The 57,671-nt window shown below is 35.7% G+C and carries 45 protein-coding genes and 1 riboswitch (2 of these 46 only partly in view); of the genes, 32 read left to right on the top strand and 13 right to left on the bottom strand.

From position 1 onward, the window contains the following. Positions 1-303, bottom strand: the start of a protein-coding gene (locus MHH98_RS02110) for a LysR family transcriptional regulator (protein WP_038179446.1). It extends 600 nt beyond the left edge of the window; the window shows 303 of its 903 coding nt (coding positions 1-303); its start codon is at positions 301-303; the stop codon falls past the left edge of the window. Positions 304-440: 137 nt separating this feature from the next. Between MHH98_RS02110 and MHH98_RS02115 the strand changes: the two genes are divergently transcribed. The 5 genes from MHH98_RS02115 (at position 441) to MHH98_RS02135 (ending at position 6,059) form a co-directional block, all read left to right on the top strand. Next, positions 441-1,406, top strand: a complete 966-nt coding sequence (locus MHH98_RS02115) for an ABC transporter ATP-binding protein (RefSeq protein ID WP_038179444.1) — start codon at positions 441-443, stop codon at positions 1,404-1,406. Then, a complete protein-coding gene (locus MHH98_RS02120) occupies positions 1,403-2,431 on the top strand; it encodes an ABC transporter substrate-binding protein (protein WP_038179443.1) in 1,029 nt (342 codons plus the stop codon). The genes MHH98_RS02115 and MHH98_RS02120 overlap by 4 nt, the downstream gene beginning before the upstream one ends. A 61-nt stretch (positions 2,432-2,492) precedes the next feature. Further along, complete coding sequence (locus MHH98_RS02125) at positions 2,493-4,154, top strand: ABC transporter permease (protein WP_038179442.1); 1,662 nt, start codon at positions 2,493-2,495, stop codon at positions 4,152-4,154. Then, positions 4,147-5,253 carry an MBL fold metallo-hydrolase gene (locus MHH98_RS02130; protein ID WP_038179441.1) on the top strand — a complete coding sequence of 369 codons (1,107 nt, stop codon included), beginning with the start codon at positions 4,147-4,149 and terminating at the stop codon, positions 5,251-5,253. The genes MHH98_RS02125 and MHH98_RS02130 overlap by 8 nt, the downstream gene beginning before the upstream one ends. After that, positions 5,253-6,059 (top strand): hypothetical protein, encoded by an 807-nt coding sequence (locus MHH98_RS02135; protein WP_038179440.1) that lies wholly within the window; start codon positions 5,253-5,255, stop codon positions 6,057-6,059. The genes MHH98_RS02130 and MHH98_RS02135 overlap by 1 nt, the downstream gene beginning before the upstream one ends. Positions 6,060-6,202: 143 nt before the next feature. On the opposite strand, the gene MHH98_RS02140 is transcribed toward MHH98_RS02135, so the two are convergent. Then, the gene (locus MHH98_RS02140; RefSeq protein ID WP_076065946.1) at positions 6,203-6,820 is read right to left on the bottom strand and encodes a GntR family transcriptional regulator; all 618 of its coding nucleotides are present in this window, start codon (positions 6,818-6,820) and stop codon (positions 6,203-6,205) included. A gap of 289 nt (positions 6,821-7,109) precedes the next feature. On the opposite strand from MHH98_RS02140, the gene garR reads away from it, so the two are divergent. From garR to MHH98_RS02160, 4 genes are all read left to right on the top strand, one after another. After that, complete coding sequence (gene garR, locus MHH98_RS02145) at positions 7,110-8,000, top strand: 2-hydroxy-3-oxopropionate reductase (RefSeq protein ID WP_038179438.1); 891 nt, start codon at positions 7,110-7,112, stop codon at positions 7,998-8,000. Between the two features lie 6 nt (positions 8,001-8,006). Continuing rightward, positions 8,007-9,437, top strand: coding sequence for a four-carbon acid sugar kinase family protein (locus tag MHH98_RS02150; protein WP_340710544.1), 1,431 nt, complete (start codon positions 8,007-8,009; stop codon positions 9,435-9,437). A gap of 21 nt (positions 9,438-9,458) precedes the next feature. Beyond that, positions 9,459-10,307, top strand: a complete 849-nt coding sequence (locus MHH98_RS02155) for a class II fructose-bisphosphate aldolase (RefSeq protein ID WP_340708588.1) — start codon at positions 9,459-9,461, stop codon at positions 10,305-10,307. Between the two features lie 138 nt (positions 10,308-10,445). Further along, entirely contained in the window at positions 10,446-11,765 is a 1,320-nt protein-coding gene (locus MHH98_RS02160) for a gluconate:H+ symporter (protein ID WP_038179433.1), read from the top strand. A 120-nt stretch (positions 11,766-11,885) separates the two neighbouring features. Here MHH98_RS02160 and MHH98_RS02165 read toward each other — a convergent pair whose 3' ends face one another. Further along, the gene (locus MHH98_RS02165; protein ID WP_038179432.1) at positions 11,886-12,641 is read right to left on the bottom strand and encodes a DUF817 domain-containing protein; all 756 of its coding nucleotides are present in this window, start codon (positions 12,639-12,641) and stop codon (positions 11,886-11,888) included. Between the two features lie 153 nt (positions 12,642-12,794). On the opposite strand from MHH98_RS02165, the gene MHH98_RS02170 reads away from it, so the two are divergent. From MHH98_RS02170 to MHH98_RS02180, 3 genes are all read left to right on the top strand, one after another. After that, positions 12,795-13,364, top strand: a complete 570-nt coding sequence (locus tag MHH98_RS02170) for a manganese efflux pump (protein ID WP_038179430.1) — start codon at positions 12,795-12,797, stop codon at positions 13,362-13,364. Between the two features lie 475 nt (positions 13,365-13,839). Then, positions 13,840-14,244, top strand: a complete 405-nt coding sequence (locus MHH98_RS02175) for a MerR family transcriptional regulator (protein WP_051448552.1) — start codon at positions 13,840-13,842, stop codon at positions 14,242-14,244. Positions 14,245-14,358: 114 nt separating this feature from the next. Next, positions 14,359-15,387, top strand: coding sequence for an LLM class flavin-dependent oxidoreductase (locus tag MHH98_RS02180; protein ID WP_038179428.1), 1,029 nt, complete (start codon positions 14,359-14,361; stop codon positions 15,385-15,387). A gap of 466 nt (positions 15,388-15,853) precedes the next feature. Here the strand turns inward: MHH98_RS02180 and MHH98_RS02185 are convergent, their stop codons facing one another. Further along, on the bottom strand, positions 15,854-17,473 hold the full coding sequence (locus tag MHH98_RS02185; RefSeq protein WP_076035282.1) for an SH3 domain-containing protein: 1,620 nt from the start codon (positions 17,471-17,473) through the stop codon (positions 15,854-15,856). A 1,041-nt stretch (positions 17,474-18,514) separates the two neighbouring features. On the opposite strand from MHH98_RS02185, the gene MHH98_RS02190 reads away from it, so the two are divergent. Next, on the top strand, positions 18,515-20,443 hold the full coding sequence (locus tag MHH98_RS02190) for an acyltransferase family protein (RefSeq protein ID WP_076035281.1): 1,929 nt from the start codon (positions 18,515-18,517) through the stop codon (positions 20,441-20,443). A 154-nt stretch (positions 20,444-20,597) separates the two neighbouring features. On the opposite strand, the gene MHH98_RS02195 is transcribed toward MHH98_RS02190, so the two are convergent. The 5 genes from MHH98_RS02195 to MHH98_RS02215 all read right to left on the bottom strand — a co-directional run bounded on the left by MHH98_RS02195 (position 20,598) and on the right by MHH98_RS02215 (position 26,170). Next, positions 20,598-22,151: an alanine/glycine:cation symporter family protein gene (locus tag MHH98_RS02195; RefSeq protein ID WP_340712204.1), complete on the bottom strand. Its 1,554-nt coding sequence runs from the start codon at positions 22,149-22,151 to the stop codon at positions 20,598-20,600. Between the two features lie 426 nt (positions 22,152-22,577). Next, positions 22,578-23,801: an NAD(P)/FAD-dependent oxidoreductase gene (locus MHH98_RS02200; RefSeq protein WP_038179424.1), complete on the bottom strand. Its 1,224-nt coding sequence runs from the start codon at positions 23,799-23,801 to the stop codon at positions 22,578-22,580. Further along, the gene (locus MHH98_RS02205) at positions 23,794-24,132 is read right to left on the bottom strand and encodes a (2Fe-2S)-binding protein (protein ID WP_038179422.1); all 339 of its coding nucleotides are present in this window, start codon (positions 24,130-24,132) and stop codon (positions 23,794-23,796) included. The genes MHH98_RS02200 and MHH98_RS02205 overlap by 8 nt, the downstream gene beginning before the upstream one ends. Continuing rightward, positions 24,129-24,383 (bottom strand): (2Fe-2S)-binding protein, encoded by a 255-nt coding sequence (locus tag MHH98_RS02210; protein WP_038179504.1) that lies wholly within the window; start codon positions 24,381-24,383, stop codon positions 24,129-24,131. The genes MHH98_RS02205 and MHH98_RS02210 overlap by 4 nt, the downstream gene beginning before the upstream one ends. Positions 24,384-24,475: 92 nt before the next feature. Continuing rightward, the gene (locus MHH98_RS02215; protein WP_038179420.1) at positions 24,476-26,170 is read right to left on the bottom strand and encodes a sigma-54 interaction domain-containing protein; all 1,695 of its coding nucleotides are present in this window, start codon (positions 26,168-26,170) and stop codon (positions 24,476-24,478) included. Between the two features lie 341 nt (positions 26,171-26,511). Here MHH98_RS02215 and MHH98_RS02220 point away from each other — a divergent pair, with 341 nt between their 5' ends. The 5 genes from MHH98_RS02220 to MHH98_RS02240 all read left to right on the top strand — a co-directional run bounded on the left by MHH98_RS02220 (position 26,512) and on the right by MHH98_RS02240 (position 32,147). Continuing rightward, positions 26,512-27,684, top strand: a complete 1,173-nt coding sequence (locus tag MHH98_RS02220; protein ID WP_038179502.1) for an NAD(P)/FAD-dependent oxidoreductase — start codon at positions 26,512-26,514, stop codon at positions 27,682-27,684. Then, on the top strand, positions 27,684-28,724 hold the full coding sequence (locus MHH98_RS02225) for a proline racemase family protein (RefSeq protein ID WP_038179419.1): 1,041 nt from the start codon (positions 27,684-27,686) through the stop codon (positions 28,722-28,724). Before MHH98_RS02220 ends, MHH98_RS02225 begins: the two co-directional genes overlap by 1 nt. Further along, the gene (locus MHH98_RS02230) at positions 28,725-29,627 is read left to right on the top strand and encodes a proline racemase family protein (RefSeq protein ID WP_038179417.1); all 903 of its coding nucleotides are present in this window, start codon (positions 28,725-28,727) and stop codon (positions 29,625-29,627) included. It abuts the gene before it with no gap. A gap of 22 nt (positions 29,628-29,649) precedes the next feature. Next, positions 29,650-30,543 (top strand): 4-hydroxy-tetrahydrodipicolinate synthase, encoded by an 894-nt coding sequence (gene dapA / locus MHH98_RS02235; protein ID WP_038179415.1) that lies wholly within the window; start codon positions 29,650-29,652, stop codon positions 30,541-30,543. A gap of 113 nt (positions 30,544-30,656) precedes the next feature. After that, positions 30,657-32,147 carry an aldehyde dehydrogenase family protein gene (locus MHH98_RS02240; RefSeq protein ID WP_340712205.1) on the top strand — a complete coding sequence of 497 codons (1,491 nt, stop codon included), beginning with the start codon at positions 30,657-30,659 and terminating at the stop codon, positions 32,145-32,147. A 120-nt stretch (positions 32,148-32,267) separates the two neighbouring features. On the opposite strand, the gene rpoN is transcribed toward MHH98_RS02240, so the two are convergent. Continuing rightward, entirely contained in the window at positions 32,268-33,560 is a 1,293-nt protein-coding gene (gene rpoN / locus MHH98_RS02245; RefSeq protein WP_038179411.1) for an RNA polymerase factor sigma-54, read from the bottom strand. Positions 33,561-33,872: 312 nt separating this feature from the next. On the opposite strand from rpoN, the gene opp3b reads away from it, so the two are divergent. The 4 genes from opp3b to MHH98_RS02265 are packed head-to-tail and all read left to right on the top strand — an operon-like array spanning position 33,873 to position 38,202. Next, entirely contained in the window at positions 33,873-34,799 is a 927-nt protein-coding gene (gene opp3b, locus MHH98_RS02250) for an oligopeptide ABC transporter permease (protein ID WP_038179409.1), read from the top strand. Continuing rightward, a complete protein-coding gene (opp3C, locus tag MHH98_RS02255; RefSeq protein ID WP_038179407.1) occupies positions 34,799-35,833 on the top strand; it encodes an oligopeptide ABC transporter permease in 1,035 nt (344 codons plus the stop codon). Before opp3b ends, opp3C begins: the two co-directional genes overlap by 1 nt. A 12-nt stretch (positions 35,834-35,845) precedes the next feature. Further along, positions 35,846-37,831 carry an ABC transporter ATP-binding protein gene (locus MHH98_RS02260; RefSeq protein WP_076035275.1) on the top strand — a complete coding sequence of 662 codons (1,986 nt, stop codon included), beginning with the start codon at positions 35,846-35,848 and terminating at the stop codon, positions 37,829-37,831. Beyond that, positions 37,831-38,202 carry a DUF3899 domain-containing protein gene (locus MHH98_RS02265; RefSeq protein WP_235175669.1) on the top strand — a complete coding sequence of 124 codons (372 nt, stop codon included), beginning with the start codon at positions 37,831-37,833 and terminating at the stop codon, positions 38,200-38,202. The genes MHH98_RS02260 and MHH98_RS02265 overlap by 1 nt, the downstream gene beginning before the upstream one ends. Before the next feature lie 168 nt (positions 38,203-38,370). Here MHH98_RS02265 and MHH98_RS02270 read toward each other — a convergent pair whose 3' ends face one another. Then, positions 38,371-40,032 (bottom strand): peptide ABC transporter substrate-binding protein, encoded by a 1,662-nt coding sequence (locus MHH98_RS02270; RefSeq protein WP_038179405.1) that lies wholly within the window; start codon positions 40,030-40,032, stop codon positions 38,371-38,373. A gap of 181 nt (positions 40,033-40,213) precedes the next feature. Here MHH98_RS02270 and MHH98_RS02275 point away from each other — a divergent pair, with 181 nt between their 5' ends. Beyond that, on the top strand, positions 40,214-41,293 hold the full coding sequence (locus MHH98_RS02275) for a M24 family metallopeptidase (protein WP_340708590.1): 1,080 nt from the start codon (positions 40,214-40,216) through the stop codon (positions 41,291-41,293). 65 nt (positions 41,294-41,358) lie between these two features. Here MHH98_RS02275 and MHH98_RS02280 read toward each other — a convergent pair whose 3' ends face one another. Continuing rightward, on the bottom strand, positions 41,359-43,392 hold the full coding sequence (locus tag MHH98_RS02280; RefSeq protein ID WP_038179399.1) for a Na+/H+ antiporter: 2,034 nt from the start codon (positions 43,390-43,392) through the stop codon (positions 41,359-41,361). Positions 43,393-43,654: 262 nt separating this feature from the next. Here MHH98_RS02280 and MHH98_RS02285 point away from each other — a divergent pair, with 262 nt between their 5' ends. The 9 genes from MHH98_RS02285 to MHH98_RS02325 all read left to right on the top strand — a co-directional run bounded on the left by MHH98_RS02285 (position 43,655) and on the right by MHH98_RS02325 (position 57,389). Beyond that, positions 43,655-45,043 carry a protoporphyrinogen oxidase gene (locus tag MHH98_RS02285; RefSeq protein ID WP_340712206.1) on the top strand — a complete coding sequence of 463 codons (1,389 nt, stop codon included), beginning with the start codon at positions 43,655-43,657 and terminating at the stop codon, positions 45,041-45,043. A 149-nt stretch (positions 45,044-45,192) separates the two neighbouring features. Then, complete coding sequence (locus MHH98_RS02290; protein WP_340712207.1) at positions 45,193-45,855, top strand: class A sortase; 663 nt, start codon at positions 45,193-45,195, stop codon at positions 45,853-45,855. Between the two features lie 173 nt (positions 45,856-46,028). Further along, positions 46,029-46,135, top strand: a riboswitch (SAM riboswitch). 73 nt (positions 46,136-46,208) lie between these two features. Next, positions 46,209-48,068, top strand: coding sequence for a bifunctional homocysteine S-methyltransferase/methylenetetrahydrofolate reductase (locus tag MHH98_RS02295; protein WP_038179393.1), 1,860 nt, complete (start codon positions 46,209-46,211; stop codon positions 48,066-48,068). Then, positions 48,049-51,483: a methionine synthase gene (gene metH, locus MHH98_RS02300; protein WP_038179384.1), complete on the top strand. Its 3,435-nt coding sequence runs from the start codon at positions 48,049-48,051 to the stop codon at positions 51,481-51,483. Before MHH98_RS02295 ends, metH begins: the two co-directional genes overlap by 20 nt. A 280-nt stretch (positions 51,484-51,763) precedes the next feature. Continuing rightward, positions 51,764-52,816, top strand: a complete 1,053-nt coding sequence (locus tag MHH98_RS02305) for a fatty acid desaturase (protein WP_076035271.1) — start codon at positions 51,764-51,766, stop codon at positions 52,814-52,816. Between the two features lie 98 nt (positions 52,817-52,914). Further along, positions 52,915-54,054, top strand: a complete 1,140-nt coding sequence (locus MHH98_RS02310) for a sensor histidine kinase (protein WP_076035270.1) — start codon at positions 52,915-52,917, stop codon at positions 54,052-54,054. Further along, on the top strand, positions 54,047-54,652 hold the full coding sequence (locus MHH98_RS02315; RefSeq protein WP_038179381.1) for a response regulator transcription factor: 606 nt from the start codon (positions 54,047-54,049) through the stop codon (positions 54,650-54,652). Before MHH98_RS02310 ends, MHH98_RS02315 begins: the two co-directional genes overlap by 8 nt. Before the next feature lie 333 nt (positions 54,653-54,985). Next, positions 54,986-56,602, top strand: coding sequence for a catalase (locus MHH98_RS02320; protein ID WP_445684002.1), 1,617 nt, complete (start codon positions 54,986-54,988; stop codon positions 56,600-56,602). Between the two features lie 232 nt (positions 56,603-56,834). After that, complete coding sequence (locus tag MHH98_RS02325) at positions 56,835-57,389, top strand: NADPH-dependent FMN reductase (RefSeq protein ID WP_340712208.1); 555 nt, start codon at positions 56,835-56,837, stop codon at positions 57,387-57,389. Between the two features lie 76 nt (positions 57,390-57,465). On the opposite strand, the gene MHH98_RS02330 is transcribed toward MHH98_RS02325, so the two are convergent. Beyond that, on the bottom strand, positions 57,466-57,671 hold the 3' portion of the coding sequence (locus MHH98_RS02330; protein ID WP_038179377.1) for an ABC transporter permease. The gene runs 550 nt beyond the window's last position; the window shows 206 of its 756 coding nt (coding positions 551-756); its start codon lies off the right edge, out of view — the gene reads right to left on this strand; the stop codon is at positions 57,466-57,468.

The raw sequence follows: 57,671 nt of genomic DNA on the forward strand, positions 1-57,671 counted from the left end.
AGGAAGCCCACTTGCACCTAGTCGAATTGAGCCGATATTGCCTTCTATTAGGTTTTCAAAGAATTGATTCATGTCTTTTTGTAGCTGTACGATTTGCCGCGCATAGTGATAGAGTCCTTCTCCCGCCTCAGTTAAACGATAACCCCCAGCATTTGTACGGAATAATCGTACTCCATATTCTTCTTCTATTGAACGAATATGAAATGATACAGTAGGCGCAGTAATGCCTAGCTCTTTAGCAACAGGAGCTAGCTTTTTTAAATTTACGAGCAAGCAAAATGCCTGTAATTTGAGATTATTCATTTTATCCTCCTAAAGTAAATTAGATAAACTCTTGCATTGGCTATAGTATATTAGAGTTTTTTTAACGAATTGTTAATACTAGGTTAATATTTCCTAAATATCTGGATCTTATAGTGGTTATAGACGAGGAGGGCATTATGAAAATCTCGATTACGAATATAGAAAAGAAGTATGGGAAATCTCAAGCACTCTGGCCGATTAATGTAGAACTAGACAGTAAGTTTGTAACAATTTTAGGTCAATCGGGTTGTGGTAAAACTACGTTATTAAAAATACTAGCTGGTTTAGAGAAGCCAACAAATGGTGAAATCAGATTTGACGAAACAGTTATCTATTCGTCAGATCTTCGTAAGAACATTAGACCAAATAAGCGTAATATTGCAATGGTCTTTCAAGACTTTGCACTTTGGCCACATATGACTATTTTTCAGAATATTGCTTTTGCATTAAAGGGGGTATTGCCCAAGTCAGAAATTAAGGAACGTGTAGATTATGTTATGCGAATGGTGAAAATGGAGGGTTTCGAGAGACGTAAACCTGGCGAATTATCAGGAGGTCAGCAGCAACGCGTGGCACTTGCTAGGGCTCTTGCAACTAATCCAAAACTAATTCTATTTGATGAACCTTTATCAGCATTAGATGCAGTTCTTCGAGAAAAGATGCAAGAAGAGATTATGCATATTATTCATGAGCTAGATTGTCAAGCTATCTTTGTCACACATGATCAAACAGAGGCTATGACAATGTCTGATCAAATTATCGTGATGGAGGCAGGGAGAATTGCACAGGTAGGTTCACCACAAGAAATCTATCAATCACCAGCTACACCTTATGTGGCAGACTTTATCGGAAAAGTAAATTGGGTTGATAAAGGTAGCCGTATTGTTCGCCCTGAAGGAGTATCAAGACATTCACAATTAGGGGCTATAGCAAAACAAGCAAAAATAGTGAAAAGTACTTTTATCGGAGATCGATATTTAGTTCAAGCAGAAGTAGAAGGCAATCAATGGAGCTTTTACGAAAACGCTCCGCTCGAAAAAGGAAAACAGCTTAAAGTTTTTATAGATGAAAAACAAATTTATCAATTGGAGGGATTACATTGAAGAAACGTAGTTTAAAAATGATAGCAACAGTTGGAACACTTTTGACATTAGCATTAGCTGGGTGTGGAAATAGTGACACAGCCACAAATGATGGTGAAGCAAGCGCACAATCTAAAGAAAATAAAACACTAACAGTTTATTCTGCTGGACCAGATGGTTTGGCAGCAAATGTACAACAAGCATTCGAAGAAAAAACAGGAATGAAGGTAGAGATGTTCCAAGGAACAACAGGGAAAATTTTATCTCGCTTAGAAGCAGAGAAAACAAACCCTGTTGCAGATGTTGTCGTATTAGCTTCAGTAGCTTCAATGGATGGGATGAAAGAAGCCAATCAACTTCAAAGTTATAAAGACGCTGAAAATGCAGGTAAAATCAATAGCGATTGGTCGGACGCAGAAGGCTATTATTATGGCTACAGTGCATCAGCTTTAGGAATTGCTTACAATACTAAAAATGCAAAATCAGCTCCAAGCGAATGGTCTGATTTAGCGAAAGCTGAATGGAAAGATAAAATCAATATTCCAGATCCGAGTCTGTCGGGTTCAGCTGTTGATTTCATCTATGGATATACGGAAGCAGAAAAAACTGGTTGGGACATTGTTCAATCATGGAAAACAAATGGTTTACAAGTAAATGGTGCAAATAAGGAAGCATTAGACTCAGTTATTACTGGAGATAAAGATGCAACAATTTCTGGAGTAGATTACATGGCCTATAAAGCAAAAGCAGATGGAGAGCCTGTAGAAATTGTTTACCCGAAAAGTGGAACAGTTGTCAGCCCACGAGCAGTTGGAATTATGAAAGATGCAAAAAATGTAGATGGAGCTCAAGCTTACGTTAATTTCTTACTTTCAGATGAAGGTCAAAAGCTAGTAACAGATGCTTATTTACTTCCGGGGAACAAAGAAATTCCGGTGAAGGATCGCGCAGCATTGGATGAAATTCCTCAACTAACTGTGAATTGGAAAGGCGCAGAGACAAAGCAAATCGATATTTTAACGAAATTTAACGAGATTTTCCAATAATAATTTATGAGCTGAGACATTTTTCTCAGCTCTTGTTTTCTAAGGAAGGAATGAAACCTCGATGATTATGGAAGGTAGACAAACTTTTGGAGTATTACTAGCCATTGTTGGTACGTTTGCTATCGCGCCATTATTAGCAATTCTATATTATACATTTGTTGATGGCGGGCAATTAGATTTTTCGCAGATTAGTAGAATGTTTGAAAATGATAGAATGTGGCATACGTTAGGCAACTCTTTACTATTAGGTGTTTTAGTAATTTTGGGTACTACGATTATAGCTTTACCAATGGCGTTAATTCGTACGAAAACTAGCCTGATCAAATTTGATTGGTTAGATATTGTTCTAACGATTCCCTTTATGACACCGCCATATATTGGGTCAATGGGCTGGATATTGTTTATGCAGAATAATGGTTTTTTGCAACAATTAATGCCAGGTGTATCATGGATGTCAGATTATTTCTTCTCTCTGTTTGGAATGGTAATGGTGATGAGTTTGCACCTATTTCCTTTTCTATATTTAATGCTGAGAAATACACTGCTAAGAATTAATGGATCCTTTCTTGATGCTGCATTGATATTCGGACGAAATCCGTGGAGAAACTGGGCTAAAATTGTTTTACCATTACTAGTTTCGAGTTACGTACTAGGCGTATTACTAATTTTCATAAAGACCTTGGCTGAATTCGGTACTCCTGCAACTTTTGGCAGCAGAATTGGCTTTCAGGTTTTTACTACAGAGATCCATTCCTATTTATCAAGATGGCCTGTAGACATTAGTATGGCCACATCACTTTCTTTATTTTTACTTTCTGTTTGTCTGATCATCTGGTACTTCCAAAATCTAATTGGACGAAAAAATACATATAGCGTGTTATCTGGTAAGACGCAAGCTATTCGAGAAATGAAAGATAAGTGGTATATAAAGCTAGGTGCATGGCTATATGTAGGAATTGTATTACTGTTTTCAATTGGAATCCCTTACTTTTCAATTATTGTGACATCACTACAAAAGGTAAGGGGAGATGGCCTAAGTGCAGGGAATTTCAGTTTTGCATCTTATCAGGAAGTATTTACTAGTGGTAGTGCGGGACTATCAGCATTTCTGAACAGTATCGTATTTTCATTTATCACAGCTAGTATTACTGCTGTTATAGGATTATTCATTGCACTTTATATTAAAAAAGGCGAAACAAAAAAACAGCAAGTATTGGATTTCTTTAGTCTTATGCCAAATATTATTCCCGGAATTGTGTTTGTAGTAGGTTTAATCATGTTCTGGAACTCACCTTTACTACCAGCTACGATTTACAATACGAAAGCAATGGTGGTTGTGACCTATTGTGTACTATTCTTACCATACTCGGTTCAATATACGAAATCTTCTTTATCTCAATTAGATCAATCCATTTTCCAATCAGCTGCTATTTTTGGACGGAATAGTTGGGACGTGTATCGATATATCTTTATCCCATTGTTAATGCAGGGAATTCTAGCTGGGATGATGATGACATTTATTATTTCGATGCGTGAACTTGTAGCGGGATTACTCATTTTGCCACCTTCAGTTGAGACCGGCGCAACGTTTATTTACAGCCAGTTTGAACAAGGAAACGTTGGTTTAGGAATGGCAGTTGCTGTTATTACAGTAGCTATGACTGTCATCTTCATGTTCCTGTTAGATTGGTTGCAAAAAAGAGGGGGGCATGCGGGTGCTTAAGGTTGAAATTTTAGGGGGAGTTGGCGAGTACGGGCGTAATTGTTTTTTTATAGAAAATGAGGAGCATGCCATTTTACTCGACTGTGGCATTATGAATGATGCTGAAAAAACTCCTCCTAATTTAACAAAAGATCATGTAGAAAAACTCGATGCTGTGTTTATCTCACATTCGCATATTGATCATTCAGGTGCATTGCCGATGCTAGAAACATGGGACTATAAAGGTGAAATCTTTATGAGTAAAATGACAGCTAGACAATTAAAACGATCGTTTAAAAATACAAAGATTTTTCAACCAACAACGATTGAAAAATGGTTGAGAGTTAGTGATTATCTTGAATTTCAGTGGGGCTATAGCGGCCATATAGTAGGGAGTGTTTGGTACAAGATTCGATTCTTTAAGGAGGTGATATTTTTCTCAGGGGACTATGTCATGGATTCCTATTTATTAAATGCCACTTTACCACAAGTAGATGGAACCAAGTACGATCTAGCTTTAATAGATAGTGGACATATTGAGAAACAGATTAATAATTTGGAAGTATTACAACAGATTAAGAAGTATATCGAGGAACAACCAAGTCGTCCTATTATTTTTCCCTCTTCTTTTTCAGGTAAAACAGCTGATATTGCTACGTATCTTTTTCAACATACAGAAAGAGAAGTAAACATTGATAAAGAATACTTTTCTTTTCTTGAGGATTACTATAATTCACCTGAAAATATTCGTACACCAAGATATGAAGAAATCTTGAAATCATTTAAGATGGACTGTTTTAGAGAGAGGGTAGAGAGTGAAAATGCAATCTATTTCGTTTCAGAGATTAATGAGTGGAAAATTGAAGAATTATTACACATATATCCAACTGCAATAGTAATTTTTACAGGCTACATGAAAAAAGATGGATATTTAAAGAGACTAGCCAGAAATAAAGCTCAATCGAAGCAGTTTTTTTATAAAACACATTTAGATTATCTAGATATCTTAGAGCTTTCAAAAACAATAAATGCTACTGATACTATATATTTCCATAGTCGATTAACAAATAGGAAAACTACTTTTACAAAATTAGTAGAAAAAAAGGAGGAAATAATATAATGAAAATTGTAAAGAAAATAGCACTACAGTTATTTATGGCTAGTCTTGTTCTTCTGTGTATTAGCGGGTACGGTTCCGCTCAGGTGAGTGCAGCGATTAATCCTGGAAATGAAATTAAGTATAATATCAAACCTGATATTTTTAAAGAATCTAAGATAATAAATGTCTTTTCAGCAACGAAAAAAGATGAAGTAAAAATTTACTACTTCGATACAGTAAATAAAGCATTTTTAGGAGTGGACTATAACCATCGCTTACGTGTATATAAAGATAGTAATAAGATAGATATTACTTATAAAAAAAGGTTCCTAAACACTCCACTTGATGAAGCAATTGCGATAACACAAGATCATGGTTTCACTGGGGACGAATCAAATTATAAATTTGAATTAGATATTAAGGGTGGTAATCATACTTTTGCAGTAAGCAGAAAAGAGTCATTAAAAGAAACATCAAAAGTTTCCTTCAACGCTGTTGATACTGAAGCAGCAAAGAAACTAATTTTAGATAATGCACCGAAAAAAATTCGGAATTGGGATTCTGAAAGTTGGTACAATAATACGTTAACGCAAACTGTTGTTTATGGACCAGCAAAGGCTACTACCTATAAGGGTAGTTATGCAGGATATGAAGCGGATATTGAAGTTTGGAATTATCAAGGTGATATCATGGTTGAACTATCAACAAAAGAAGATGATGCTTCAAAAGCTGCTGTCATTGAAAAATTATGGCACGATAAGTTAGAAGTTGAAGGTTATCTTAGTGAAGATCAACGCGGTAAAACTGCATTTGTAATGGAGAAGTAAATGATGAGCTTATTTAAATGAGTTTTAATTGGAGAATACAAAAAGGATATAGACTCTTTTCTTTAAAAGAGCCCCATATCCTTTTTAGTTTGCACTAAACACTTATTGAATGTGTTTATTTGATTACGTGGCAGATAGCTTAACTACATTCCCATACGATTTAAACAGAATTCTAAATCCTTCTGTATGTGTTCTTTCATTAGACGCTCTGCCTCATCACCGTTATGTTGAAGGATAGCGTTATAGATGTCATTATGCTCTTCTATTAAAAGAGGTCGTTTGTGATGGACAACTGTTTTGCGGAAAAGGTAAATGATGGACTGCATGCGGTCAATGATGTCAATCATCATTGGATTGTTCGTAGCACCTACGATAATTTGGTGAAAATCATAGTTTGCTGTCATGACTTCTTCTGTAGTTCCTGTGCGGCCAATATCTACACATGATTTAAGCTTTTCAAGTACTTCTTCAGTCATATAACTGGCACAATATCTGGCAGCAAATCCTTCCAATAATATACGTACTTGAAAAATATGACGAAGATCCATATCACTTGGATTTACAACCCGCTTATTTTGAATAAGTCCTTCTTGCTCTAGCTTACGGATCGCTTCACGCACAGGTGTACGACTAATACCTATTTCCTCAGCTAGTCTTTCTTCAGTAAGTTTCGTTCCGCGGTCTAATTCGCCATTCAATATTTGATCTCGAATATATTCATATGCCTGCGTATATGCAGGAATAGTCTCCTTTTTTACCAATAAAATCGTCTCCTGGAATCTAATTTGTACTTATATAAAGTATAAGTATAAGCTTTATAATTTGAAAGTAGTATTTTTGTATGCACTTTCATTAAAAATGTATACAAAATAAATTAAAATGTGTACAATGTTCCGTAAGGTTATGAAAACGCTTTATTAATAAAAAGCTGTTGGCTCTGTGAACTGAAAAAGTTCTTGTATTTTAGAACAGGGTTTAGACCTAAGTTAAAGAAATTTTAGTTAACAATGAATCACTCAAGTGTGATTACAGCAGAAGGAGCTAATTAAAATGACTAAAAAAGTTGGATTTATAGGATTAGGTATTATGGGAAAACCCATGGCATTAAATTTAATTAAAGCTGGTTACGAACTAACGGTTTTTGATATTAATACACAAGCTGTAGAAGCACTTGTAGAAGCAGGAGCAACAGCTGGAACAGCAATAGAAATGGGAGAAGCTTGTGATGTCATTATTACAATGTTACCTGCCTCTCAACACGTAAAAGACACGGTACTAGGTGAAACTGGTATTTTGAAAACAGCTAAAAAAGGAACTGTCATTATTGATATGAGTTCTATTACACCAGGTACTACTGTTGAAATTGCAACAGCAGCAGCAAAACAAGGTGTAGGAATGCTAGATGCGCCTGTAAGTGGTGGAGAGCCAAAAGCAATCGATGGTACATTAGCGATTATGGTCGGTGGAGAAGAAAGCGTATTCGAATCTGTCAAAGATGTACTTCAAACTGTTGGTAAGGAGATTACTTTAGTCGGTAAAAGTGGTAGCGGTGTAACAGCGAAATTAGCAAACCAAATTATCGTGAATTTAAATATTGCAGCTATGTCTGAAGCACTTGTTCTTGCTGCAAAAGCAGGTATTGACGTAGAGAAAATGTATCAAGCGATTCGTGGAGGTCTTGCTGGAAGTGCAGTACTGGATGCAAAAGTACCGCTTATCCTAGATCGTAATTTTGTAGCAGGTGGGAAAATTTCAATCAACTTAAAAGATATAACAAATGTCATGGGAGCAGCTCATGATTTAGATGTGCCACTACCACTTTCAAGTCATTTGCTTGAAATCTTCCATGCGCTTAAAGCCAATGGCAAAGAAAATGATGATCATGGCGGGATTGTACAATATTACGAAAAACTGGCAAATGTAGAAGTGAAAAGGGGTTAAGTTAAAATGACTAATTTAAACGTAAAAGAAACTTTCTCTAATCTACCTGCAGTGCCCGAAGAAAAAATCGTCAATGATTTACTCACAAAAGAACTAAAGGCATTCAATAAAAAGATTATCGTACTAGATGACGACCCAACAGGTGTTCAAACAGTACACGGTATTTCTGTCTACACTGATTGGTCAGCAGAAAGTATTGAAGCAGGTTTTGCTGAAGATAATTCAATGTTCTTTCTCTTAACTAATTCACGAGGCTTTACAGCAGCTGAAACTGAACAAGCGCATAAGGATATCGCTAGTGTTATTGAACGTACAGCACAAAAACAAAATAAAGAATTCATCATTATCAGTCGTGGAGACTCAACATTACGTGGTCATTATCCCCTTGAAACAGAAGTATTAAAAAATACAGTTGAATCTCAATCTGATATGAAATTTGATGGTGAAGTAATTATGCCTTTCTTTAAAGAAGGTGGTCGCTTTACGATTAATAATATTCATTATGTACAGTATGACAATGAACTAGTACCTGCAGGTGAAACTGAATTTGCTAAAGACCGTACTTTTGGTTACAAATCTTCACATTTAGGTGAGTGGGCAGAAGAAAAGTCAAACGGAGAGTTTAAAGCAACTGATGCTACTTACTTATCATTAGAGACTATTCGCAACCTTGATATTGATGGTTTAGTTAATCAATTGATGGCAGTCAATGGTTTTAATAAAGTCGTTGTAAATGCTGTTGATTACGTTGATGTAAAAGTAGTAGTCATTGCATTAATCCGAGCGATGAATACAGGAAAACTGTTCATGTTCCGCAGTGCTGCTGCTTTAACTAAAGTAATCGGTGGCGTGAGTGATAGAGATCTTTTGACTAAAGAAGAATTAATGAAAGACCATTCTAAAAACGGTGGTTTAATTATGATTGGCTCTCATGTGAAGAAAACAACAGAGCAATTTGAAGCGCTAAAAGAATGTGATTTTATTGAATTTATCGAATTTGATGTTCACCTTGTATTACACCCAGAGCAATTTGAAGCAGAAATTGAGCGTATTATAGCGCTTAGTGGAAAGCTAATTAGTGAAGGGCAAACAGTCGCCGTCTATACGAAGCGTGAACGTCTTGATCTTGGTGAAGGCAAAAAAGAAGAAGAATTAATGTTGTCAGTGAAGATTTCAAATGCTGTGACAAGCATTGTCAAACGACTTGAAGTACGTCCGAGCTTTATTATCGCTAAAGGTGGTATTACTTCAAGTGATATTGGAACAAATGGGCTTAGCGTTAAGCGTGCACTAGTAGCTGGGCAGATTAAACCTGGGATTCCAGTTTGGCTAACAGGTAGTGAAAGTAAATTCCCTGGCATGGCTTATGTTATTTTCCCTGGGAATGTGGGAACAAAAACAACCTTAAAAGAAGTAGCAGAGTTATTACATCAGTAAAGTAAGAAAGGTTGAGTAGACATGCTAGTTAATACGAAAGATATGCTGATTGCAGCACAAAAAGGTAAATATGCTGTAGCAGCATTTAATGTATATAATCTTGAAACGGCACAGGCTGCAGTTCGCGTTGCTGAAAAAGAAAAGCATCCGGTAATAATTGCTTTAGGAGAGCGTTATTTTGATACGGTGGATGTGGAAGCTTTTGCAGCATTAGTTAGAGTACTTGCGGAGAAAGCTTCCGTTCCGGTTTCTCTTCATTTAGATCATGCTTATGAAAAGCAATCTATCATTCGAGCAATTCGATGCGGTTTTACTTCTGTTATGTTTGATGGTTCAAAGTTTGATCTTGCGGAGAATATGAGATTAACAAAAGAAATTACGGAGATTGCTCATATGGCGGGTGTCAGTGTAGAAGCAGAAATCGGTTCAGTTGCTCGTGGTGCTTTTTCAGATGAAGAAGAAGGGGATGGCACTTTAACAGATCCACAGTCTGCAAAGGCATTTGTGGAGGAAACAGGTGTTGATTTTCTAGCTGCTTCAATTGGAACCGTACATGGTATGTATACAGGAGAGCCTAATATCAAATTGGACTTGTTAGATGAAATTCGTGAACTAGTTGGCATACCACTTGTCCTTCACGGGGCATCAGGGACACCAGACGAAATTATTAAGCAGACTGTAGCAAAAGGAATTTGCAAAATCAATGTAAATACTGAAGTATCACTAGCTGCAACATCTTATTTACAAAAGTCTTTTGAACAAGAGCAAAATAAAGTGGCTCATTTATCAGTAATTATGGCAAGTATGCAAGAAGCGATGGAACCTGTGATGACAAAGTTTGTCCGTTTATTATTTGCAGATAAAGCCTAACAACCTTGATTTTAAGTAAAGAATATTTCGATGCTTTTCAGCCTTTTATATTAGAGCTTTATATGAAAAAATTAAATCGGAATGCCAAGAACTTATCAGTAAATGGCATTCCGCAACTTTTATGAGAAGAGGATTGCTATGCCAATAGTTTCTATATGTGTAGGGGTTGCCCTATTACTATTATTAATGGTGGTATTTAAGTTAAACGCTTTCATATCATTAATTATTGTTTCGCTACTAGTAGGTATTCTTGAAGGTATGTCTCCAATTGATGCTATGACATCGATTGAGAATGGTTTAGGTTCGACTCTAGGTCACCTTGCAATGGTCATTATTTTTGGGGGAATTCTTGGTAAACTAATGACGGATTCTGGTGGTGCTCAACGTATAGCGATGACACTCATCAAAGTTTTTGGGGAAAAGCGAGTTCAATTAGCAGCTGTACTTACGGCATCAATTGTAGGGATTGCTCTTTTCTTTGAAACAGGCGTTGTTGTATTAATTCCTTTAGTCTTTACAATCGCTGCAGCAGCAGGGGTACCTGTACTTTATATCGGTATGCCAGTTATTGCTGCTCTTATCACGATGCACGGCTTTGTTCCACCACACCCAGGACCAACAGCAATTGCTGACGTGTTTGGTGCGAATATAGGTAAGATGTTGATTTATGGTATCATTATTGCCATTCCTGCAATTATTTTAGCAGGGCCGGTGTTTACGAAGTTGTTTAAGAAAGAAAGTTTAGAAACGACGATTCCTAAAGAACTATTTAATCCAAAGCATTTTGAAGAGCATGAAATGCCAGGGTTTGGCACTAGTATTTTTACAGCTATTATCCCTGTTATTCTAATTGCAACAAAGGCTTTTGTTGAGATCTTCATGCCTGGTTCACCTATTATGCCAGCTACTAATTTCATAGGTAATCCGAGTGTTGCCCTTTTAATCTCAGTTATTATTGCCATCTTTACCTTTGGGATTAGTCGTGGTAAAAAGATGCCAGAGATTATGAATTCTGTTTCAGAATCTGTTAGTGGTATTGCGATGATTCTATTAATTATCGGTGCTGGTGGTGCATTCAAACAAGTACTGATTGATAGTCATATTGATCAATATATTTCAGATATTATGGCGGGTTCAACGCTTTCACCATTATTACTTACTTGGTTAATTGCAGCTCTTTTAAGAGTTGCGGTTGGTTCTGCAACAGTGGCAGGTATGACTGCAGCTGGTATTGCTGCACCACTTGTATCAGCTGCAGGTATAAGTCCAGAGTTAATGGCTTTAGCTGCTGGTGCAGGGAGTATTACTTTCTCTCACGTTAATGATGCAGGTTTCTGGATATATAAAGAGTACTTCAACCTTTCAATCGGTCAAACCATTAAGACATGGTCTGTAATGGTAACCATTATTTCTTTAGTAGGACTAGCTGGTGTACTTCTTATTAACATGTTTATATAATAAAAGGTTTTAAAAATATTGATATTCTATTAATGTAAAAATATATAAAAGAGGCACTAACTAAGTTAATTTAGTTAGTGCCTTTTTTACGCAGGTTTCAAATAAGGTGTTGTAAATTATTCACTTCACTCGACTCTTCACTTGCTTCAATTGTGCCACGATGATGATGCTAATGATGACCAATAAAAACCATGAGCTAATTTTGCCGATTGAAACGAGGGACCAAGTGTGTTCTTGATTTGGGTATTGCCATGCGCCGAAGAACGTTACGATATTTTCAGCAATCCAGATAAAGAAACCGATTAAGAAAAATGATAAAATCATTGGCATTTTAAAGCTTTTTTTGTTCAATTTATATGTTACTGTTGTACGAAAAAAGATGACTAATAACAATGCTTTTAAGACCCAACGTAAATCATATATATAATGATGCGTAAAAAAGTTCATATAAATAAGAATGCTGATACTATAAGCAAAAAATGGCTTTGGCCAGTTGTAAATATGTAAATCTAAACGCCTCCAACTTTGACAAATATAACTCGCTACACTGGCATACATAAAGCCACTATAAAGAGGTACACCAAAAATTTTACTGTACGCCTCCTCTGGATATGACCAAGACCCCATATGTACTTTAAATAATTCAAGCCCTAGTCCAATGACGTGAAACAAGCAGATGACTTTGAATTCATCCCATGTCTCTAATTTTGAAATAAGCATAAAAACTTGTGCAGCTAGACAAATGATTAAAATAAAATCATAGCGTGGTAAATAGGGAATTCTCAACAGATTAGATAAGGCAAGTGTAGCGAAGATAATGACTGGGAAAATGCATGATATTGCTTGTAAGTATGTAAATTTTAATAATCTCTCCATAAAATCACCCTAAAATTGGACGAAATTACATAAGATTAGGTTCGTATTGATGCTTTTACAAGAAGGGGGTGCATTCCAGTACAGTTGAATGCACCCTTTGATTATTTATGCATATGATTTAAAGAATGAGTGTATCGTTACAAGGAGGTCATTATGCATTGGGTTACCATTCTACTTATGGGGGTTGCAGCTAATTTAGACAACTTAGGCATTGGTCTAGCTTATGGGGTTAAACAAACAAAAATCCCTATGATTTCGAACATTACTATTGCGTTTGTGGCGATGGTCATAACGTATATAGCGGTAATCGCGGGTTCTGAGGTGACCAGGTATATTTCGCCCCATAGCGCTAGCCTTATAGGCAGCTTTTTGTTGTGTGGAATTGGGCTATGGACACTATTATCCACAAAATTCAAAAATCAGGAGTCTTTGAAAAATCCTGAAACAATGGATAGAGATATGAATCGAATTATTTCTGTTAGAGAATCGGTGCCGCTCGGTTTGGCCCTATCTGCAAACTGCCTTGCAGGTGGGATAGGGATTGGTGCAAATGGTATTTCAGCTATATGGACAGTTATATCAATTGGTTTATTTTCACTAATTACGATTGGAGTAGGCAACCATTTTGGTTCTTTATTGACCAATTCATTTATCAGCAAATATTCCACTGTGCTTTCTGGATTATTACTTATCTGCATTGGGATATTTGAGATGTTCATTTAACCACAAGAAAGCCCTAAATCTAATTGGATTTAGGGTGATTTTTTTATGATTTTATTTGAATGCTAAATGTAGAAGATAAATACATTTTAGATATAAGGATTAAATCCCAACTAAATAAAGTAATAGAATTAAAGATAAAATGGTTCCAGTGACTATATAATGCCGCCAATTATTCTTGCCATAAAGAGCTAAACCATTAATTATTCTCGATACAATAGTTAGGGATAAAGTAAAAACTAACCAGATGAAGGGTAATACGCTAAATAAGGTTTGAATGCCTATTGCTAATAAGAAGAGGTGACTTATTGCGAAAAAAGTCAGTGCAATCTTTTTAGAACTGCCTAATGTTATGCCCTGTTTTAAATTTCTAATAGTCAGGGTAACCAAACCAGTGATGCATACCATAGAATATAATATTATTATTAAACTACTAACCAATTTCATCCATCCTTTCATATTTAATAAAGGATAGAATATGGGGTTAACCCCACGTCAACTAATTACTGTTTTAGGAGCTGAGGCATTGAAAATTAGTGAATTTATAAAAAAAGTGAATACAACAAAGGATACAATTCGTCACTACGAGGAATTGGATTTAGTGAAACCGAAATGGACGAATGGAATAAGGGATTATTCAATAAAAGATATTAGTGATTTTCATGCAATTAAGGAAATGCAGTTAATTGGATTTACTTTAAAGGACGTACAGGAAATATTCAATATAAAGCGAACTGATGGATGCGGGTCAGAAAAGTTAATTCAAGGATTATTAAAAAGCCTTGATCAAGAACTAGAATTTGTACTAAAAGAAGAACAAGAACTTCAATATAAAAAAAATAAAATTAGAACAATGATGTTGGAGTTAAATCAGTTAATGTAATATCTGTAGAGCCTTTTGTAGTGTAGGAGAAGAGGTTTTCAAAATAAAAATGATTTTAAAGTAGCAGATTCATCTATCAATCATATTCTAATCTCACTATGAGGAGGTGGCAAAATGGAGTTTGGAGTATATACCTTTGCAGATTTAGGAATCGACCCTCAAACAGGAAAGTTAGGGAAAGCAAAGGACCGTTTGCAAGAGGTATTACAAGCGGCGAAACTTGCGGATGAAGTTGGGCTTCAAGTATTTGGAGTAGGTGAGCATCATCGACTGGATTATGCAATTTCTTCAGTGCCAGTAGTATTAAGTGCAATTTCTCAGCAGACAAAAAATATCCAGTTAACAAGTGCAACAACAGTTCTCAGTACTGTAGATCCAGTTCGGTTATATGAAGATTTTGCAACGTTAGATTTATTATCGAATGGTCGTGCAGAAATTATGGCAGGACGTGGTGCCTTAGTAGATTCATTTCGATTGTTTGGTTACAATCTTGAGCAATATAACGAATTATTTGAAGAGCACCTTGAATTGTTTTTGAAGTTAAATAACGAAGCAACTATTACTTGGAAAGGAAATTACCGTCCTGAGTTATCCAATGCAGAGATTTCACCACGAGCGACAAATCCCATTCCTGTCTGGGTTGGTGTAGGAGGCACACCAACAAGTGCGAAGAGAGCGGGACGTTATGGAGTAGGAATGGCAATTGTTATTCTTGGGGATGATCCAAAATGCTTTGTACCTTTAGTTGAGGATTACCGAACAGCATTTAAAGCAGCGGGACATCCAAAAGAACAGTGTCAATTAGCTGTAACGGGTCATGGATATTTTACTGAAGATGGAAAGCGAGCGAGAGAGACATTTTATACTTACTTTAATAATTATTGGACATATGTTAACAAGCAGCGTGATATGTTTTTTCACTTAGATCGTGAAGATTATGATCAAATGACATCTCCTGAGGGATCATTGTTTATCGGAGAACCAGATGAAATTATTGAGAAAATTCTTAAACAGCATGAATTACTAGGTCATTCTCGCTTTTTAGCACAGCTAGACATCGGTGCGCTTCCTTACAAAGAAGTAGCTAAGTCAATTGAATTACTAGCGACTAAAATAATGCCAGGGGTTAATAAATATATATAAATCTCAAAAGGGCTGTCCCATCGTCATGTGGTGACAGTCTTTTTGGTTTTAGTTCAATAGTGAATGCCGAATTTATTAGAAGTATAGATGAATACATTATTTAAAATAGTTTTCATTTGATAAGGGAAGAAACACTATGAAGTAGAAGCATTAAATTGAGAGGACATGCTATAATAACTAACAATGAGTCGGCGATTTAAAAGCTGATACGAAGGGTATGTTAGCTGTGAATCCTATCTTAAGGCTATTAGGAATAATATTATTTTTATTTATTATTTTGAAATTTGGCATGTCAATTATGAAATTATTCGTTACACTTCTATTTTATAAGTATTTTATTATCGTCTTAATCATTGCAGGGATTGCATTTTTTATCTATAAAACATCGCCATTTAAACAGAAAAATAAAAAATAAGACAAAAAAGGAAACACCTCTGATTGGAGAGGTATTTCCTTTTTCTTTTTACTATTTAAAATAATTAATCAAACCATTTGTAATGCCATTTGCGGCAGAATTACGGAATGTAGCTGTTTTTAAAGTTTGTACTTCTTGCAGATTCGTGATGAAACCTAATTCAACAAGTACACCGATTTGTGGATTTTCTCTTAGTACATATAAATTTTGATATTTGTGTCCACGATTAACCATGTTCGGTAGAGAGTTGCTCATTCCCTGTTTGATATACGAAGCAAGGGTACTGTCTTTCCCTTTTGTATATAGAACGGTGAAACCACGAGCTGAAGCTGTAGCAGAGTCATGATGAAGGCTTATAAAAGCATCAGGCTTCATCATATTTGAAAAAGAAACGCGGTCATATAATGTTGGGAAAATGTCCGTAGTTCGTGTCATTTTCACTATAGCACCCGCAGCTTGCAATTTTGAACGTAAAGCTAATGCGACTTGAAGATTTAAATCTTTCTCTAATACACCGTTAGCAACAGCGCCTGAATCTGATCCTCCATGACCTGCATCAACGACAATAACCTTACCACTTAAAGAACCATCGGATGTATTAGTACCATCGTTTGATACCGGCTTAGTAGGTTTTGATTTTGTAATTTTACCGTAGCTACCAGAAACCCAACCTGTTTTGCCTGTAGCATATGTAATTTTAATCCAGTTATTGCTCGATTTATCCAAAATTTTAAATGAGCTACCGTATTTTACAGTACCCAACTTTGTTGAAGTTGCTGAAGCACTTTTACGTACATTTAAAGAATCAGCTGTAATAGTAAAGTATTTTCCAATGTCAGTTGAGGGTACTACTGTCCCTGTATTTGAATTCCCATTAGATGAAGAAGTTGTTGGCTTTGTTTTTGTGATTTTACCATAGCTAGTACTTGCAGAAACCCAACCTGTTTTGCCTGTAGCATATGTAATTTTAACCCAATTATTGCTAGACTGAGCAAGAATTTTATATGAGCTATTTTTTTTAATTACTGCTAATTTTGTGGAACTAGCTGAAGAACTTTTTCGAACATTTAAAGAATCTACTTTTACGGTAAAATATTTACCAACATTAGCAGTTGAAGTTGCTGCTGGTTTTACTGTTGAACCATTTGAACTGCTAGTAGATGTGCTTTTTTTAGTCGTAATAGAGACATACGATTTACTAACCCATCCTGTATACTTGCTCGTTTTGATTTTTACCCAGCTGTTTTTTTCAGCAAGGACTGTTCCTGATGTTCCTTTAGATAACTTACCAAGACTTTTGTACGAAGTACCAGCTCCGCTACGAATGTTTAAATTGCTTACTGTAGCGACGGCCTTTTTCGTAGTACTTGACGTTGCTGTCGTTGAAACTTTCACAACATATTTTGAAGAAATCCAACCTGTTGTACTGCTAGATTTCACTTTTGTCCAAGTACCCTTTGTAGAAATTTTAGTTACCTTGCTGCCCATTTTTAAAACTTTAACAACTTTGTAGTTTGTACTTGGACCTGATCGCATATTGAGTGATTCAGCATTCACTTTCATAGTGACGGTTGATGCAGCGTTTGCTTGTCTTACACCGACAAAGGAAGGAATGATTAATATGCTACATAGGAGAAGTAAAAACATGAATTTGAATCTATTATTTTTCATTCTATACCTCCTCATTCGCTATATTAATGCTTATTTAGTAAAAAAGGCGTATTTTAAATAAAACGTGAGAATTTTATATTATTTGTTACTCAAATGTAATGCCTTTTTAATAAAATTAATATATATATAACTATTAAAATGCGTTTTAATGTGATATATAAAAATGAATCTATATAACCAAGTAAATATATATAGGTGACTAAAGTATTGTTTCGTCGATAGTATTTTTGGTAAGTAAATAGAATCACTTGATTTAAATGTTTTTTATGGAAATGTCTATTTTTCTGAAATGATATAGAAGTTTTGAGATGCTTTCTGAGCGTTTAAAAGCACCCCGGAAAATAAACGAAATTAGGTTTTTTTGTGGTAGTGAGAGGCATTAATGTATCGTATCTGGGCTTATAAAATCAAAATACAATAAATGAAAAAAAGAGAGGTTTGTTAAATAAGAGCCAATATTGAGGTTGTACTTTAACGCGAAAAGGAAATATATTAATAATAATAGGGTAGTAGCTAAAGTACAGTGACTCTATGGAATTGCTAGTGAAATATGGAAGGTTTAATAAGTTTTTAGACTATATATAATAGTGGGTTCATATTTAACATGCAGATTACATACGTTACTTTTTAACATACTACATTACAGATGGATTCACACTATATTATTATTGGTAAGTTATTCCTGGTTTTGACGATATACGTCCGGGATTAAGAAAACTATAAAAAATTTCACTAAAACAAGCTCTAAAACTTTAAAAAGCTGCCTTTTAGATATACTTTAATGTAAATCGGGAAGGTAGTTTTTTATTGGATTTAATTTGAAAATAAATAGGAGAAAGTACTTTTTGAAATTAAGTAGTTATATTTATGAATAAAAAGGGAGTTTGCTATAAAATGCTAGGAGTAGTATAGAAGTAACATGATTAAATAATAAATAATTTAAGATTTTTTGAAGAAAAAACGATATTTTAAAAACTATTCTTTTGATTAATTCGTCAAATATAAATAGAAGACAGTAGTGCGTATTTAGGGGGTAGTGTAATGCCAAAGCCAATGAAAGATAATCGCAGATATATAAGTGGTTTGGACGGACTAAGGGCATTGTCAGTGTTGGCGGTCGTATTGTATCATCTACATTTTAAATCAGTAGACGGTGGATATTTAGGTGTAGCCATTTTCTTTGTTTTGTCAGGTTATTTAATAACAGATTTACTAGTAAATGAATGGGATAAGACTGGGAGGATTGATCTAAAAGGATTCTGGATTCGGCGATTTAGAAGGTTAATCCCAGCATTATTTATCATGTTAATCCTAGTTGGTACGTGGATTACACTTTTCCAGAGAACGTTTTTAGTAGGGCTGCGTTCAGAAATAGTAGCGGCAGCATTATATGTTAGCAACTGGTTTTACATAGCACAAGATCATTCGTATTTTACATCGTTTGCTCCGCCATCACCGTTGCAACATATGTGGTCACTTGCAGTAGAGGAACAATTTTACATATTATGGCCAATTATTATGATGATAGGTTTGAAGTTTGTTAAGAATAGAGGAACTCTTGCAATAGGTATTTTCCTAGGTGCACTTGTATCCGCTATTTTAATGTTTGTAATGTATGAACCAGGTGTAGATCCTAGTCGCGTTTACTATGGTACAGATACTCGAGCATTTTCAGTATTAATAGGAGCATCGTTGGCATTTGTATGGCCTAGTAGAAAGGTTGCTAAAAACGTCACGGATGATGCTAGAAAACTTCTTAACATTGTAGGAATCATTAGCTTTTCTTTATTAATATTGATGATGATGACGATGGATGAGACAGGTTCGTTTTTATATATGGGCGGTATGCTTTTAGCTTCAATTGTGACTGCTATTTTAATTGCAGTTATAGTGCATCCAGCAAGTTTCGTAGGAAATCTATTTAGTTTTAAACCTCTTATTTGGATAGGGGTACGCTCTTACGGAATTTATATTTGGCATTTCCCGATTGTTGTTTTAATGGGAGCAGGGGTTGGATATGAGGATGTTAGCTTTATCAAAGTGTTGATCATTATTGGATTAACACTACTATTTGCCGGTTTATCTTGGCGATATGTGGAGGATCCAATTCGCAGAGGTCAATGGCGGATATGGCTAAATAATTTTCAATCGAAAGAATGGACATGGTCTTGGTCTCAATGGGAATTACCTTATCGTATTGGTTCAGCAATAGGTGGCTGTGTACTAATTATTTTCATTATGGGGATGATTTTCACGCCAGCTAAGCAGTCTGCAAGTGAACAATTGGAAGAGCATTTAATAGCAGAGCAAAAAAAACTTGAAAAAGTACAGCAAGAACAGAATATAGAAGCAAAGAAAGCTAATGAAGAGAAAATGAATCAAGAGGAAGAAGAGCGACGCGAAGAAGCGAAGGCGAAAGCTGAAGCAGCAAAAGAACAAGTAGAAGCTTTAGAAAAAGAAAAGGCTAGAAAGGCACTGGAAATACCAAGCGAGGTATCAGTTAGTGCGATTGGTGATTCGGTTATGTTAAGTGCTGCTACTGAGTTACAGAAGAAAATACCACAAATTATTGTTGATGCACAAATAGGTCGTCAAGTATACGATGCTTCGAAAGTTGTGACGGACTTAAAAAGCCAAGGTAAACTTGGACAAGTTGTTGTGGTAGGTCTTGGCTCTAATGGTGATTTTAGTACAACACAATTAGATACATTATTAAAAGCCATTGGCAAGGAACGCACAATTTACTTGATAAATACAAGGTTACCAAGGGATTGGCAAGACGGGGTAAATGAAAAATTAAGCGAAGCTGCAGAAAAAAATAGCAATGTAACATTAGTAGATTGGTATAGTGAAACAAACAATGATAAAGATTTCTTCTATCCTGACATGATTCATCCAAATGAAGAGGGTGGGAAATTTTATGCCTCGCTTGTACGCAAAGCTATAGCGCAATCTGTGAACTCTAAGTGATAATTATCAAATTGATAAAACTGTATATCTTAATTATTAGAAAGCCTCCAACAGTTGAAGTTCTAACTGTTGGAGGCTTTTTTGCAAAAATAGATATGGATATTCAATACTAGTACGTTGAGTTATCAACTACGCATGTTTTTGAATCGAACCATTATTTGTTGAGTGGAGTTTTACTTTTTACTTTATCTTCTTTATTAATCAATGTATGGGCATGCTCAATAACAGCTTCCTTAGGATCGAGAATTGCAGTCAATCCATTTTTTCTATTCAGTTCATCACATTTATTAATCCAAAAATCAGCATTTTCAATGCCAACTTTTCTAGGGTCAAAAATCGGATCCAATCCAGCTTTTTTCTGATTATCATAATCTTTCAATACTTTTAAGGCAGGCTTTGAAAGTAATAAAATAGCGGCTAAGTTAAGCCAAGCCATGCTGCCGATACCTAAATCACCTAATGCCCAAATGAAGGAAACGGATTCTACACTTCCAATATAGACCATACCTAATAATCCTATTTTCAACACAAAATTTAGCCAACGGAATTTTGTGTGTTTGTCTAAATATACTAATGTTGTTTCTGCGATATAGTAATAGGCCATTAAAGTTGTGAAAGCAAAGAAGAATATTGCAATTGAGATGAATATACCTCCAAATCCTGGTAATACGGCCTCTACAGCGGATTGTGTATAAATAGGACCTGCATCGATTCCTTTCATATTATCAACAATTGGTGCCTTACCTTCAGGTGTCACGCTATACATACCTGAAATTAATATCATAAAAGCTGTTGCTGTACAGACGACAATTGTATCAATATAGACAGAAAATGCTTGTACAAGACCTTGCTTAGCAGGATGTGATACTTCAGCTGCCGCAGAACTATAAGTTGCCTCGCCAACACCTGCTACGTTTGAGAATACCGCTCGACGGACCCCCCATGAGATGGCAGCTCCTACAATACCACCAAATGCTTCATGTGCACCAAATGCACTTGAAATTATAAGAGAGAACATAGCTGGAATTTCTGAAAAGTTAGCAAGTAATACAATAAGTGTCACTGCTACGTAGCCGATAGCCATAAAAGGAACTGCTTTATCAGCAACTGTTGCAATACGTTTAACACCACCGAAGATGATAAACCCTAAAAGCACTACAATAATAAGACCAGAAACACTTTTGTTAATACCGAAAACGTTTTCAAAACCTGATGCAATACTGTTGGATTGAACGCCCGGCAGTAAGATACCATAAGATATAGTCACAACAATAGCGACTAATATAGCAAACCATTTTATCTTTAATCCTTTTTCAATAAAGTAAGGTGTCCCCCCGCGATATTGAGTACCTATTTTACTTTTATAAACTTGAGCAAGTGTTGATTCAATAAAAGCACTGGCACCCCCGAGTAAAGCCATAACCCACATCCAGAATACTGCACCTGGGCCTCCAAATGCGATTGCTGTAGCTACTCCTGCGATATTTCCAATACCAACTCTTCCTGATAAAGCTAGACAGAAGGCTTGGAAAGAAGATATTCCATGGTCAGAATTTTTACCTTCAAATAGTAGCATGATCATTTCTTTGAAGTATCTAAACTGTACAAACTTTGTCATAACCGTAAAAAATAAACCTGCTCCTAAAGCAAAAACAACTAGTCCTGTACTCCATACCTGATCTACTAACCAAGTTACGATAGTCTCCATCTTGACTCCCCCTCATGATTGCAAATAGAATTTATAACAATAATTAATTGATAAACCTTCAATGATTGCATAATTCAGTGGCGTATATGATCGAAGCATCATGCTGTATAACCCTAAATAGTTATTTTGTGAACTTGATATTTCTTAGTAATAAAATAGATAAAGGAATAAAGTACTTATTCAAAATGGCCTCCTTTGTAAAAGTAAGTTCAGTTGACATAGGATACTGGTGATTGAGATTTACTAATGTAGTAAATTCACGCCCCTTTCTAAATCTAAAATGAATAATTCCTTCTTCAGATATAGTTAATGCAATTTTTGTGCCAAAATTATTTTTGGTTACTTTGAAAATTAAAAAATATCCCTAATTAAAAAAGAGCCACTCCATTAGTTAAGCTAAACTAGAATGGAGGAGCTCTTTTTCTTTTAGTTTTTTACTAGTTTTATATCTTGTTGATGTTTTATCCAGTATTGTTGTAATTTTTGCTTACCAATGTTGATATCCGGGTGGAATTGAATAAAAGCATTTTCTCTAGTTGAGTTTAATTGTTGAAGTGCATCTTGTATCTCTTGTTCTAGTTTGCCATGATAATTTTTATTAGCAATTGTTAAACCCGCTAAATGTCCTTGTTTAATAGCGATTTTAGCACCCTCAATCCCTGTGATATTGCCTGCTACGTAAAGACCATCTAGAACTGTTTCCATCTTCTCGTTATGTAAGGGAACATAGCCGCCAAGTTCTTCTATCCAATGGAATGGACAGCCTGCTAAAGCGGCCAATTCTGCTAATGGGTATAAGCCACCAGCAATACAGACGAAATCAGCACTAATCTTTGTTTCTGTACCAGGAATTATTTCACCCGAGGGACTAATATCTGCTAGGATAACACCATCAACAGAATTATTACCATAAATCTCAATAACAGCTTTACGAAGCATAATTGGAATATCCCACATTTTCATACCCTTTTTAGGATAAAAAGTGATTCCCATTTTCTTTAGAAAATCATTTTTCATTAGTTTACTTCCCATTTTTACTAATTGGGAAGGAGCCATATGTGCCACATTTAGTAAAGAATTCATAACGGTTAGAGGGTTCCCGGTCTCTTCACTGACCTTTGTTAGTCTTGGTAAGGCAATACAAGCAACTTCAATATTTGCTATTTTTAACTCCATTGCAATCGCAGAAGAAAGTACATTAACGCCTACAATTACGCCTTTATTCCCTGGTTTTACACGATGTACATTTGTCATCACTTGAGCGGCGCCTACAGACATTACACCTGGTAGCGTCCACCCAGGTATAGGGATTGGCAATTCGGCAGCACCTGTCGCTAATAATAAATTTGGTGTTGTATAGGTATGTTCATTAGTATAAACAACCCACTGGCCATCAATTTTTTCAATATTAGAGACTGGAGTACTTAATTTAAAATCGACACCTAATGATAGTGCGCTATTGTATAGGTTTGCGGATTCCTTGACGCCATTCCACCAGCCGCCTGTTGGTTCTTCGTATAATTGACCAAGTAATCTACCACCTGCTTTCATATATTCATCAATGACAGTTACTTTTAATCCTTGTTGTGCCATGGAGATAGCTCCAGATAAGCCTGCAGGCCCTGCACCGATGACGATAGCATTATTCATTATTAGCCCTCCAATCACGAACAGGTGTCGGTAATTTCCCGCCACTTATGATATTCATATTCTCCTCTAATGGTGTTAAACATGCACGGACTCCTTGTTGGCCGTTAACATGTACTCTGCATTCGAAACAATGTCCAATATTGCAGTAAATACCTCGTGGTGTACCGCTCTCCTCATGGTATCGGATTGTACGAATACCGTTTGCCAATAAAGCTGCAGCAATAGATTCTCCTAATAAACCTGTTAATGTTTCACCGTTAAAAGTAAATAGAACTGTATTTAAGTCATTTAATCGCCCTAATACCGGGTGATCTATAATGCGCATTGTCATTCGTTTACACCTCCTAAGTCTCCAAAGTGAATTGGACGAATAGGTGGCTGATATTTTAAGGAAACCTGTTTCTCGTTTCGCGGTTGAACTTTATTAGCTATACTGTCGACCAAATTACGGCACGTCCTACCTCCACAGTAGCCCATACCAGCTCTAGTGCGGAGCTTTAGTTCGCGGGCTGTGCAATCGTAGGCTGTTGCTGTCTCGACCAATTGCCCGTAAGTTACTTCTTCACATCTACAAATTATCATGTTGTTTTCTGACAATACGCTCACCACTTTCAAAAAAGTTTGCAATCTATTCTTAAAACAAATGCAAGAACTATGCCAAAAATCAACTGTAGTTATTTTATGCCTAATTTATTGAGACGGTTGTAAAGTGTAGCACGGGTAATACCAAGATTTTTTGCACATGTATTTTTATTCCCATCAGCTTTATGTAACTCTTTAAGTAATATATCTTTTTCATATTCTTGTAATTGGAGATTCAAAGGTAGGGAATCATATTGTTTTAAATCGTTCTCCTCTTTTTTATTATTCGTAAAGGAGGGAGCATGTAATTCAATTGGTAAGTCTTCAGGTTTTATGATTCCGTTATCAGAGAAGACAACAAGTCTTTCAACTACGTTTTTTAGTTCACGAATATTTCCTGGCCATGAGTAGTTCATTAGATTTTGTAGAATGTCTTGAGAAATACCGTGAACAGGGCGGTTATATTTAATAGAAATTTCATATAAGAAATAATGAGTTAATTCGATTATGTCACTTATTCTTTCGCGTAGAGCGGGAATCTTAATATTCACTACGTTTAAGCGATAATATAAGTCCTCTCTAAATTTTCCTTCTTTTATAAGTTCCATCAGATCGCGGTTAGTAGCTGCAACTACATGGAAGTCAACTTCAATTTCCTTAGTTCCCCCAACAGGGTAGAATTTCTTTTCTTGCAGAAGCCGTAAGATTTTAACCTGCATATCGAGTGGCATTTCACCGATTTCATCTAAAAACAATGTTCCACCCTTAGCAAGTTCTACTTTTCCCTTTTTCCCTTTTTGATCTGCACCAGAAAAAGCTCCTTTTTCATAACCGAAGATTTCGCTTTCAAATAGTCCTGGTGGAATGGCACCACAGTTTATAGCTATAAACGGAGCTTTATCATCTTCTCTTATAGTGTGAATGGCTTTAGCAAATAACTCTTTCCCAACACCACTTTCACCATTAATCAAAATATTCGCATGTGTTGTAGCAGCCTTTTTTACTCTCTCTAATGTCTTTTTTAGTGTAGGGCTATTTCCTTTTATGTAAGTGAAGGGATTATCAGCGTTCTTTACTTTTCTTACTTCTTCTTCTAGAGAGAATAGCTTTTCTGAAGTCTCGTAAAGCTCATTATTTAAACGAATTTGATTTGTAATATTCGCCTCTGAGACAACTGCTCCAATAATAGTATCTTGCCAAATTACTGGATTTGAATTAATTCGAACAACTAAATCTTCACGTGGCTGATGCTGAGCATGTTGAATAGATGTTCCTTGTTGCAATGAATTTAGAATTTCTAGGTGTTCAGCTTGAAAAAAATCAGTGATAGGTCGACCCAATACATCTTGTTCTTTTAACGTAAATAACTCCTCTGCTCCTTTTGTCCAATATAATACGTTCTGATTTTCATCAATAACTGTGCAAGATTCATCAATTGTATTTAAAATCGTATCAAAAAATATATTAGCTTTTAAGTGCTCTGTAAATAAATTAGATAGTAATAGAGTGCTAGTAGTATAGCCGATAATGTCATCATTCATAGTGAATAATATAGGCTTATTATGCTCACAAGAATTTAGAATAGTTGGCAGCGGAGTATCAAAAGAAAATATATCGCAAAAGATCTGTGAATCATCCAATTTAATAAATATCTTCCCGGTATCATCGCGATAAAAAGTTTGTTCTGAAGATTTAGTTTGTAATGAAGAAGTTAAAAGTTCTTTTGAATCAAGTATTGAAAATTTTTTTGATAAGAGCTTAAGAAGTAATTTTTGTTCATTATTCATAAATATCTCCCCGCCTCAATTGTTTAATAAATTAGAATTGTCTAATTTATTTTACACAATATAAGAAAAAATACAAAGTTAATCCATCTAATTGAAAAATATAGATAAAAATGGTTATTTTCTATTTGTAGTGAATGTAATATAGCAATCTATTTATCTTTTTCTAAGTTGAATTCTATATAAATAATGAAATACGCCATAGATTGAGTAGTTTTTGATATGAAATAATTAATAATTTTTCAATAAATAAGTGATATCTTCTAGGGAAACTTAAAAGTTGGCACGGTTCCTGCATTATATATTGCTGACGGAAAGAAAAAGGAGGAGACATAGTGAGTGCTATACAACATCGAGATATTGTTGTAATAGGTGGGGGGATCATTGGTGCAGCAATCGCGTATTATGGCTCTAAAGCTGGTTTAGATATAACAGTACTTGAAAAAAATGAACTAGCTAGTGGAACATCTTCAAGATGCGATGGCAATATATTAGCGATAGATAAGGATCCGGGTTTTGATAGCCAAATGTCTTTGAAAAGCCAGGAACTTGTTCATAAATTAAGCAATGATTTAGAGATACCTTTTGAATATAGGAATCCGGGTAGTATTTTAGTTTGTGAAAATGATGCTGAAATGGAAGCAGCAAATCAATGGGTGAAAAGGCAACAAGATGCTGGTCTAGATTTCAAAATGTTAGATCGACAAGATTTACGCAATGAATCAAAGTATTTTGCAGATGATTTATATGGAGGGTTAGAGTGTGCAACTGACTCCACTGTAAATCCATATATGCTGACGTTTTCAATGTTTCATAGTGCAGAAAAGCAAGGTACAAAAATTCATAAAAATATTGAAGTAAAGCATATAAAGAAGGATTCTGATGGTCGCTTTACAATCGAAACGTCTAATGGCATCTTTTCAGCAAATAAAGTAGTTAATGCATGCGGAGTTTGGGCTCCAAAAATTGGTGAAATGTTAGATTTACATATACCCATTTTACCAAGAAAAGGTCAGCTTATTGTGGCATCTCGTCAAGAGCCGGTTGGTCTGCGTAAAGTGATGGAATTTGGTTATTTAATATCGAAATTCGGTGGAGAAAGACAAGTGGATAAAGCGACTGAACAATATGGCGTTGCTTTAGTTTTTGAACCAACAGAGAGTCAAAATTTTTTAATTGGTAGTAGCCGCCAATTTGCTGGATTTGATACAAGAGTAGACCATGAAGTAACGAAGTATATAGCTAAGAGAGCAGTTCGTTTTTATCCTAAAATGGCCGATATGACAGTAATTCGAACATATGCGGGGTTAAGGCCATGGACAGAGGATCACCTACCGATAATTTCTGAGGTTGAGCATATTCCAGGATTTTATATTGCAGCAGGGCATGAGGGTGATGGTATTAGTTTAGCAGCTGTGACTGGAAAATTAATTGAAGAAATGCTTACTAAAAAAGCTACTTCTGTTCCAATTGAACCTTTAAGATTACAACGTTTTAGGGAAAGGATGTTGACCTAATGAATCTGCAAAGATTATTTACAACCGTTGATACTCATACAGGAGGAAATCCAACACGAACATTAGTTAGTGGGTTACCACCTTTAAAAGGTAAAACTATGTCTGAAAAAATGCTCTATATGCAACAAAACTATGATTGGATTCGCATGTTTTTGATGAATGAACCTCGTGGACATGATGTTATGTCGGGTGCATTTCTAACAGATCCTTGTCATCCAGATGCAGATGTTGGCGTAATTTATGTAGAAACAGGTGGTTATTTACCAATGTGTGGACACGACACAATTGGTTTGTGTACAGCGTTGATTGAGACAGGAATGGTACCTGTTGTAGAACCGTATACACATATTAAAGTAGACACACCTGCAGGATTAGTAGATGTACAAGTGAAGGTGGAAAAGGGCATAGCAAAAGAAGTAACTTTTGCTAATGTACCAGCATTTTTATTGAAGTCTATTGAAATTTATGTGGCGGATATTGGGGAAGTGAAATGTGAAATTGCTTATGGTGGGAATTTTTATGGAATTATAGATGCTCGCTCATTGGATTTACCATTAGTTGAAAACAATGCATCGACCATTATCGACATAGGTATTCAAATTCGTAATGCTATTAATGAGCGTGAAGATATTGTGCATCCTGAATTTCCGTTTATCCGTGGTCTAACACATATTGAATTTTTCACGGACCCAGTTCATCCTACGGCAGATGTGAAAAATACAGTAATTGTTCCTCCAGGGGGAATTGATCGATCACCTTGTGGAACGGGCACCTCTGCAAAATTGGCTACATTGTTTAGTAAAGGTGAAATTGGCATAGATGAGCTCTTTGTACACGAAAGTATTGTGGGTACTCTATTTAAAGCGAGAGTATTAGAAAAAACGAAAGTTAACCAATTAGATGCAGTGATTACTGAAGTAACCGGCTCGGCTTGGCTTATGGGTATGCACCGCTTCTTCTATAATGAACGAGATCCTTTAAAAGAAGGGTTCCTACTTATTCCGCCTATGGAACATGAAACAGAGAAAGAAGGTGTCTAAATGAAGTTTGAGAAAATGTTTAGCACGATTGATACGCATGTTGCGGGCGAAGCATACCGTATCGTAATTCAATCACCAATCACCTTTGCAGAAAATAACATTAAAAAAAATCACGAAGAACTACAAGTACAATTTGAAAATACTAAAAATCTGTTGCTAAAAGAACCTAGAGGCCATAGAGGTATGCACGGATGCATCGTTCTACCATCGGTTGTAGCAGACTTTAGCTTACTATTCTTTACACATGAAGGAGTTAGCAATTTTAAATGCGAGTCTTTAATTGCTACTTTAACAGGACTATTAGAAACAGGGAATTTACAACAAAAATCTTCACATCTTTATAGCATTGAAACAGTGAATGGAATTTTTGAGTTACATGCTGAAATAGCTGATGGTGAAGTTATTGCTACAAAACTTCGTCACTCAAGTGATTTAATAGTTGAGAATTCTCAGGATACTTCTCTAATAGTTATAGATGAAGAGAGACAGTACGCATTATTTGAGAAGGTAAATGAAGCTCAAGAAATTACTTTGGAGAATTTAGCTTCACTTAGTAAATGGGGCAAGGAAAAAATTCGGAACTTAGTGGGAAAAGGTTTAAATATTACGGGTGTCATTTTAATAGAACAAGATGATGAGGATATTTCTCGAGTACGCTCAGTAACATTTGAGAGTGATGGCTATATTTTACGCTCACCGGGTATCGATAGTACTCTTGCGATTGCAAAAGTCTATCAGAAAGAAGTATTACAAAATTCTAGTATTTTTAACAGCACATTTAAAGTGCAAAAGGATTCAAATGAAGAGTTTTATACTATTTCAACAGAGGCCTTTGTGACAGGTATACATCAGTTTATATTCGATCAGGAAGATCCGTTAGAAAACGGTTTTATATTAGCTTAAACAAATTTGAGGAGGAATTGACATGACAAAATTAGAAGGCGTTTTTCCAGTATTAATCACACCTATGTTCGACAATGGTGAAGTGAATTGGGAAGGATTCAAAAACAATATTGAGTATTTTGTTGCACAGAACGTAGGCGGTATTACGATAAATGGTAGTACAGGAGAATTTGTTAGTTTAACAAAAGAAGAACGTTTTAAAGCTGTAGAAATCGCTGTTGCACAAGTGAATGGTCGTATACCTTTAATTGTTGGTACAGCAGCAGAAACGACTGCGGATGCGATTGAATTTACAAAACAAGCTGAAGAAGCAGGTGCTGATGCAGCGCTATTAATCAATTCATACTACGCTCATCCAAAAGAAAATGAAATCTACGAGCATTTCAAAGCAGTCGCGGAATCCGTGAAATTACCAATCATGATTTATAATAATCCATTCACATCTGGCGTAAATATTAGCCAAGAAACGATTTTACAAGTCGGTCGTGACGTAGAGAATATTACACATATTAAAGAATCAAGTGGTGAAATCCGTAAAGTACGTGATATTACACGCCAAGGTGAAGGATTTATCAAAACATTCTGTGGTGCAGATGATTTAGTATTAGAGTCATTCCTAGTTGGAGCGACAGGATGGATTTCAGTAGCAGGTAATATTGCGCCAAAATTAGCGGTGGAACTATATGAGAGTGTACAAAATGGCAATTTAGATAATGCTTGGTTAGTATACGATCGCTTATTACCATTATGTAACTTCCTTGAGGGTTCAGGAAAATATGTGCAAATTGTTAAACGTGCAATGGAGATTAAAGGATTAGCGGGTGGTCCAGCACGTAAACCACGCTTACCATTGAATGAGGAAGAGGAAGCACAATTACAAGAACTTATTAAAAATGTAGAGACAGTACCACAATAGTTTAATAGAAAACTATTGTGGAATATGACAGTAAAGAGAAAATGATCCTCTCTTAGTGAACAACTAATAGAGGATTGTTTTCGGTGAATTTAATTTTGGAGGGAGTATGAGGTATGACAACAATTAATTATAGTTTAAAAGAAAAAGTAGTAGAATTTCTAAACGGAACCATTGGATTGTATATTAACGGAGAATACGTACCATCGATTAGTGGGGGAGCGATAGACGTAATTGATCCAGCTACAGAGGAAATCATCACTCAAGTATGTGAGGCTCAAGCAGACGATATTGATGTAGCGGTATCCGCAGCTCGCAAAGCTTTTGATGAGGGTGAATGGACGAAATTAGAAGCAGCAGAGCGATCACGTCTTATGTACAAATTCGCAGATTTATTAGAAGAACATCGTGAGGAACTTGCACAATTAGAGTCACTTGATAATGGTAAACCGTATGAAGTGGCTCTGGCAGATGATATTGATGGTACAATTCAGCATTTTAGATATTATTCAGGGTGGGCAACAAAAAGTTTAGGTAATACCGTTCCAGTATCTCCTGATTACGTAACTTATACGGTTCACGAGCCAGTAGGTGTTGTAGGGCAGATAATTCCGTGGAATTTCCCGTTAGCGATGGCCGCTTGGAAACTTGGAGCTGCTCTCGCAGTAGGTTGTACCGTCGTTATTAAGCCGGCAGCAGAAACACCATTGTCATTATTATACGCGGCTAAATTATTTAAAGAAGCTGGTTTCCCAGATGGTGTTGTAAATGTTGTCCCAGGATCAGGTCAAGGGGCAGGTGGAGCGATTGTAGAACATCCTCATGTTGATAGAGTGGCTTTTACTGGATCTACTGCGACGGGTAAAAAAGTAATGGAAACAGCTGCACAGCAAATAAAAGGCGTCACATTAGAACTTGGTGGTAAATCTCCAAGTATCATTTTAGAAGATGCTAACTTAGAAGAAGCTATTGAAGGTGTCTTCAATGGCATTATGTATAACCACGGACAAAACTGTAGTGCGTGCTCACGCTTATTTATTCACCGCAAACATCATGATTATGTTGTAGGGGAATTAGTGAGACGAGCTAATAAGTTAAAACTAGGACGTGGTTTAGAGCCTTCAACAGATATGGGCCCATTAGTATCTGCAAAACAGCAAAATACTGTTTTAGGTTATATTGAAAAAGGAAAAGCTGAAGGTGCAAAAATAGTTGCAGGTGGTGGGAAACCGTTTGATAAAGGTTATTTTGTAGAGCCTACTATTTTTGTTGATGTTGAAGATCATATGACTATTGCTCGTGAGGAGATTTTTGGGCCAGTACTTGCTGTATTTGTATTTGATACAGTTGATGAGGTTATTCGACGTGCAAATGATAGTGACTATGGTTTAGCTGCTAGCGTGTGGACTGAGAATATTAAAACAGGTCATTATATCGCCAACCGCTTACAATCAGGAACTGTATGGATTAATGATTTTGGTCTTGAGTGGGAAACAATGCCGTTTGGAGGCTATAAAAAATCCGGAGTTGGTAGAGAAATGGGTGGAGAATATGGTCTAGCAAACTATACTGAGGTTAAGAGTGTATTTGTGAATATTAAACGTTAATAGCAAATCGTCTTATAAATATGATTCTTTAAGACATAGTTAAATTTAGAATAACATTTCAATATTAGTATTAAAGATAATGCTCGATATCCTATTTAGGGTATCGAGCATTTTGTATAGTTATAGCTCCTTACGCTTACTAGCAGAAGGAATTCTCATTTCTTCGCGGTATTTATTGATAGTTCTCCTAGAGATTGTGATGCCATATTCAGAGTTGAAATATTCCGCCATTTTCTGATCTGAATAGGGTTTTATTTTATTTTCTTCAGCAATGAGCTGTTGCAAAAGAGTTTTTACTTTTTCTTGTGAAATCGTATGGCCATCTTTTGTTTCGAGTTTGGATGTAAATAAGTTTTTAAGTTCAAATGTACCAATTGGTGTTTGAACAAACTTATTGGTTGTTGCTCGACTTACAGTAGATTCATGCATTTCTATAGCTTCAGCTACTTCTTTTAAAGTAAGTGGTTGTAAAGCAGAAAAACCTTTTAGAAAAAAATCCTGCTGCTTTCCTAAAAGTACCTGCATGATTTTAATAATTGTATTACGACGTTGTTCGATGCTGTTAATGAGCCAATTATAATTTTTATAATGCTCATTAATATATTTTTTTTCATCACGATTTGCAGTTGGTAAGTTCATATAAAAACTATTTAAATGGATATTTGGCAAGTAAGTATCATTTAAATGGAATAGTAATTGATGATTATGTTCTTCCACAATAATATCTGGACGCAAATATTCCGTTGTTTCATGACTCATAACAGCACAGGGTTTCGGGTTCAAGGTTTTAATCAAATCATTGCATTCTTTTATTTCTGCGAGTGAAATATGCATTTTATTGGCGATAACTTGCCATTTTTTCTCTGCCAATAAATTTAAATGTTCATTAATAAGTATAGCTAGTTGTTGGTGTTCAGGATATCGAGTGCGAGCTTGTAAAGTTAGACATTCTTCTAATGTACGGGCACCAATACCAGAAGGGCCAATTTGTTGTAATAGATGTATTCCTTCAGTAATTTCTTTTGTTTCAAAAGTGGTATGTATGGGATCCGTTTGGAAGTATCCTTGATCATTTAAATTATAAATAATGTATTTTAACTGTTTTTGTATGTAGTCATCATTGAAATTAAGTTTTACTAATTTATATAAATAATCTCTAAAATCAATTTCAGCTTTATATGTAATATCTGTAGTTTCTTTTCTTGAGTGATTTGAAAAGGTGTACATTGGTAACTTCTCGACGTATTGATCATCAGCTTTTTCTTGAAGTTCAATTAAAGGGTTCTCTAATTCTTGCTGCCGGATAAATTGTTCTAAATCATCATTAGAGTATTGAAGTAACTCGATTGACTGTCTAAGTTGAACTGTCATTAACATTTTCAATTCCTGGCGTTGTTGAATTACAAGTTCCATATAATCCCCCTCTAATCTAATCCACCCATTGTTTAACTATTGTAGCACATGTTCTATTACTTCAAAAAGACGTATTTCTATGGAAATAAACCATAAAAGAGTTTGTGCGGTTTTATATTTATAATATTTTTTCTATTTAAAGTAAATAAAATAGTGGTTAATGTAGTTATTTACTAATGATAGATTATTTTGAATTTAAAATCAAAATATGTCGTGTTGTGTCAGTTGAATATTCGAAGTGGCATGAAGATTGCATGTAATAATTTATGGAAATGATGGATTCCAATTTAATGGGAGATGGGAGGGTATTTTATGTTTCGTTATATTATGAGTAGGATTGGTTATATGTTTGTTACATTGTTTATCATTATTTTATTATCGTTTGTATTAATGCAGACGTTACCTGGATCACCTTTTAATGATGAAAAATTGCCACCTGCACAAAAAGAATTATTATACGAAAAGTATGGGTTAGATAAGCCGGTAGCTGAACAGTTTGTAACTTACTTGAAAAATTTATCACAAGGGGATTTAGGTGTTTCCTTTACCTTTGATAATCGACCAGTAACGAAGATTATTAGTGAACGAATTGGCGCATCAGCCATTTTAGGGATGCAGGCAATTCTATTAGGGACGATGGTAGGTTTATTGTTAGGTATTTTAGCTGCATTAAGACATAACACATTTTGGGATTATGGAGCCATGTTAATAGCGGTATTGGGTATTTCAATTCCATCGTTTGTATTTGCAGGCTTTTTACAATATTGGGTAGGGGTCAAACTAGGATGGTTACCTATTGCCTTTTGGGGAGGATTTGAATATTCAATTTTACCAACATTTGCGTTGTCAGTAAGTGTTGTTGCTACGATTGCTAGATTTACACGTATCGAAATGCTAGAAGTCTTAGGACAGGAGTATATTATAACTGCGAAATCAAAAGGGCTTTCTAGTTTCGAAATCATAGGTAAGCATGGAATAAGAAATGCACTTATTCCTATTATTACAATTATAGGTCCACTTATTGTTAATACTATTACGGGCTCACTTGTTATTGAGAAGATTTTTAGTATACCAGGATTAGGCGAACAATTTGTTAATTCAATTATTACGAATGACTACCAACTGATTATGGGAACCACTATTTTTTATGCAGTTCTTTTCATAGTAGTTGTATTAATTGTTGATATTTTATACGGCTTTATTGATCCGCGCATTAGAGTAGCGGGGGGGAACCGATAATGGTAATAAAACATAATGAAAATGTAAAAGTGAAAAAGTATTCACCTGATTTATTTGAACCAGCTAATCAAGGGGCAATAAAAAGAGAACAAATTATGAGACCTGAGCAATCCTTTTGGCAGGATGCCTGGAGTAGGCTTAAAAAAAATAAAGCGGCATTCTTTGGTTTACTGATAATTGTAGTTGTCATTTTATTGGCGATATTTGGACCTTATATGAACAGTCATGGTTATGACGAACAAGATTTAACCCGTACCAATTTGCCCCCGAAGATTCCTGTGCTAGAGAATATTTCATTTTTAGGAGTTGATGGCAAGGATATTCGTAATGTCGACCAATATGCTTCTAAAAACGTTGATGAGTTTTTTTGGTTTGGTACAGATGAATTGGGAAGGGATTTGTGGACGAGAGTTTGGCAAGGAACTAGGATTTCGTTATATATCGCTTTCTTAGCAGCGACTATTGATTTAATTATTGGTGTAGCATATGGAGCGGTATCGTCATTTTATGGGGGAAGATTAGATACATTGATGCAACGTATTATTGAAGTTCTAGTTGGAATTCCAGGTTTAATTGTCAATATATTATTAATTTTAATACTAAAACCAGGGATTCTTTCTATTACATTAGCAATGGTTATTGTAGGTTGGATAGGAATGGCTCGGATTGTCCGAGCACAAATACTAAAGTTGAAAGGACAAGAATATGTATTAGCTTCTAGAACTTTAGGTGCAAGCAACCAGCGTTTAATATGGAAACATTTAATACCAAATACATTTGGTCCGATTATAGTGGTTACAACTTTCACTATTCCTGGTGCTATTTTTACAGAAGCTTTATTGAGTTTTATTGGTTTAGGGTTACAGCCACCAATCGCATCATTAGGAACCATTGTGAATGATTCTTATAAATTATTACGAATTTATCCACATGGAATGGTCGTATCGTCAATCATTATTAGTTTAATCATGATTAGTTTTAATTTATTAGGGGATGGTTTACGGGATGCGTTTGACCCTAAAATGAGAAAATAAGGGGGATGGAACATGGACTATATACTTCAAGTAAAAAATCTCCATGTATCTTTTGATACATATGCAGGAGAAGTACAAGCAGTACGAGGCGTTTCTTTTGATTTGAAGGCTGGTGAAACACTAGCGATTGTAGGTGAATCAGGTTCAGGGAAATCTGTAACATCAAAAAGTTTGGTGCGATTAAATCCCCCTGAATCTACTAGGGTTAAGAACGGTGAAATCCTGTTTGAGGGAAAAAATATCTTGAATATTACCGAGCAAGAAATGCGTAAAATACGTGGTGCAGATATTGCAATGATTTTTCAAGATCCAATGACTGCTTTAAATCCAACGATGACGATTGGAAAACAAATTGCGGAGAGTATTCGAAAACATACTAATATGGGCAGTACGAAGGTTAAAGATCGAGTTATTGAGCTCCTTCAAATGGTTGGAATAAAAGATGCTGAAACACGTATAAAGCAATATCCACATCAATTTTCTGGGGGGATGCGACAACGTATTGTCATTGCAATGGCATTAGCATGTGAGCCAAAGATAATTATTGCGGATGAACCAACTACAGCATTAGATGTTTCTATTCAAGCACAAATACTAGAACTCTTAAAACACATACAACAACAAATGGGTTTATCTATTGTGTTTATCACACATGATTTGGGTGTTGTCGCAAAAATGGCTGATCGTGTTGCAGTTATGTATGCAGGCAAGATTGTTGAAATCGGTTTAGTAGATGAGGTTTTTTATAAAACAACGCATCCTTATACGAAGGGATTGCTAGCAGCCATGCCTAGACCGAATATGATGTCAGATGAACTCTATTCGATCCCTGGCTCTCCACCAGATCTACTAAATCTCCCGCAAGGAGATGCATTTGCAGAGCGTAATAAACAGGCGTTAAAAATAGATTTTATAGAAGAACCTCCTTTATTTCAGATATCAGATACGCATTTTGCTGCCACGTGGTTATTGCATGAGCTTGCACCAAAAACAGTTCCTTTAGAAAATAAATCTGAAGAGTCAATGTCCAGTGATTTTGTATTGGAACAAGAACGTACTACAAAGGAGAATCTCATTTTAGTTAAAGGGTTAAAGCAGTATTTTAAATTGGATAAACATAATACTGTAAAAGCAGTTGATGATATCAGTTTCAACATATATAAGGGTGAAATTTTTGGATTAGTAGGCGAATCAGGCTGCGGTAAATCAACGACAGGTCGCTCTCTCATTAAACTAAATGATATGACTGCGGGAGAAGTTATTATTGATGGAAAAGATATTAGAAAAGTGAAGTCTAAGAAGGAGTTATTGGAGTTTAATCGTAAAGTTCAAATGATTTTCCAAGATCCTTATTCTTCTTTAAATCCAAGAATGAAAGTCGCTGACATTATTGCTGAAGGACTTGATATCCATCATTTGAATGTAAATCAGCGTCAAGAAAAAGTACACGATTTACTCGAAACTGTAGGCTTAAATAAAGAACATGCTAATCGCTATCCACATGAATTTAGTGGTGGTCAGCGCCAACGTATTGGTATTGCAAGAGCACTAGCAGTGGAACCAGATTTTATCATTGCGGATGAACCAATTTCTGCGTTAGATGTTTCAATTCAAGCACAAATAGTGAATTTGCTAAAAAAGTTACAAAAAGAAAAAGGACTTACTTATTTGTTTATTGCTCATGATTTATCGATGGTAAAATATATTAGTGATCGAATTGGTGTAATGTATAGAGGAAAAATTGTAGAGATGGCGAGCAGTGAAGAATTATATGAAAATCCAATTCATCCTTATACAAAATCATTACTATCAGCATTACCACTACCAGATCCATTGTTGGAAAGAGAGCGAAAGCGAATCATTTTTGATGATCAATCTTATGAAGGTAGAAATCGAGAAAATGAAATTCTAAGAGAAGTCAGAAAGGGTCATTTTGTGATGTGCACCGAACAAGAATATGAAGAATATAGAAAGACTATTAAGGTGGTGAATCATTAATGTCCTTTAAAGATATTTATAGAATCGTAATTTGTATGTTGATTTCTATTGTCTTATCAGTCGTATTTATCTATGTGTTTGGACAAACAAATGTAGTTCTGAGTATATTAAACAATTTGTTTATCATAGCATCTATATTGTTAATAATCGGTGGAGGATTCTTTGTTCTTCAAGGGGGACTCTTCAATGGTATTACTTATAGTTTTAAACGATTTTTTAGCCGAATAACTAGATTAGGAGAATATGCTACAGCAATCGACGGAGATGTTGAATATACTTCAGCTTTTTCAAGTGATTACACGTACCCCATATTAATAGCAGGGGGTATTCAATTTATACTCGTATTGTTAATTTCAATTATTTATTTTTAAAAAAGAGATGTGAGCAATTTGCTCACATCTCTTACTTGTATGTCCTATTATGAACGTATTCTCTAAACGAAATAACTTTTTCAATGGCCAACAAATTCATGAATTTGTTTTAGGTTTTGAATCTTGTTATATGGATAGTAATATAAGGATCGTAAGGTTAATCACTCTCTATTTTTCGATGTATGCCCATTTGTAACTCATATCTGCAGAGAATGGATGCTCATAAAGGTTTTTTACATAAGGTTTCGTCAAGCGACTAATACCTACTTGGTAAGTTGGTGCGAATGCGACATCGTCTAGCATTAATTTCTCAGCTTGTTGCAATATTTCCCAACGTTTTTTACTATCAACAGTTACTCTCGCTTCTTTGATTAGTTTATCAACGCTACTATTACTGTAGTTAGATTGATTGTATGGTGCACCTGTCTCAAATAACTCGATATACGTCATAGGATCTTGGTAGTCAGGTCCCCAGCCGCCATAATCTAAATCAAAATCGACTTTAGCTTCTAAAGCTAATTTTTGTTTGTTAGGTTGCATATTAATAGTCAATTTAATGCCTTCTAAGTTTTTTTCAAGTTGATTTTTAATGTACTCGACGGCGCTTTTAGCTTGTGCAGTATCGTAACTTAGTATTTCTAGAGTCACTTTGTCAGTACCTAATTCTTTTAAGCCTTTTGCCCAATATTCTTGAGCTTTACTAATATCAGTTTTGTTCATATCACCATTGCCATCACGGAAGTCTTTACCATCAGGGCCTGAAGATAAACCTTCAGGTACTAAGAAATAGGCGGCGATGGATCCGTTTTTCATAATGACATTTGCCATAGCTTCTTTATCCCAGCCCATATCAATAGCTTTACGGATATTTTGATTGGATAGATATTTATTTTCGTGATTAATACGTAAAAAGTATGTGTTAGGTTTTAAGAAAGTTGAGAATTCTGGGCTATCTTTGTATTGATCAACGAATTCACTTGATAAAGTAGCTGTATCAATTTCATTTGCTTCGTATAGGTTCATAGCAGTTGCCGTGTCCTTAACGATTTTTTGGTTGATTGTAGTTAGTTTTACAGTATCTTTATCCCAATATTTCTCGTTCTTTTTAAATTTCCAACCTTGGCCTTGTTTCCATGATTCCAATATAAAGGGACCATTGTATATCATTTTATCAGTTTCAAGAGCATACTGGTCACCTTGTGCTTCAGTGAATTCCTCATTTTGTGGGAAGAATGGTGCATATGTTGTTAAGCTTAAGAAATATGGAATTGGTCTTTCCAGTTCGATTTCTAATGTATAGTCATCTACTGCTTTAATTCCAAGTTGATCAATTTTACCATACAGTGTGTCATTTTTATCTTGAATTTTTACAGCATTTTTAATGTCTAGCATTAGGTAAGAATATACAGCCTGTGTTTCGGGATTAATAGCCTTTGACCAAGCATAAATAAAGTCGTGTGCCGTAACTGGAGCATCGTTACTCCATACAGCATCTTTTCGAAGCTTGAAAGTATAAGTCTTACCGTCTTTGGATATCTCATGTGACTCTGCAATCCCTGGAACTGCTTCGTTTTCAGGCCCAATGCGATACAAGCCTTCATAAACAGAGTTCATAGCAGTTACTGCTAGCGCATCTAAGCTACCGAGTGAACTCATCGTTGTTAAATCCCCTGACGCAGATAGATTTAATACTTGTTCAGTCGTTGAACTGTTAGGATCACTAGCCTTTTCACCTTCCGTTTCGTTAGCTTCATCCTTACCGTAGCAGCCTGTTAAAATAATCATTAAAGAAAATAATAACATGAAAGAAAATAAAACTTTCTTCTTCATAAAATAAGCCCCCCTATTTTAAAATCCCAACAAACGAAAAGAATCCTATCATCCTTCTGAATGTGAGTCGAAGTAATAGTATGCAATATTCATGCCTATATCTTTATTAAGGTACAAATTTAGTGAAAGATTGGCATAATACTTGCAACATGTTAAATATTAAATTATTGGAGGGTTAAAAATGGGGAAATTAGAAAAGTTAAGAGCTGTATTAGAAGAGCAAGGATTGGAAAGTTTAATTGTGACAAATGATCAAAATCGACGTTACTTAACAGGATTCACTGGGAGCGCAGGAACTGTGTTGGTAACAAAAAACAAAGCATTCCTATTTGTGGATTTCCGCTATGTTCAACAAGCTCAAAATCAAACAATGGACTTTACTGTGAAAGAAATTGATCGTGCAGTTTTGTATGAAGTAATTTCCAACATATTACAGGAGGAAAATGTTAGTAGAGTTGGATTTGAGGAAAAGAATATTACGTATTACTTACATTCATTATTTGCTAAGAATATTCAAGCAGAACTTGTACCCATTTCAGGTGCAGTTGAAAAATTACGTATGATTAAATTACCTGAAGAAATTGAAAAGATTAAAATAGCAGCAAGTATTTCTGATGCGGCATTTACACATATATTGGATTATATAAAACCAGGCATATCAGAAATTGATATTGCCAATGAACTAGAGTTTTACATGCGAAAGAAAGGAGCTACTTCATCTGCCTTTGATATGATTGTAGCTTCAGGGTATCGATCAGCATTACCACATGGTGTCGCTAGTAATAAGTTAATAGAAGAAGGGGATATCATAACGCTTGATTTTGGGGCTTGTTATGATGGCTATCGTTCAGACATGACACGCACAATTGCTATAGGACAACCAACAGAAGAAATGATAGAAATCTATAATATTGTTCATGGCGCATTAGAAAATGCACTGGCGCATATGAAGGTAGGCATTACTGGCAAAGAAGCTGATGCTTTGACTAGACAGTATATAGAAGAAAAAGGATTCGGAAAGCAATATGGGCATGGTTCTGGACATGGGATAGGGTTAGATATTCATGAGGACATTTTCATGTCTCCAGTTTCGGAAGAGGTATTACAAGAAGGAATGGTGTTAACGGTTGAACCTGGTATTTATTTACCTAATGTAGGTGGAGTTCGTATTGAAGATGATGTTCTAATAAAAAAGGATGGAATAGAAATTTTGACTTCTTCTCCAAAAGAGTTAATTATTTTATCTATGTCTATAAAATAAGACAACTGTCAAAAAATCTGTACAGTAAAAAAGAACGACTGACTATGTCAGTCGTTCTTTTTCTTTTATTCACTCATTTCATACAACGATATGCTTTCAATATAGTTTACAAATCTACGCAATTCTTTTTCTTCTGTTCGGTCAATTTCACCGGCTTCGTACATTTTTTGGATTTCCAAACGTTCAGTTTCAATTAAAAGAGCGCGTAATTCCTCTTTTATTTCATCGCGGCGTTCAGAATTTCGAGTGACGGATTGCTTCATCCTATCCATAATTCTGCGATATTCGTAAATAATAGAATTAGCAAGATCAGGGTTTTCTTCTGATTTTGCATATTGTTCTAGAGCATCAATGCCTGCTCCTAAAGCGTGCATACGTAACTCTTTCTTTTGGCGGAAATATTCAATCCGTTTATCCTTATTTAAACTGTATCTTTTTCGAGTAGTTTTCCAGTGAAGTAAAATTCTATAGAGAATAGTGATTACTTTTGGGCGATTTGGATTACTAATATTCTTTTCGCGTTCTTTAAAAGCAGCTTGGCATGCAGAGTATATATCCGGATCTAAGTTTTGGTCCTTTTGATTCTTTTCTATATAGTCCTTTTCTGCTTTTAACCCAATTAAACGTAGTTTTTTTATTTGATGCTTGCGTTCTTTAGAAGCTAATTTTTCTGCGTTGAGCTCTACATCGATTTGATTGAACATCATTTTTGCTTCGTCTATTAATTCAAAAGCTACAGTTTGGTTTTCTTCAGTCATCACTGTATTTATTTTACGGACTGAAGCAAGCAGTAAGCGTTTTTTGGCTTCATTAAAAGTGAGCTTTCCTTCTCGTATTTCTAAAACTTCTTCTTCATCAATTAAAAGAGGTAAGAAAATTGTAGCAATTAGCAATGTAAATAAAATAACACTAGATGCTAAAAACAAAATCAGCGAACGCTCTGGAAACAAATCTCCGTTATCAACTAGTAAAGGAAGTGATAAAACACCGGCCATCGTTACAGCGCCACGAACGCCTGTTAAGCTAGTCAGCAAACTCGCCTTCAGACTAGGCCTTTCTATTTCTTGAATTGCGTCTTTTTTATATTCATAGTGAGAAAAAGCATATGACCAAATGAAACGAATACCTAAAATAACAAAACCAATTGCAATAGAGTAACCGATAATTTGCCAGTTATTCATGGATGGATTCTCTAACGTTTCTGTCATCGACAACGGAATGTTTAATCCAAGTAACAGGAATACGACTCCGTTTAAAATGAACAGCACGATGGACCAAGTGTTTTCTGTAATTATTTGTTCTTCAGCAATTAAAGTCTCAGTATGATCTTTTACAAGTGCATGCACAATTCCACCTACAACGACTGCAATGACCCCTGATGCATGAAAGACATCCTCTGCAATGAAATAAATGATAAAAGGTGTTAAAAGCTGTAATAATGAATGAAAAACGACATCATGGATGCCTTTTTTTCGAAGTGTAAAGCGCAGTTGCGTAATGATGATACCTAAAATTAGACCAAGTATAGCCCCAGCCAAAAATGTATAAGTAAACTCGAAAAAAGCTTCCTTAATTGAAAAGTACCCTGTCACAACAGCTGCCACGGCGAATTTGAAAGCAACTAAACCAGAGGCATCATTAATAAGTGATTCACCACGAACGAGGTTTAAAATCTTCTCGGGTATTTGAATACGCTTTGCAATACCGTTTACTGCTACAGGATCTGTTGGTGATAAAATGGCTGCAAGTGCAAATGCAGCAGCTAGAGGTATATCAGGAATTAGCCAATGGATAAAGTAACCACCGCCGAGCGTCGTTAGAAGGACTAATATAATGGCATTCCCAAGAATAGGTGTGCGCATTTTCCACAGTTCTTCTCTAGGGAAATTGCGTCCGTCATTATACAAAAGTGGGGCAACAAAAAGTAATAAAAACCATTCAGATTCAAGCTGAAGCGTCATTTCATTAGCGAATATAGCTAATAGAACGCCAAGTGCTATTTGGATTAGTGCTGTAGGTATAAATGGAATATAATGTCCAATTACATTTGATAATAACAGGCAAACTAATAGTAATAGGATTGTAATTAATAAATCCATAATAAACTCCCTTCAAAAAAAGTATCGATAGAAAAGTAAGTATTTATTCATTACCCTTTTTCAGAAATAAATGTACTGTATAAAGAAAATTTCAAGAATATTTATGAAAAGGCCACGTTAAATTTGACAAAGGTGTAAACGTTCGCAAATAAGTGCGTGAATTTGTGATGGATATCATGACAGTTTCGAAAATGAAAGTTTATACTAGAACTACAAACAACCAATTAAAATAAAACAGAATCCGTTGTGAGGAGTGAATATATTGAAAACAGTTGTTGTAGTTGGTGGCGGTATAACAGGTCTTACTACTATGCATTATTTACAAAAGGAAAAAGAGGACAAAGGCTTAGATATAGATTTAGTATTGATTGAAAAGAATGACTACTTAGGTGGTAAAATGCACTCAGTAGAAAAAGATGGCTTTATTTTGGAGACGGGTGCAGATTCGATTGTTGCACGTCATTCTAGTGTTATGCCATTAGTAGAAGACTTAGGGTTACAAGATGATCTTGTATATAATGGTACAGGAATTTCGTATATTTACACAAATAATACATTGCACGCGATTCCAGCAGACAGCGTTTTTGGCATTCCTACAAGTGTAGAGTCCCTTGAAAGTAGCTCATTAGTTTCAGCAGAAGGAAAAAAAGAGGCGTTAAAAGATTTAGAAATGCCTAATGAGCATTTCACAAAGAATAGCTCAATCGGTTCTTTCTTAGAGCATTTCTTAGGAAAAGAGCTTGTTGAAAAACAAATCGCTCCAGTGTTATCAGGGGTCTATTCAGGGAAGTTAGACACGCTGACAATGGCTTCAACATTACCGTATTTACTCGAGTATAAAGAGCAGTACGGAAGTATTATTAAAGGGTTTGGCGCACATAAAGAAGAATTTCAAAAAGCGGCAAATAAAAAATTCATATCCTTTAAAAATGGATTATCTTCTTTATTTACCAGTTTTGAAGAGAAGTTAGCAGACGTTACAATTCTAAAAGGCGTTTCAACAAATCATATCGAAAAAAGCGGCGACAAATATAAATTGACATTTGATAATCACGAAGCAATTGAAGCTGATTTTATCGTGTTAACAACACCACATGATGTAACTCAAAAACTATTAAAAGATCCGAATTTGGACGAGGACTTCAACGATTTTAGCAATGCCTCACTAATTACGATGTATTTAGGTTTTAATATTCCCGATAGCCAATTACCTGCAGACGGTACAGGTTTTATCGTTTCTGAAAACAGTGATGTCAAATGTAATGCTTGTACATGGACAAGTCGTAAATGGAGTCATACTTCAAAAGACGGCAAATTACTTGTGCGTTTATTTTATAAAAACTCAAACCCAGATTTTGAAGAAATGAAGCATTCAAGTAAAGAGGAATTAACTGAAATTGCTTTAGAGGATATTGCAAAAAGCTTGAATATAGAAGCAGAGCCTACTGTTGTAGAAGTGACAAAGTGGAATGATTTAATGCCAGTTTACCATCTTGGTCATGGAAAAACAGTAGAAGCTTTATCAACTAAAATGGCCACTGCATATGAAAATGTATTACTTGCAGGTTGTTCTTATTACGGTGTAGGTATTGGCCCTTGTATTAAGAACGGGAAAGAAACAGCAGAATCAATTCTAGCAAAAATACATTAAAAAACAATCAAGGTAGGTAGAAAAGAGCTAAGGGATACCAATTTCATTAGCTCTTTCTTTTTGGGTTAATTTTAACGTTATGTCAAACTGCTTGAAAGTGCTAAGTGAATTGTTACTATTAAAATGAATGAGAAAAGAAGGTGGATAACATGCAGAAAAAGGGAAGTTTGATATTAGGCATTTTCTTGCTAGTAATTGGTTTAGTTTTTATTTTCTATCAGCCTATTATGGGATATTTCATTTCGAATATGTCGAAGGCAACGATTGAGCAACAAGACATAGCGTCAGCAATGAAGAATCTAGATGCGTCATTTGATTTTCAGCAAGTGGATGATTTAAATGTCAAAGATGTTGTAAAGGCACAATTCAATCAAAAAAAACTAAATGCCATTGGAGCTATTAGTGTACCTCAAGTGAATATGCGATTACCTATTTTATATGGTGTATCGAATACAAACTTAGCAATTGGTGCTGGTACGATGAAACGTGAACAAAAGATGGGAAAAGCTAATTATGCCTTAGCGGGTCATAATATGAATAATGGGAAGGCACTCTTTAGTCCTCTTACTAATGCGGAGGAAGGTATGCAAGTTTATGTAACCGACTTTAAAAAAATCTATGAATATAAAATTGATAAAATGCATATTGTACAACCGGAGCAAATTGATGTCATAAATGATTCAAATGAAAAAATGATAACGCTCGTTACATGTAATTATGATGGTTCTAAGCGACTGATTATTCAAGGTGAATTGGTTGAAATAAAAAGTTATGATAAGACATCAGCTAATAAAATTTTTGCAAATAAATAGTCATGAAGAAATGATTGTTGTTTCAACAAGTAATTGCCAAAACTCATCTTTTTTGTTTTGTAGCTAAAATATACTTATAATACAGAGTTTTGCTATAATTCTAAAAACGCTCTTGACGATATTCTTTTCTAGGGTTATGATTCTTTTAATTATTCTAACAATTAAATATATATTTCTTATCAAGAGAAGCTGAGGGACTGGCCCTTTGAAGCTTCAGCAACCAGCCATCTGGTCAGGTGCTAACTCCAGCGGATTTACAGATTGTCCGAAAAGATAAGAAGGAGCGAACATCGTAATCGTCAAGCCTTCTTATCCATAAGAAGGCTTTTTTATGTAGAAAGGAAGGGATTTTAATGGGATTACTTGAAAAATTGCAAACACAAGTGTTAACAGCTGACGGTGCGATGGGCACTTTATTATATTCTTACGGAATTGATTATTGTTATGAGGAATTAAACATTACCAAGCCTGAAGTGATTGAAAATATACACCAACAATATATAAAATCAGGCGCTGACATTATTCAGACTAATACGTATACAGCGAATGCCATTAAATTAGAACGTTATGGTTTAGAGAGCTCTGTAAAGGAGTTTAATGAATCGGCAATCGCCATTGCAAAACATGCTGCAGCACCAGGAGGCCAATTTGTCTTAGGGACAATTGGTGGTATTCGCGGTATTCGTAAAAGTGAAGCGACACTAGCTGAAATCATAGCTGCATTAGATGAGCAAGCGGGGTATCTATTAGCAGGTAATCCGGATGGTTTATTACTAGAGACGTACTATGATTTTGAGGAACTTTCATCTGTAGTGCAACATTTGAGAAAATTGACTGATGTACCAATCATCTCGCAAGTATCAATGCATGAACCAGGTATTTTACAAAATGGCTTATTATTAAATGATGCATTGCACCAATTAGAAGCTTTGGGTGCAGATATTGTTGGAGTAAATTGCCGTTTAGGCCCTCACCATACAATCCAAGCGTTTGAGGATGTAGAATTGCCATCCAAGGCATTCTTATCTGCATATCCAAATGCTAGTTTGCTAGATGTAGAAGATGGCAAAATTGTTTACGAATCAGAGGCTGATTATTTTGGCCGTGCTGGTGTTTTACTACGTGACCAAGGTGTTCGATTAATTGGAGGATGTTGTGGTACGACACCGAAGCATATAGAAGCTGTAAAAAAACGTATTGCTGACCTACCACCAATTGAAAATAAAATTGTAAAGAAGAAAAAAGTAATCGAGATTAAAGAAGCGACTCCTGATCAGCATGAGCCACTTCACGAAAAGGCGAAAAAGGAACGTACAATCATTGTAGAACTCGATACACCTCGCCACCTTGATACCACTGCCTTTATAGAGGGGGCGCAAATACTCAATGAAACAGGTGTTGATGCTGTCACTATGGCTGATAATTCATTGGCATCCCCTCGTATTAGTAACATGGCAATGGGCTCAATTTTGAAAATGCAAAATAATATTCGTTCCCTTGCTCATATTACTTGTCGTGATCGCAATCTCATCGGCTTACAATCGCATTTAATGGGTCTTGATGCATTAGGTATTAATGAGATTTTAGCAGTTACTGGAGACCCTACAAAAGTAGGTGATTTCCCAGGTGCAACTAGTGTTTATGATGTCTCAAGCCTAGAGTTACTTCAATTAATTAAACAGTTGAATGAAGGGATATCATTCTCAGGTAAACCTCTTCGTAAAAAGGCTAATTTCTCTATTGCAGCTGCATTTAATCCTAATGTACGAGTGCTTGATAGAGCCGTAAAAAGATTAGAAAAGAAAATTGAGTGTGGAGCAGATTATTTCATCACACAGCCTGTATATACGAAGGAAAAAATAATAGAGATATATGAAGCTACTAAACATTTAGAAACCCCTATTTTCATAGGAATCATGCCACTAACAGGTATCCGAAATTCAGAGTTTTTACATCATGAAGTACCAGGGATTAAGCTCTCTGATGAAGTACTTGAAAGAATGCGCGCAACGGGTAATGATAAAAATCTTGCAACTGCAGAAGGAATAGCGATTGCTAAGGAATTAATCGATACAGCCGCAGAGTTATTTAATGGTATTTATATCATTACGCCATTTACACGTTACGATATGTCAGTAGAATTGATTCATTATATTCAAGAGCTAGATCAACAGAAAGTAGGAGATCACAACTATGTTAAAACAACCAATTAAAGAACGACTCCAACAACATATTCTTATATTAGACGGTGCAATGGGGACTATGCTCCAAAATGCTAATTTAACTCCCGAGGATTTTGGTGGAGATGAATATGATGGCTGTAATGAATATTTGAATATCACACGACCTGACGTGATCGAAAATGTACACCGTGCTTATTTAGAGGCGGGTTCAGATATTATTAGTACGAATACATTTGGTGGGACTCCTGTTGTATTAAATGAATATGCATTGGGTGATCAAGCGCATGAAATTAACTTATTAGCAGTGCAAATCGCTAAAAAAGTAGCGGATGAATTGTCAACACCTGAATGGCCACGATATGTTGCTGGTGCAATGGGACCAACGACTAAAACCTTATCAGTAACTGGTGGTATTACATTTGATGAGCTATTGTATGACTTTTACGTGCAAGCTAAGGCATTAATTAACGGTGGAGCGGATTTGTTATTACTTGAAACAAGTCAAGATATGCTGAATGTTAAGGCTGGCACTTTAGGTATTAAACAAGCGTTTGAAGAGCTTGATAAAGAACTGCCTGTGATGATCTCGGGAACAATTGAACCTATGGGAACTACTCTGGCAGGGCAAAGTATTGAAGCCTTTTATATTTCAATTGAACATATTAAACCGCTATCAGTCGGGTTGAACTGTGCTACTGGACCTGAATTTATGACAGATCATTTACGCACGCTTTCAGAATTAGCAACAAGCTATGTTAGTTGTTATCCGAATGCAGGTTTACCAGATGAAGAAGGGCATTATCATGAGACTCCGGAATCATTGTCTAAAAAGCTTGAAGGTTTTGCAGATAAAGGCTGGTTGAATATTGTTGGGGGTTGTTGTGGTACCACGCCTGAGCATATTAAATCAATCCGTAAAGTAGTAGAGCATAAGCAGCCTCGTCAAATGCCTGAAACAGCGCATGGTCATGTCGTAGCAGGAATTGAACCGCTTATATATGATGATTCAATGCGCCCGTTATTTGTAGGTGAACGTACAAATGTTATTGGTTCACGAAAATTTAAGCGTTTAATTATAGAAGGTAAATTTGAAGAAGCGGCAGAAATTGCTCGTGCACAGGTGAAAAACGGTGCGCACGTTATGGATATTTGCTTAGCAAACCCTGACCGGGATGAACTTGAAGATATGAAAAACTTCATGACTGAAGTGGTAAAGAAAGTTAAAGTTCCCCTTGTAATCGATTCAACGGATGAAAAGGTAATCGAAGAAGCACTGAAATATTCCCAAGGGAAAGCAATCATTAACTCTATTAATTTAGAGGACGGAGAAGAACGTTATGATGCTGTTTTACCAATAGTGAAAAAATACGGTGCTTCTATCGTTATCGGAACAATTGATGAAAAAGGAATGGCTGTTGACCGCCATAGTAAATTGAAAGTTGCTGAACGTTCTTATGACCTGCTAGTGAATAAATGGGGAATCGCACCGGAAGATATTATTTTCGATCCTCTTGTATTCCCAGTTGGTACGGGAGATGAACAATATATAGGAGCGGCTGAAGAAACGATTGAAGGTATTCGCTTAATCAAAGAAAAAATGCCTCGAGTATTAACTATTTTAGGTGTTAGTAATGTATCGTTTGGTTTACCTCCAGTTGGACGTGAAGTATTAAACGCTGTGTATTTATACCACTGTACACAAGCCGGGCTAGATTACGCTATTGTAAATACAGAGAAATTAGAGCGCTATGCTTCAATTCCAGAAGCTGAGATTAACTTAGCAAATGATTTAATCTATAAAACAAACGACAAGACACTTGCTGATTTCACAGATTTCTATCGTGACAAAAAGAAAGAAAAGACTGAAGATGATATTCCAAAAACAGTACCAGAGCGACTAGCATATTACATTATTGAAGGTACAAAAGAAGGGCTAATCCCTGACTTAGAAGCTGCAATGAATATGTACGATTCACCGTTAGAGATTATTAATGGACCTTTGATGACAGGGATGGCTGAAGTTGGACGTTTGTTCAATGACAACCAATTAATCGTAGCCGAAGTACTACAAAGTGCGGGAGTTATGAAAGCATCAGTATCATTCCTAGAACAGTTCATGGAAAAAAATGAAAATGATACTGGTAAAGGAAAAGTAATATTAGCAACAGTTAAAGGGGATGTACATGATATCGGAAAAAACCTTGTTGATATTATTTTAAGTAATAATGGTTATAAGGTAATTGATGTTGGTATTAAAGTTACACCCCAAGCACTAATTGAAGTTATTAAAAAGGAACATCCAGATATCGTTGGATTATCAGGATTACTCGTAAAATCAGCACAGCAAATGGTCATTACTGCGCAAGATTTCAAGGATGCAGGCATCATTACTCCAATGCTCGTAGGTGGAGCGGCATTATCAAGACGCTTTACAGAAACGAAAATTGCAGCAGAGTACGATGGTCCAGTTATGTATGCAAAAGACGCGATGCATGGGCTTGAGTTAGCTAACAGACTGCAAAGTGATGATAAAGGTGAATTGCTAAATGAGTTAGAAGACGCAATTGAAAAACGTGCAGCATCGGAAGAAAAGCGTGCTGCAAGACCAGCTGTTGCTGTAGCAGAAAAACCAGTTAAAACAGTACGTTCAGATGCACCGATTTTTGTACCGACTGATTTACGACGTCATGTTTTAAAAGACTATTCAGTATCTCATTTGTATCCATATGTGAATATGCGAACATTAATTGGCCATCATTTAGGTTTAAGAGGATATAGTGATGAAATGCTTGAAAAAGGTGACTCTCGAGCAGTTGAGTTATACGAATTAGTAACAGAATTCTTGGAATCAGGTATGTTAAATCCATCAGGCATGTATCAATTCTTCCCTGCACAAGCAGACGGAAATGATGTTGTTATTTATGATCCAGAAGATAGTAAGACCGTTATTGAGCGCTTTACTTTTCCACGACAAAATAAGATGCCGTACTTATGTTTAGCTGATTTCTTGAAAACAGTTGATAGTGGAGAAATGGATTATGTTGCTTTTATGCAAGTAACTGCTGGGCACGGTGTACGTGAGGCTGCAGCACGTTTGAAAGAGCAAGGGAAATTCCTTGAAAGTCATGCATTCCAAGCAACAGCTCTTGAATTAGCAGAAGGTTTTGCAGAACGCATCCATCAAGAAATTCGAGACCAATGGGGATTCCCAGATACCACCGATTTCACTATGCGTGATCGTTTTGCGGCAAAATATCAAGGGCAACGTTTTTCATTTGGCTATCCTGCATGTCCAAATTTAGAAGATCAATCGAAACTCTTTGGTTTGATTAAACCAGAAGATATAGGTGTACATCTTACAGAGGAATTTATGATGTCGCCAGAAGCATCCGTATCAGCAATTGTTTTTGCACATCCTGATGCAAGATATTTCAATGTAGAATAAGAAAAAGCGAGATGGTTTTAAGCCATCTCGCTTTTTGCATTTATTTTAAACAGATTGTAGATGTAATTTCGAGTAAGAAAACAAAATCCATCCTTATCATTTAATGATAAATATTAAACAAAGTAAGCAGTATCAAGTGTATTTTTAATTTTATTACCAAGTATTAAGACTTGCTATATGACAGATGTCATATGTTAATCATGACAACTATATCTACTATCATGTAACTATAAGTTTTAAGATGAGAATATATAAAGCGAAGAAAAGTGAGGGACATCACATGAATAATATAGAAAAGACGAAGCAATTACGTAAGGACGTCGCACCGTTCGCTAAGTCTCATTTGAATAAAAGTATTATGCAAATGGTTAACACTTTGCTACCACTAATAATCTTATGGACAGCAGCGTATCTATTAGTTCCAGTATCTGTTTGGGCATCGGTTGGTTTAAGTATTATCGCAGCAGGTTTTGTAGTTCGTACATTTATTATATTCCATGATTGTACTCACGGGTCATTTTTTAAAAATAAAAAAGCAACAGATATTGTTGGTACATTAACAGGAGTATTAACATTATTTTCTTATGAAAAATGGAAACGTGAACACGCGATTCACCATGCAACAAGCTCAAATTTAGATAAACGTGGTGTTGGTGACATTTGGGTGATGACAATTGAAGAGTACGTTGCAGCATCAAAAATGGAGCGATTCAAATATCGCGCTTACCGTAACCCGCTTGTAATGTTCGGATTTGGACCACTTTATTTAGTATTAATTTCAAGTCGTTTTAATCGTAAAGATGCAAAACGAAAAGAGCGTATGAATACGTATCTTTCAAATATTATTATCTTAGCACTAGCAACTACGATTGTGATGACTGCTGGATGGACTGCATTTTTAATCGTACATGGTACGACGATGTTTGTAGCTGGTTCATTAGGGATTTGGTTATTCTACATTCAACATACATTTGAAGATTCATATTTTGAAGAAGAATCTGAGTGGGATTATGTAAAAGCGGCGATTGAAGGAAGTTCATATTATAAATTGCCACTAGTTTTACAATGGGTAACAGGTAATATTGGTTTCCATCATGTGCATCATTTATCACCACGTGTACCGAATTACTTATTAGAAGAAGCACATGAAAAAGTACCACCACTTCAAAAAGCGACAACAGTAACTATCAAAACAAGTTTAGAATCATTACGTTATAAATTATATGATCCATCACAAAAAGCCTTTGTGACTTTCAAATCTGTACAAAGATTAGTAGATGAACATGATCGCTTGTCAAAAAATCAAGATGTACCTATGAAAAAAGCAAGCTAAGTAAGAAAGACGGTCATTTCTTTAAACAGAGATGGCTGTTTTTGTTTGTATGACATTTGATATAATAGGGGCAATTAGATGGGGCGGTGAATGAATTTATGCTGAGCTGGTTTAGTATTTTCCCGAAGAGTCCTTGGCTAAGTATCTATGCTTGGGTTATTTTCTGTTTACTACCGTTCTTTTTCATATTTAGGTCATCTTCATTTTTAGAAATAGCGATAGGAATTTCAATTTTACTTTTATATTTTGTTTCGTATCGTTTTTCACATAGATCACACAATGGACTAGTGTATATGTGGGTATCCTTTGAAATGTTAATTAATGTTGCGATGACATTACTTTTTGGTTATGTTTATCTATCATTATTTACGGCGTTTTTTATCGGGAATATTCGTAATACTGTAGGATTTTACATTATGTATGGCTTACATATCGCTTTTACAATTGGCGCGATAGTAGCAGGGTTTTTCATTGAAATTGATTTATTTCTTCCTCAAATACACTTTATCATTATTTCGGTTATTGGAACGGTCTTATTACCGTTTAATTTATATAACTGGAATAGGCGTGAAAAGCTTGAAGGGCAACTAGAGTCGGCAAAAGAACGTATTTCTGAGCTTAGTATCTATGAAGAGCGCCAGCGTATCGCACGCGATTTGCATGATACCCTCGGGCAAAAGCTTTCCATGATTGGCTTGAAAAGTGATTTAGCTGCACGTTTAGTGGAAAAGGATCCACAGGCAGCAGTAATGGAATTAAAAGATATTCGCCAAACAGCAAGCATTGCGTTGAAGGAAGTGCGCGAACTTGTCGCAGATATGCGTACAGTGAAGTTACGTGATGAACTTGTCCGTATTCAGCAAATTTTAGATGCAGCTGAAATGGAATTGACGATTGTAGGAGACCCTAATTTTGATAAGGTTCCAACGATTGTAGAGAATGTTCTAAGCATGTGTTTAAAGGAAGCAGTTAATAATATAGTAAAACATAGCGATGGATCGAAATGTGAAATTACATTCGTCCAAAATAATAATGAATTGCAGATTATCATTGCTGATAATGGCGTTGGCCTATCAGCAAGAAAAGAAAAATCAGAAGGTAATGGCTTAAATGGCATGCGAGAACGGTTAGAGTTCGTCAACGGAAATCTGGAAATTACTGAACAAAATGGCACAGTGCTTAATATTACTGTACCTGTCGTCATCACACATCAAAAGGGAAGTGACCAACATGATTAAAATCGTCATAGCTGAAGACCAAGGTATGCTTCTAGGTGCTATGAAATCTTTACTCAATATGGAAGATGATATGGAAGTAGTCGGCATTGGCAAAAATGGTGCTGAAGCTGTCACGCTTGTCGAGGAGCATAATCCTGATATTTGTATTATGGATATTGAAATGCCCTTAAAAACTGGATTAGATGCTGCTGAAGAATTACAAGATCATCCTTGTAAGATTATCATTTTAACTACTTTTGCGCGTCCAGGTTATTTCGAACGCGCTCGTAAAGCGGGTGTGCGTGGTTATTTATTAAAAGACAGCCCCATCGAAGAACTTGTAAATTCTATCCGTGTAATTATGGAAGGCAGACGGCTATATGCACCTGAATTAATCGATATTGTCTATGAAGAGACGATTGAAAATCCGCTCACAGAACGTGAAAGTGAAGTACTTGAGCTAGTAGCGGAGGGTAAAACGACGAAGGAAATAGCGGGGGAGCTTTTTCTTTCGCCCGGTACCGTGCGAAACTATATTTCAACCATCTTAGACAAACTAGAAGTAAGCAATCGAATTGAAGCTATTGCTCGTTTTAAGGAAAAAGGATGGAACAAATAGAGCGAAAGAGTTGGCTAAGCGAGTTTTATATAAATCCATATTGTTAATTAATCAGCATCTCCTTGTGAGGTGTTTTTTTGTTGGGAAAATTGCTAATCGAGGAGATTTGGATGAGTTGAACGGAGGAGCGAGTTGGTTAAATGGAGCCGGAGTGAGTTAAAAAGGCGAGTAGGTTAAAAGAGAGCCGGAGTGAGTCAAAAGATAGCGAGAAGGTTAAAAGCAAGCCCGAGCGAATTAAATAGAAGCCTGAGTAAGTTAAATCAAAATCCAAGTACATCAAATGAAACCCAAGAATCTCTCACAAATGTTTAATTCAATAAAATACAGGACAAGATGAATTGTGAAGACATTCAAGGAGGCAATTTTATGACACATAATGATAATCATATTGAAAAGGAAGATACGCTTACCAATAGACAAGGGCATCCTATTACAAACAATCAAAACTTGAGAACTGTTGGTAATCGTGGGCCTGCTACTTTAGAAAATTATGATTTCCTAGAGAAGATGAGTCATTTTGATAGGGAGCGTACACCCGAACGTGTAGTACATGCTCGTGGAGCAGGGGCACATGGTTATTTTGAAACGTATGGAAAGGTAGGTAATGATCCTGTTTCCAAATATACTAGAGCAAAGGTATTCCAAGATAAAGGGAAGCAAACACCAGTTTTTGTTCGATTCTCGACTGTAATACATGGAAATCATTCACCTGAAACTTTACGTGATCCCCGAGGATTTGCAGTGAAATTTTATACTGAAGATGGTAACTGGGATCTAGTAGGGAATAATATTAAAATCTTCTTTATTCGTGATGCTATGAAATTTCCTGATATGATCCATGCATTTAAGCCAGATCCTATTACGAATATACAAGATGTTGAGCGCTTTTTTGATTTTTGTGCAAGTTCACCAGAATCATTCCATATGGTCACTTTTATCTACTCACCTTGGGGGATTCCTGCAAATTACCGAATGATGCAAGGATCTGGGGTGAATACGTATAAATGGGTGAATAGTGATGGAGAAGCTGTTTTAATCAAATATCACTGGGAACCAAAGCAAGGAATAAAGAATTTGACGCAACAGGAAGCTGAAGAAATCCAAGCGAAGAATTTTAACCATGCTACTCAGGATTTATATGATGCGATAGAAAATGGAGATTATCCAGAATGGGAATTAAATGTTCAAATCATGTCTGATGGAGAACATCCAGAACTCGATTTCGATCCTTTAGATGATACGAAGCTGTGGCCAGAAGATCTATTCCCGTGGCATCCTGTAGGGAAAATGGTATTAAATAAAAATCCTGAAGATTTCTTTGCAGAAGTGGAGCAAGTATCATTTGGAACAGGTGTATTAGTTGATGGACTCGATTTCTCTGATGATAAAATGTTGCAAGGTAGAACATTTTCTTATTCAGACACACAGCGTCATCGTGTCGGAGCAAACTATTTACAACTCCCAATTAATGCGCCGAAGAAACGTGTTGCTACAAACCAAAACGGTGGTCAAATGTTGTATAAGCGTGATTTAGCGCCAGGACAGAATCCGCATATAAATTATGAGCCATCCATGCTTGGTGGCTTGCATGAAGCTAAACAAAACGCAAAAGAGTATACACCCTTTATAGAAGGCAATTTAGTGCATGAATCCATTGATCGACAAAGTAATACGAAACAAGCAGGGGAAACGTATCGTAATTTTGAGGATTGGGAAAAAGATGAGCTTCTAGAAAATCTTATCGGTGATTTATCAAGTTGTGATGAAAAGATCCAAAAGGCAATGATTGCATTAGCAGAGGAAGCCGATGATGACTACGGTCGTAGACTAAAAGAGGGACTGCAAAATGCTGAAAAACACTCGTCTACGCAAAGACCGTTAGCAAATATTGATGGAGATAATGCTCCTGAAGATGCCATTGAAAAAGGGCATGACGCAGAGCCATATTAAAATGAAACGTGAGGATGATAAACCTCACGGTTTTTGCTATTGTTTTCTACTTAAAAAAATAGTCGATTGCCAAAAAAGAAATACAGCAAATTTATTAATATATAAATAAAAAATTGCGCATGCTATAGAAGGTATTTTTTGTCACTGAGTCAAATTGTTGGAATATCCTATTTTTAGGGTATATGCTTTACTTGTTACAAAATTTTAAAATAGAAAAGGAAGTAGACATTAAATGACTATTAAAGTAAAAGCAATAATAGGTTCAACTAGCTCAACTTCAAATAATTTAAAACTTGTAAACTTCATGAAAAAACGCTATGCAAACAAATTGGATATTACACCGGTATTAATTAATGACGTTGAAATGTTCTCAATTGATATTGAAAACAATCCACCAGCTGGTGCAACAGCTTTTAAATCGGATGTTAAAGATTCTGATGCAGTATTATTTGCTGTTCCTGAATATAACTATTCCATTCCAGGTGCATTAAAAAATGCAATTGACTGGTTATCACGTGGTGGTGATTATACAATCAAAGATAAACCAGGGTTCATTGTAGGTTCATCTATGGGTGTTTTAGGTAGTGTTCGTGCTCAAATCCATTTGCGTGAAATCCTTTCAAATCCAGCTTTAGCGCCAGTACTACTGTCAAGGAATGAAGTATATATAGGTGCTGTTCATACGAAGTTAAACGAAGCTGGCGAACTAATAGATGAAAGTACAATTGCATTCCTTGATACGGTAGTAGACAACTTTATTGCTTTTTACGACAAACATACTAAATAAAATATAGCTCCCTAAGTACAATCATTATGACAAAAAGCTTCTACTCTAAGACGTATAGAGAAGAAGCTTTTTTTTGTTAAAATTTTTCCTTCAACATTTGCATGCGATTATTAAACAATGTTGGATAGGACAAAAATCCAAGGAAAATACTCGATACAGCCGCTGTCGTAAGCAAGATGAAAACGATTAGCAATTGAAACTGCACTGCCTGGATAGGGTCAGCTCCAGCAATGATTTGACCACTCATCATGCCTGGAAGTTGTACAAGTCCGATCGTTTTTT

Source organism: Viridibacillus sp. FSL H8-0110 (assembly GCF_038003565.1).
GTDB lineage: Bacteria > Bacillota > Bacilli > Bacillales_A > Planococcaceae > Viridibacillus > Viridibacillus arenosi.

Bases quoted from the DNA above. Each gene is read 5' to 3' on its own strand.
- MHH98_RS02200 (WP_038179424.1), bottom strand. From the start codon at position 23,801: ATGAATAATGCTATCGTCATCGGTGCAGGGCCTGCAGGCTTATCTGGA.
- MHH98_RS02170 (WP_038179430.1), top strand. From the start codon at position 12,795: ATGCATTGGGTTACCATTCTACTTATGGGGGTTGCAGCTAATTTAGAC.
- MHH98_RS02310 (WP_076035270.1), top strand. From the start codon at position 52,915: ATGCTGAGCTGGTTTAGTATTTTCCCGAAGAGTCCTTGGCTAAGTATC.
- opp3b (WP_038179409.1), top strand. From the start codon at position 33,873: ATGTTTCGTTATATTATGAGTAGGATTGGTTATATGTTTGTTACATTG.
- MHH98_RS02160 (WP_038179433.1), top strand. From the start codon at position 10,446: ATGCCAATAGTTTCTATATGTGTAGGGGTTGCCCTATTACTATTATTA.
- MHH98_RS02125 (WP_038179442.1), top strand. From the start codon at position 2,493: ATGATTATGGAAGGTAGACAAACTTTTGGAGTATTACTAGCCATTGTT.
- MHH98_RS02175 (WP_051448552.1), top strand. From the start codon at position 13,840: ATGGGGTTAACCCCACGTCAACTAATTACTGTTTTAGGAGCTGAGGCA.
- metH (WP_038179384.1), top strand. From the start codon at position 48,049: ATGTTAAAACAACCAATTAAAGAACGACTCCAACAACATATTCTTATA.
- MHH98_RS02135 (WP_038179440.1), top strand. From the start codon at position 5,253: ATGAAAATTGTAAAGAAAATAGCACTACAGTTATTTATGGCTAGTCTT.
- MHH98_RS02115 (WP_038179444.1), top strand. From the start codon at position 441: ATGAAAATCTCGATTACGAATATAGAAAAGAAGTATGGGAAATCTCAA.
- MHH98_RS02210 (WP_038179504.1), bottom strand. From the start codon at position 24,383: ATGATAATTTGTAGATGTGAAGAAGTAACTTACGGGCAATTGGTCGAG.
- MHH98_RS02230 (WP_038179417.1), top strand. From the start codon at position 28,725: ATGAAGTTTGAGAAAATGTTTAGCACGATTGATACGCATGTTGCGGGC.
- MHH98_RS02180 (WP_038179428.1), top strand. From the start codon at position 14,359: ATGGAGTTTGGAGTATATACCTTTGCAGATTTAGGAATCGACCCTCAA.
- MHH98_RS02320 (WP_445684002.1), top strand. From the start codon at position 54,986: ATGAATTGTGAAGACATTCAAGGAGGCAATTTTATGACACATAATGAT.
- MHH98_RS02295 (WP_038179393.1), top strand. From the start codon at position 46,209: ATGGGATTACTTGAAAAATTGCAAACACAAGTGTTAACAGCTGACGGT.
- MHH98_RS02280 (WP_038179399.1), bottom strand. From the start codon at position 43,392: ATGGATTTATTAATTACAATCCTATTACTATTAGTTTGCCTGTTATTA.
- MHH98_RS02270 (WP_038179405.1), bottom strand. From the start codon at position 40,032: ATGAAGAAGAAAGTTTTATTTTCTTTCATGTTATTATTTTCTTTAATG.
- MHH98_RS02290 (WP_340712207.1), top strand. From the start codon at position 45,193: ATGCAGAAAAAGGGAAGTTTGATATTAGGCATTTTCTTGCTAGTAATT.
- MHH98_RS02155 (WP_340708588.1), top strand. From the start codon at position 9,459: ATGCTAGTTAATACGAAAGATATGCTGATTGCAGCACAAAAAGGTAAA.
- MHH98_RS02315 (WP_038179381.1), top strand. From the start codon at position 54,047: ATGATTAAAATCGTCATAGCTGAAGACCAAGGTATGCTTCTAGGTGCT.
- MHH98_RS02205 (WP_038179422.1), bottom strand. From the start codon at position 24,132: ATGACAATGCGCATTATAGATCACCCGGTATTAGGGCGATTAAATGAC.
- opp3C (WP_038179407.1), top strand. From the start codon at position 34,799: ATGGTAATAAAACATAATGAAAATGTAAAAGTGAAAAAGTATTCACCT.
- MHH98_RS02275 (WP_340708590.1), top strand. From the start codon at position 40,214: ATGGGGAAATTAGAAAAGTTAAGAGCTGTATTAGAAGAGCAAGGATTG.
- garR (WP_038179438.1), top strand. From the start codon at position 7,110: ATGACTAAAAAAGTTGGATTTATAGGATTAGGTATTATGGGAAAACCC.
- MHH98_RS02260 (WP_076035275.1), top strand. From the start codon at position 35,846: ATGGACTATATACTTCAAGTAAAAAATCTCCATGTATCTTTTGATACA.
- MHH98_RS02185 (WP_076035282.1), bottom strand. From the start codon at position 17,473: ATGAAAAATAATAGATTCAAATTCATGTTTTTACTTCTCCTATGTAGC.
- MHH98_RS02240 (WP_340712205.1), top strand. From the start codon at position 30,657: ATGACAACAATTAATTATAGTTTAAAAGAAAAAGTAGTAGAATTTCTA.
- rpoN (WP_038179411.1), bottom strand. From the start codon at position 33,560: ATGGAACTTGTAATTCAACAACGCCAGGAATTGAAAATGTTAATGACA.
- MHH98_RS02325 (WP_340712208.1), top strand. From the start codon at position 56,835: ATGACTATTAAAGTAAAAGCAATAATAGGTTCAACTAGCTCAACTTCA.
- MHH98_RS02195 (WP_340712204.1), bottom strand. From the start codon at position 22,151: ATGGAGACTATCGTAACTTGGTTAGTAGATCAGGTATGGAGTACAGGA.
- dapA (WP_038179415.1), top strand. From the start codon at position 29,650: ATGACAAAATTAGAAGGCGTTTTTCCAGTATTAATCACACCTATGTTC.
- MHH98_RS02150 (WP_340710544.1), top strand. From the start codon at position 8,007: ATGACTAATTTAAACGTAAAAGAAACTTTCTCTAATCTACCTGCAGTG.
- MHH98_RS02165 (WP_038179432.1), bottom strand. From the start codon at position 12,641: ATGGAGAGATTATTAAAATTTACATACTTACAAGCAATATCATGCATT.
- MHH98_RS02190 (WP_076035281.1), top strand. From the start codon at position 18,515: ATGCCAAAGCCAATGAAAGATAATCGCAGATATATAAGTGGTTTGGAC.
- MHH98_RS02305 (WP_076035271.1), top strand. From the start codon at position 51,764: ATGAATAATATAGAAAAGACGAAGCAATTACGTAAGGACGTCGCACCG.
- MHH98_RS02225 (WP_038179419.1), top strand. From the start codon at position 27,684: ATGAATCTGCAAAGATTATTTACAACCGTTGATACTCATACAGGAGGA.
- MHH98_RS02215 (WP_038179420.1), bottom strand. From the start codon at position 26,170: ATGAATAATGAACAAAAATTACTTCTTAAGCTCTTATCAAAAAAATTT.
- MHH98_RS02265 (WP_235175669.1), top strand. From the start codon at position 37,831: ATGTCCTTTAAAGATATTTATAGAATCGTAATTTGTATGTTGATTTCT.